This is a genomic window from Streptomyces sp. NPDC002574, from assembly GCF_042889545.1.
Taxonomy (GTDB): domain Bacteria; phylum Actinomycetota; class Actinomycetes; order Streptomycetales; family Streptomycetaceae; genus Actinacidiphila.
Window position 1 is genome coordinate 36,322 of the sequence record NZ_JBIARB010000008.1, and the last position, 57,671, is coordinate 93,992.

Consider the following 57,671-nt stretch of genomic DNA (forward strand, 5'->3'; position numbering starts at 1 on the left):
CCCCGAACACGAAAACCCACCCCCGCCCCCGCATCTCCCCGGCCCCCGGCCGGGGCGCCCCCCGGCGGGGGGCCACCGCCCCCGGCCCCGGCGACCCGTACCACCGATCCACAGCACGACCCTTGGGAGCCACCCGTGCGGAAAGCACCCCTGCCCGCCGTACTCGCCACCGCCGGCGCCGCCGCACTCGTCACGGCCGCCGCGCTCGGCGCCTTCGCCGTGGCACGTCCGCACGACTCCGCCAACGACCCCGGCCCCGGCGACCGGGCGGACACCGCGAGCGGCCTGCGCGTCGGTGCCACCTGCGCGTCCGACTTCGCCTTCGCCACCGAGGTCTCGTGCGGCCTGGCGCGTTTCGGGGATGTCCGCCGGCACTGCTCGGGTGCGAGCACCGCGAACTGCCCGCGGACCCGGTCCGTCACGCTGAAGAACACCGGGCCGACGCCGGTGCGGCTCGTGGCCATCAGCGGATCGGCGCCGGGCGAACGCCACGAGACCCTCTCCCGCACCCTCCCCGCCGGCGCCTGGGAGGTCCTGGGGCCGCGAGCGGGCGACGCCTTCCTCTTCGACATCGTCCTGCGCTCGGACGGCGGCTGGGCGACGGTGAGCGTCACCGGCGTGTCCTGACCCTTCCCGACCCGACGCGGGACGTCACAGGCCCAGCAGTGCCTGCTCCACGACCTCGGTGAGCGCGGGGTGGATGTAGAGCACGTCCTGGGCGACGTGGTCGACGCCCTGCCCCAGGGTCATGGCCTGGACGAGGGGCTGAATGAGCGTCGCGGCCTGGGGCCCGATGATGTGGGCACCCAGCAGGGTGCGGTCGGCCGGGTCCGCGAGGACCTTCACGAAGCTGGTGGTGTCCTCCAGCGCCCAGCCGTAGGCGGCGTCGCCGTAGTCACGCACGCTGACGAGGTAGTCGATGCCGCGGCGGCGGGCCTCCTGTTCCGTCAGGCCGACGCTCGCGATCTGCGGATGCGTGAACACCGCGTGCGGCACGCCCTTGGTGCCGAGGGTGCGGATGTCGTCGGGGTGGAGCAGGTTGTGGCGCACGAGACGCACCTCGGCGTTGGCCCGGTGCTTGAGCTGGAAGTGGTTGGCGACGTCGCCCAGCGCCCACACGCCCGGTACCGACGTGCGGCAGGCGGCGTCGGTGGCGATGTGGCCGTCGGAGTCCAGTTCCAGGCCGCCGGCCTCGACGTCCAGCCGGTCGGTGTTGGGCCGGCGGCCCACCGACACCAGCATCGCCTCGGCCTCGACGACCTGTTCGCCCTGCGGGCCCCGCACGGCGACCGCCACACCGTCGCCGCTGGGTGCCACGGAGACGACTTCTGTGTCGAGCAGGACCCGGTGCCGTCGTGAGGCGAGCTCGGTGAAGCGCGCCGACACCTGCTCGTCCTCGGCCATCAGCAGCCGCGGCCGGTGCTGGACGATCGTGACCTCCGCCCCGAACGCGTCGAGGACGTGGCCGAACTCGGCCGCGATGAACCCTCCGCCGATGACGACCAGGGACCGGGGCACCTCCTCGATCCGCATGATGGTGTCGGAGGTGTGGTACGGCACGGTGTCGAGCCCGGGGATGTCGGGGATCACCGGCCGGGACCCGACCGCCACGACGATCGTCTCCGCGCCGATCCGCTCGGAGCCGACCTGGAGCACCTTCGGTGCGACGAAGCGGGCCGCGTCGGTGTACACGTCGACGCCGCTCCCCCGGCGGTAGTTCACCGCGTCCTGGTGGAGCGGGTCGATCCGCCCGAACACCCGGTCGCGGACGGCGCGCCACTCCACGGGCTCCACCGTGGCGTGCACGCCGAGCCGTACGGCCTCCCGCGCGTCGACCACCGCGTCGGCGGTGACGACCAGCATCTTGCTGGGGATGCAGCCCCGGTTCAGGCACGTGCCGCCGAACCGGTCGGGATCGACGGCCGCGGACCGCAGATGGGCGAGTTCGTCGTCGAACAGCATGTTGCCGCTGCCCATTCCCAGAACCACGAGGTCGTAGTGCTGCACGTCCGTCCGCCTTCCGCCACCACCGAGTCCTTTTCGTCCCGATTCTCGCCCCTCCGGTGCCGTCCGCGCAGCGGACCACACCGCCCTGGGGCGCGTTGTCCCCGGCCGGGCGCCGGCACGGGGCCGGCGTCCGGCCGGGGACGGCCACGGGGATGACGGGTGCTCAGGCGCCGTGGCCGTGCGCCGCGGTGACGTGCAGGGTCACCGGGACCGGGGTGAGGGCGTAGGGGGTGTCGCCGGTGAGCGTGATCTGCGTGCGGTAGTCGCCCGGCGCGCCGGCGTCCGGGGAGGCGGAGTCGAGGACGAGGGCGACCGTGGTGCGCCGGCCCGGCTCCAGCGTCACCTGGGAGACGCCCGGAGTCAGCCAGCCGGTGCCGGAGGGCTGGGCCAGATGGACGGTCACCGGCGCGGTGCCGGTGTTGGCGAGGCGCAGCCGTGCGGTCGTGTGCCGTCCCTGGACGACGGTGCCGCTGATCGTGGCCGGGGTGGCGGTGACACGTCCGGCGCCGGGAGCAAGGTCGGTGCGGGTCACCCGGTCGGCACGCACCGTGGTCCGCTGCGTCGCCGTGGCGTAGCCGGACGCCGTCGCGCCGAGGGTGTGCTTGCCGGGGCCCGCGGCGAACAGGGTGTAGAAGCCGTCGCCGACGGCCGGGTCCTCGGGGGTCGCGGTGGTGGTGGCGGTGGACTGCGGGTTCCCGAGGTCGGTGACGGTGGCACCGACCAGGCCCGCGTGGGTGTTGGCGTCACGGACGGTGCCGACGGTCAGGCCGCCGGGGGTGGGCACGAGGGCGCGGGTCCCGACGTAGACGTCGTCGATCGCCCAGTGGTAGCCCCAGTTCGCGACGAAGTGGAAGCGCAACTGGACGGCCTCGTGCCCGGCGAAGGCCCCGAGGGCCACGTGGAGGGTGCGGTTCTGCACGCTGTCGCTGGACTTGGGCGAAGCCCAGGCGTTCGTCCAGGTGGCGCCGCCGTCGGTGGTGACGTCCACGCTCATCTGCTGGTTGTTCGGGTTGTACCCGTACTCGGTCCTGAAGGTGAGTTCGGCCGACTGCCCCGCGGAGAAGTCGTAGACCGGGCTGATGAGTTGGCTGTCCTGGTGCGGGCCGATCGGTCCGTTGTCGCTCTCGGCGACCGCGAAGGCGCCGCTGCCGCCGGTGAGGTTGCCGCGCTGGACCGGGTCGTCGAACGCCCAGCCGCTGTCGGTACCGGGCGCGTCGACGACGCTCCAGCCCTGCGGGGCGCCGGTGGTGGAGTCGAACGTCTCGGTGCCGCCGATGCGTTCGAGGGTATAGCCGACGGCGGTGGCCGCGTCGGGGTCGGCGGTCAGCGCCACGTCGGCGGTGACGGACGTGTGCCCGACCGTGACGCCCCGCTCCCGCGCCTCGTAGCCGGGCAGGCTGCTGGTGACGTCCAGGGTGTAGTCCGCGCCCCGGGGCAGCTCCAGCCGGTACGCGCCGGTGACCGGGTCGGTCCACACCGGGGCCTCCGGGGAACCGGCCACCGTGATCCTGGCGTAGAGCGGCCAGCCGTGGCCGGAGCCGTCGGTGATCTTGCCGCGGACGGGCTCGCGCGGGATCGGGGCCAGCGCGACGTCACGCGTCAGGGACTGGCCGTCGGCGACGGTCAGCGTGACGGGGGCGGCGGCGGTGTAGCCGAACGCCTTCACCGTCAGGTCCTTCACGGTGCCGGCGGGCAGGTCGAGGGTGTACCCGCCCTGGGTGTCGGTCGTCGTGACGTCCAGCCCGGAGCCGACGATCGCGCGGGCGACCGGCTTGCCGGTGGCGGCGTCCTTCACGGTGCCGGACAGCGTGCCGTGCGGACCGCTGCGGAAGGCGGCCAGGCCCGCGGGCGTGCCGAGACCCGTCGGGCCGTCGTAGCCGGGGCCGCCGGTGCACAAGTAGGCGGCGTCGCAGGTGCCGTTGGAGCCGGTGGTGACGTCGTTGAGGCCCGCGCCGCCGGCCGCGTAGGGGTAGGCGTTGGGGTACGTGCCCGGGCGCGGGGGTCCGGCCAGCGCGTAGAGGGAGGCGATCACCGGGGTCGCGGCGCTGGTGCCGCCGTAGCGCTGCCAGCCGGTCCCCTGATCGCCGTACGTGAGGTAGACGGCGACGTTGTCGGCCACGGCGGAGACGTCCGCGACGCTCCGCCCGGTGCAGCCGGTGTCCTTCTGGAAGCCGGGCTTGGCCTGGTTCCGCGCGCACCCGGAGCCGGGTCCGTAGATGTCCCGCGCCCAGACCGTCTCCGACCAGCCGCGGGCTGAGCCCGGGTCGGCGGTGAGGGTGGTGCCGCCGACGGCGGTCACGGTCGGCAGCGTCGAGGGGAAGGACACCCCGTACCTGTTGTCGCCGCTGGCCGCCACCACGGCCACACCCGGGTGGTCGTAGGAGGCGCCGTAGGTGGCGAGGTCATCGGCGGAGTCACCGAGCCGGCCGTAGGAGTTCGAGACGTACTTCGCGCCGAGGGCGACGGCCTCGTCCACGCCCGCGGCGAGGTTGTGCAGGTCGTCGTTGTCGGTCTCGACGAGCAGGATGTGCGCGCCCGGGGCGGCCGCGGACACCATGTCCAGGTCGAGGGCGATCTCCCCCGCCCACGTCTGGCTGGGCTGCGGGTAGGAGGTGCCTCCGCGCTGGTCGACCTTCCGGAAGCAGCCGTTGGCGGTGGTGCAGGGCGACAGACCGTACTGCTGACGGTATACGGCGAGGTCGGCCTCGGCGTTGGGGTTGTCGTAGGCGTCGACGATCGCGATCGTCTGCCCCGCGCCGCCGTCCGCGGGCAGGTTGTAGGCGCTCTGGATGTCCTGCGGGCCCAGACCGGCCGGTGTCGCCGAGGCGCCGAGCCGCAGGAGCGGCGGCTGTCCGGTGGCGCGCAGCGCGTAGCAGGCCGCGCGGCCCTTGCCGGGGGTGTCGCAGACGGGTTCGAGGTCGGGCGCGGTGTCCGGCGCGGCAGTTGTCCGGGCGGCATCGGCGGCCGCGTGCACGACGGGGGTGGTCGGCCGGGCCTGTGCGGCCGGCTGGAGGCCCAGCGCCGCCAGGGCCGCGACGCCGAGAACGGCGGCCGCGCGACCGAGTACGCGGAAGGCCGGTCCGGCACTTCTCGCGGAGGGGGATATCGACACAATCAACCAATTCGGACAGGGCCCCGAATTCAGGGCCGGCGACGGCGGATTCACCGATCCACCGACGAACCATTACCGGACCCGCATTGACCGTGTGTCAATACCTTGTTTGTTGCCGTCATATGTCGCCGCCCTTTTGATGCGCATGATTCGAGCCACGGGTAAAAACGTTCCCAAAATCCGGCTCAGCGCTCGGTCGGCGAACGCCACGCGGCGGCATACGACCTGGTGAGCATTACAGTCCTGGGCGAAAAGGCACCAGTGGCCATGAACGCGGGCAGATCACCCGGCGCCGCACGGCCGATATCGGGGAATTCTCGCCGGCCGGACTTCTCATATGCGCAGGCGCACATTCTTTCCCCGGGTTCCGGGTTGCCACGGGCGGCGGTAGCGGGCAAGAATCCGGTGCGGCGCACAATGGGATCCGTGCGCCGGCCTCCTGGATATGCGGCCATGGGGCGGAGAATTCAGCGCGTTCGCGGACGGCCCCCGGGGAATGGCGGTCGCGTCAGAGGCGGACGGGCACCCGTGCCTTCGCGTTGAACACGACGGTGGGCAGCGGTTGCAGCGCCTCGGCGGGCTCGGCGAGTTCCAGGTCGGGGAAGCGCTCGAAGAGGGCGGGCAGCGCGACCGCCGCCTCCAGCCGCGCCGGCGACTCCCCGACGCAGCGGTGAACGCCGTGGCCGAACGCCAGGTGCTCCTTGTCCGGCCGGTCGGCGTCGAAGGTCGCCGCCGTCTCCCCGTGCACCCGCGGGTCGCGCCCGCCGGCCCCGAAGCCCAGGAGGATCGCCTCGCCGCGGCGGATGACGACACCCTCACCGAGGTCGATGTCCTCCACCGCGTACCGCAACGGCATGTGCCGCACCGGCGCGTCCTGACGCAGCGTCTCCTCGATCACCGCGGACCACGGGGTCGTGCCCTCGGTGACGGCGAGCCGCTGCCGCGTGTGCCGAAGGACGTCGACGACCGCGTCGCCGATCAGGCCGGTGGTGGACGGCACGCCACCGGCGATGGTGACGACCAGGGCGAGCAGGCGTTCCTCGTCCGTCAGGTGCTCGGCTCGCTCGAGAGCCGTGGCCATGTCGTCCCCGGGGGCGTCCCGCTTGCCTGCCGCCAGGGCGGTCAGGAAGCCCATGGCCTCGCTCACGCCGGCGGCGGCCGCTTCCGGATCGGCGGAGGGTTCCAGCAGGTGCCCGACGGCCTGCCGCCCACGCTCCCGGTCCGGCTCGGGGACGCCCAGCAGGTCGTACACGGTCCCCGTGGTGACCACGCCCGCGTAGCCGCGGCACAGGTCGACCACCCTGCCGGAGCCGGGCACCCCCAGGGCGTCGAGGGCGGCCTCCACCTGACGCCGCACCCGCTCGCCCGGTGCCGCCAGGCGCGGCGGCGTGAACACCTCCTCCATCACGGTGCACAGCCTGCGGTGATCGCCGACGTAGACGTTGAGCACGGTGGGCGACAGGAGGAACGGCGCGAACGGCCAGTCCGCCGGAACGCCGGCCGGCGCGGGCCAGTGACGCCGTGCGTCGCGGGACACCCGGTCGTCCTCCGCGAGCCGTTTCAGCAGGTCGTACCCCGTCACGGACCATGCCGTGACCCCGCACGAGAGGTCGACCCGGGCCGCCGGGCCGAGGCTCCTGAGCCGGGCGTTGTCCTCCTGGAGCCGGCGCCCGGTGGGGTCGAGGCGGAAAACCTCCCGTTGAGCTTCCACGGCCGATCGCGCTCCATGCGGTGCGGTGCCCTGTGCGGTGCTGTACGGCGCCGTGGGACGGGCGCCGCACCGTCCCACCGTTCGACGCTTTGCCGCTTCGCGCACGGCGAGCGGCTGCCGCCCGTCTCGCGCGTCACCACTCCAGGTGGTTACGATGGGGGCAACGTGATCCGCGCGGCGCGCGAGGTGCCCCATGAACGACGCAACCGTCCGTCAAGGCGAAGTCCTCACCGGCGACGGCGTGCGCCTGCGCTACCTGGAGTCCGGCACCGGGGACCCGCTCGTCCTCGTCCCCGGTTTCTCGCAGACCGCCGCCGAGTTCGCCGGGCAACTCGGCGGACTCGGCGGTCCGCGCCGCCGCGTGATCGCCCTGGACCACCGCGGCCACGGAGGGTCGGACAAGCCCGACCACGGCTACCGGGTCTCCCGGCTCGCCATGGACCTGCACCACCTGCTCGACGCCCTCGACCTGCGCGACGCGGCCCTGCTCGGACACTCCCTGGGCTGCGCGGTGATCTGGTGCCACTGGGACCTCTTCGGCCGTGACGGCGCCAGGCGCCTGGTCCTGGTCGACCAGTCACCCGTCGTCTCGTCGCAATTCGCCGGCGCCGGGCAGGAGCCCCCGCCCGCCGCGGTGTTCACCCCGGAACTGGCCCTCGGCGTCGCGGCGGGACTGCGCGGCAACGCCGCCTCCGCGGCCGCCACCACGCGGGCCGTCGTCGACATGCTGCACAGCCCGTCCCTCGCCGCGAGCGACGTGCGGTGGCTGGTGGAGCAGAACCGGCTGCTTCCGCCGCGGCACGCGGCCGACCTGCACCTGGACCACTACGGCAACGACTGGCGGGACGTCCTGCCCCGCATCACCGTCCCGACCCTCGTCATCGGCGGCGAGCTCAGCTTCTTCCCGCCCGGCACGACCGAGTGGGTCGCCTCCCTCATCCCCGGGGCGCGCGCACGCGTGTTCTCCGCGGAGGAGGCGGGCAGCCACCTGATGTTCTGGGAGAACCCGGCGCTCTTCAACCGTGTGGTGGCCGATTTCCTCGACGCCGCCTGAGCCGGCGGCGAGGATTGAGAAGCCCCGCCGCTCAATCCAAGAGACCAGGACTGTTGGACTTGCGAATCGCGACGCAGCAGGCTGGACGCCGAACCTCGCCACCCCACACGTCGCGGAGAAGTCCCATGCCCCACGTCGCCGACCCCGACCGCTACGACGGCACGATGCGGTACCGCCGCACCGGCCGCTCGGGACTCGACCTGCCCCTGCTCTCCCTGGGCTACTGGCACAACTTCGGCGACGACAAGCCCTTCGAGCGGCAGCGCGAGATCGCCCTGCGCGCGTTCGACCTCGGCATCACCCACCACGACCTGGCGAACAACTACGGCCCGCCCTACGGCGCCGCCGAGCTCACCTTCGGCCGCATCATGCGGAACGACCTCGCGCCCTACCGCGACGAGATGGTGATCTCCACCAAGGCCGGCTGGGACATGTGGCCGGGCCCCTACGGCCAGGGCGGCGGTTCCCGGAAGTACCTGCTCGCCTCGCTGGACCAGTCCTTGCGGCGCATGGGCCTGGACCACGTCGACATCTTCTACTCCCACCGCCTCGACGCCACCACGCCGCTCGAGGAGACGATGGGCGCCCTCGACACCGCGGTCCGCCAGGGCAAGGCACTGTACGTCGGCATCTCCTCCTACGACGCCAAGCGGACGAGCGAGGCCGCGGCCCTCCTGCGGGACCTCGGCACGCCGCTGCTGATCCACCAGCCGTCGTACTCCCTGCTGAACCGCTGGATCGAGACCGAAGGGCTCCTGGAGACCGCGCACAACGAGGGAGTCGGCGTCATCGGCTTCACCGCGCTCGCGCAGGGGCTCCTGACGGACCGCTACCTCGACGGAGTGCCCGAGGACTCCCGCGCCGCGCGCGGCTCGACGTTCGACGCCGCATGGCTCTCCGACGACATGCTGCGACGGCTGCGCGGCCTCGCCGCCATCGCCCGCGACCGCGGCCAGTCCCTGGCCCAGATGGCGCTGGCCTGGGCGCTGCGCGACGATCGCGTCACCTCCCTCGTGATCGGCGCGTCCCGCGTCGAGCAGATCGAGCAGAACGTCGCCGCCCTGGGCAACCTCCACTTCAGCGCCGACGAACTGGCCCGCATCGACGAGTACTCCTTCGACGCGAGCGGCGTCGACCTCTGGCGCGACGCCCGCAACGGCGCCCTCGGCTGAGGCCCGCGCGCTACCGTCCTCGCGTGCGTTGATCTCCCGGGCGGCGGCCACGCGCCGCCGCGGACGGTACCGGCGGCCCGGCATGCGGGCCGCCGGCAACCCTGACCGGCCGCCTTTCCGCGGAGATCACCGTGACCCGGCAACAGCCGCCCACCTATGCGGCGTTCACCGGACTGGCCGTCGCCGACGCCGCCGTCACGGGCCTCGTCCTCAAGGGCTCACGGGCCCACGAGGGCATGCCCACCGCGCACTCGGACCACGATCTGTACGTCGTCCTCGCCGACGGCGCGGCAACGGACCTCACCCGCTTCGCGGGTCACCGCACTCACCGCACCCCCGCGCTCGACCTCGTCGTCGTCACCCTGGCCGAGCTCCGCGACGCCGGCATGCCCGGCTTCGAGCGCTACCCCCTCGCCCGCGCCCGTGTCGTGCTCGACCGGCTCGGCGGGGACATCACCCGAATCCTGGCCGCCAAGGCGCACCTCGGCGCCGACGAGGCGTTCCGGGACTCCGGCGCATGGCTGGACGCCTACGCCAACTCCCTCTACCGGTCAGTCAAGAACGCCCGTGACGGCCATGCCCTCGCCGCGCGCCTCGACGCCGCCGACAGCATCGGGTTCCTGCTGGAACTGCTCTTCGCCCTCGACCGCGGGCCCCGCCCGTACAACACGTACCTGGAGTGGGAACTCGCCCGCTACCCGCTGCCCGGCCGGGACTCCGGCGCGCTGCTGGAGGCGGTCGGCACCATCGCGCGCACCGGCGACGTCCCCACGCAGCGGCGTCTGTTCGCCCGCGTCGAAGCGGCGGCCCGGCGCGCGGGACACGGCGCGGTGCTGGACGCGTGGGGCGAGGACCTCACCTTGATGCGACCGCGGTAGCCGTCCCGTGGCGCGCGCGTTACGTGGGCCAGTGGTACCCGAGCGCGAAGTCGACCACGACGGCGAAGGTCAGGTACATGAGCCAGCAGGCGGTGAGGACGCGGAACAGCCCCATCACCCGCTCGGCGACCGGGACGCCGACGGACATGACGAGCTTGGCCGCGTAGACGCAGAAGAGGCCGATGAAGACGATGCCGACGGGCCAGTCGTTCACGGCGAAGAACACCGTCGCGCCCAGCGCCGACAGGACCATGTAGGCCACCGAGACCCCGGCGTTCACGCGAGTGTCGTTGCCCCGGTAGCGGTCCCAGCCCAGCGCGAACCAGTGGATGCCGTACGCGGAGAAGGCCAGCGCCGCCATGTAGAGGGTCGGCGCCTTGAACACCTCGAACCACGTGAGGCCGATGAAGAGGATCGCACCGGCCAGCAGCTGGCAGAAGCCCGGGAGCCAGATGCCCCAGGTGCCCAGCGCGCGGTCCACGCGCTCGTCGCGTTCGGGCCAGCCGAACAGCTCCTGCGGGCCCCAGATCAGGTAACCGGTGCCCAGGCCGAAGAAGCCGAGGGCGAGCGGCGGATACGCCGACACGGGAAAGATGACATCCATAAATCGCTCTTTCCCGGCAAATAGTAAATAATGCACCCCGGAACGGGGCCCGCGCGGTCGCCCTCACCGAACGCCCCCCGCCGAACGAATGTGCAGGACTCCCCCATGAACGTGCCGCCGCATCCGGGTCTCGACGGCGGTCCGGTGTACCTGGACCACAACGCCACCACCCCGGTCGACCCCCGGGTCGCGGAGGCGACGCGCCCCTGGCTGGAGCGCTGGTTCGGCAACCCCTCCAGCGGGCACGCCGTCGCCGCGGAACCGAGGGCGGCCATCGCCCGCGCCCGCGAGCAGGTCGCCGCGCTCCTCGGGGCCGCGGCGGACGAGATCGTGCTCACCGGCTCCGGGTCCGAGGCGGACACGCTCGCCCTGCGCGGCGCCGTGCTGGCCGCCCCGGCAGGCAGGTCCCGTGTGATCACCCAGGTCACCGAGCACCCGGCCGTTCTGGAGACCTGCCGCGCGCTGACGCGCCTGCACGGGGTCGAGGTCACCCTCCTGCCGGTGGACGGCGAGGGCCTGGTGGACCCCGCCCACCTGGCCGCCGCGCTCGACGAGCGGACCGCCCTGGTCTCCGTCATGGCCGCCAACAACGAGACCGGCACGCTCCAGCCCGTCGCCGAGCTGGCCCGGCTGAGCCGGGCGCACGGCGCGCTGTTCCACTGCGACGCGGCCCAGGCGGCCGGCAAGGTCCCGCTGGACGTGCGCGAGCTCGGGGTGGACCTGCTGACCGTCGTGGGCCACAAGATGTACGCCCCGAAGGGCGTCGCCGCCCTCTACGTGCGGCGGGGCGTCCGTCTGGAACCGCTGGTCCACGGCGGCGGCCAGGAGGGCGGAATCCGGGCGGGCACGGAGAACGTGGCCTTCGCCGTCGCCCTGGGGACCGCGGCCGGGCTGGCCGCCGCTGAGCTCGCCGACGGCGGCCACCGGCGGGCCGCCGCGCTGCGCGACCGTCTGCACCACGGCCTCGCCGAGGCGCTTCCCGGGCGGGTCCGCCTCAACGGCTCCGCCCGGCACCGGCTGCCCGGCACCCTCAACGTCAGCATCGACGGCACGGCGGGCCACGAACTGCTCGCCGCCGTGCCGCTGCTCGCGGCCTCCACCGGTTCCGCCTGCCACAGCGGCGCCCGCACCGCCTCCCCCGTCCTGCGGGCCATGGGCCTGGACGAGGCCCGCGCACTGGCCGCGGTGCGCCTGTCGGTCGGCCGCTGGACGACCCGGGCCGACGTCGACCGGGCGGCCGCCCTGCTCGCCGCCGCCGTGCGCTCCGCCGAGGCGGCCCGCGTCTGAGGCCGGCCGCCCGGACTTGCGAGCGGCCACCCGGCCGGTAGCGTCGGAAGGACGCAGGGCCACCGCACGAAGGAGCAGGCGGATGGGCTGGAAACGGTTGCTCGATGCCTGGCCGGTGTACCGGCAGATCACCGGGGCCGACTGGCTGGGCCGCGGCAAGGCGGTCCAGTCCAAGAGGTCGACCGGTCTGAGGCCCCGCACCGAGGAGGCCGACCGGGTGGTCCACTCGGTGTGCCCGTACTGCGCCGTCGGCTGCGCGCAGCGCGTCTACGTCCACGACGAGAAGGTCATCCAGATCGAGGGCAACCCGGACAGCCCCGTCTCACGCGGCCGTCTGTGCCCCAAGGGGTCCTCCAGCAAGCAGCTCGTCACCGGGCCGCAGCGTGAGCAGAAGGTGCGCTACCGCGCTCCGTACGCCACCGAGTGGCAGGACCTGGACCTGGAGACGGCCATGGACATGGTGGCCGACCGGGTGCTGGACGCACGGCGCCGGGGCTGGCAGGACGCCGACGAGCACGGCAACCCGCTCCGCCGCACCATGGGCTTCGCGAGCCTGGGCGGCGCGGCGCTGGACAACGAGGAGAACTACCTGATCAAGAAGTTGTTCACGGCCCTCGGTGCGCTGCAGATCGAGAACCAGGCGCGTATTTGACACTCCGCCACCGTTCCCGGTCTGGGAACCTCGCTCGGACGTGGCGGCGCCACGGACTACCCGGAGAACCTGACGAGGTCGGACTGCATCGTCATCATGGGCTCGAACATGGCCGAGGCCCATCCGGTCGCGTTCCAGTGGGTCACCGAGGCCAAGACGCTCGGTGCCAAGGTGATCCACATCGACCCCCGGTTCACCCGGACCAGCGCCCACGCCGACCAGCACGTGCGGATCAGGGTGGGTACCGACATCGCCTTCCTCGGCGGCGTCGTCAACCACATCCTCTCCAACGACCTGCACTTCAAGGAGTACGTGCGGGCCTACACCAACGCCACGTTCCTGGTGAGCGAGGACTTCGAGGACACCGAGGACCTGGACGGCCTGTTCAGCGGCTACAACGCGCGGACCGGCAGGTACGACAGCACCAGCTGGGCGTACGAGTGCGACGGCGGGGGCGACGGGAGGCAGGGCAGCACGCTCATCTCCGCGACCCCCGCGCAGTCGGCCGGCGGTCACGAGGCGCTGCCCGGCGCGGCGGGCCGGATCGCGACGGATCCCACCATGGAGCATCCGCGGTGCGTGCTCCAGGTACTCAAGCGGCACTTCTCCCGGTACACGCCCGAGATGGTCGAGCGGGTCTGCGGCATCACCCAGCGGCAGTTCCTCGACGTGTGCCGCGCCTGGACGGAGAACTCCAACCGGGAGCGCACCACCGCGCTCGTCTACAGCGTGGGCTGGACGCAGCACTCCGTCGGCGCCCAGTACATCCGGGCCGGTTCCATCGTCCAGCTGCTGCTCGGCAACGTGGGACGGCCCGGCGGCGGCATCTACGCCCTGCGCGGCCACGCCAGCATCCAGGGCTCGACGGACATCCCGACGCTGTACAACCTGCTGCCCGGCTACCTCCCGATGCCCAACGTCACCCACACGAGCCTGACGGCGTTCCTGGACGACGTGCGCCATGTGATGCGCAAGGGCTACTGGGGGAACGCCGACGCCTACATGGTCTCCCTCCTCAAGGAGTACTGGGGCGACGCGGCCACCGCGGAGAACGACTACTGCTACGACTACCTGCCGCGCATCAACGACGACCACGGCACCTACCGCACCGCCATGGACATGATCGCCGGCACGGTCTACGGCTTCTTCCTGGTCGGGCAGAACCCCGCGGTGGGATCCGCGCACGGACGATTGCAGCGGCTCGGCATCGCCAATCTGGAGTGGCTGGTCGTCCGCGACCTGGCGATGATCGAGAGCGCGACCGTCTGGAAGGACGCGCCGGAGATCGCGACCGGCGAGATCTCCACGAAGACCTGCAGGACCGAGGTCTTCTTCTTCCCCGCCTCCTCCCACGTGGAGAAGTCCGGCACCTTCACGCAGACGCAGCGCATGGTGCAGTGGCGTGACCAGGCCGTCGAGCCCATCGGCGACCGCCGCTCCGACCTGTGGTTCTTCTACCACCTCGGCCGGCTCGTCCGGGAGAAGCTGGAGGGCTCCGAGGACGAGCGCGACCGGCCCGTCCTCGACCTGGCCTGGGACTACGCGATGGAGAAGGGGGACGAGCCCTCCGCTGCCGACGTCCTGCGCCACATCAACGGCATCGACCTGCGCACCGGGCGCACCGTGAGCGGCTACGGCGACCTCAAGGCGGACGGGTCGACCGCGTGCGGTTGCTGGATCTACAGCGGCGTCTACGCCGACGAGACCAACCACGCACGGCGCCGCGGCTCCCGCTTCGAGCACCCGGCCTCGGAGGGGCAGTGGGGCTTCGTGTGGCCGCTGAACCGCAGGGTCCTCTACAACAGGGCGTCCGCCGACCCCGACGGACGGCCGTGGAGCGAGCGCAAGGCCCTCGTCTGGTGGGACGAGGAACGCGGCGAGTGGACCGGCGAGGACATCCCCGACTTCCAGCTGCACAAGCCGCCGCACTTCCAGCCGCCACCGGACGCCACCGGTCCGGACGCGCTGGCCGGGGACGACGCGTTCATCATGATGGGCGACGGGAAGGCGGCGCTTTTCTCGCCGACCGGCCTGGTGGACGGGCCCCTGCCGACTCACTACGAGCCGGAGGAGTCCCCGGTGCGCAACGCGCTCTACGCCCAGCAGTCCAGCCCCACGCGGATGGTCTACGCGCGGCCCGACAACCCCTACAACCCCTCGCCGCCCGAGGCGCACGTCGACGTGTTCCCCTTCGTGTTCACCGCCTCCCGGCTCACCGAGCACCACACGGCCGGCGCGATGAGCCGCCAACTGCCCTACCTCTCCGAGCTGCAGCCCGCACTGACCGTCGAGGTGTCCCCCGAGCTGGCCGCCGAGCGCGGTCTGCACCACATGGACTGGGCGCACGTGGTCACCAGCCGCACCGCGGTGGAGGCCAAGGTGGTCGTCACCGACCGGCTGGCCCCGCTGAGCATCGAGGGCCGCAGGGTGCACCAGATCTGGATGCCGTACCACTGGGGCGGCACCGGGCTCACCACCGGCGACGTGGTCAACGACCTGATCGGCGTGGTGACCGACGCCAACGTGCTGATCCAGGAGAGCAAGGTGCTCACCTGCGACATCCGCCCCGGACGGCGCCCCCGCGGGCCCGAGCTCCTGGCGTACGTGGAGGAGTACCGGCGCCGCGCCGGGATCACCACGGAAACCGGCGCCCGCAGGATCACCCCCGACGGCCGACGCGGGACGCCGGACGAGACGCACGGGCCGGAGGACCCCTCATGACCGAGCACGAGAACAGCTTCTTCGGCCCCTTGGCGGACCCTGCCGGGGACGCGGGCCACCCCGAGGACCACCCGCCCCGGGTCGGCTTCTTCACCGACACGTCCGTCTGCATCGGCTGCAAGGCGTGCGAGGTGGCCTGCAAGGAGTGGAACGGCGTGCCGGAGGACGGCATCGATCTGCTGGGCATGTCCTACGACAACACCGGCTCCCTCGGCGCCAGCACCTGGCGGCACGTCGCCTTCATCGAGCAGGAACGGCAGCTGGGCACCCAGGACGCCGGCCTGGTCGGCCTGCCGACGGGGCCGTCCGGCACCGGGACGACGACCGAGGTGGTCTCCGAGGCACTCCGCCAGGGCCACCGGGCCGGCGCCGAACTGGGCACCGAGCCGGTGGACCTGGGCTTCCCCAGCTTCGATCTGCCCGGCGCCACGACCGGCGAGGAGTCCCGCACGGACTTCCGCTGGCTGATGTCCTCCGACGTGTGCAAGCACTGCACCCACGCCGGCTGCCTCGACGTCTGTCCCACCGGTGCGCTCTTCCGCACCGAGTTCGGCACCGTGGTGGTCCAGCCCGACATCTGCAACGGCTGCGGCTACTGCGTCTCCGCCTGCCCCTACGGCGTCATCGACCGGCGCCCCGACGACGGCCGGGCCTGGAAGTGCACCCTGTGCTACGACCGGCTCAAGGGCGGTCTGGAGCCGGCCTGCGCCAAGGCCTGCCCGACCGACTCCATCCAGTTCGGCGTGCTCGACGAACTGCGCGAGCGGGCCGACCGCCGCCTGGAGCAGCTCCACGAGGCGGGCGTGACCGAGGCCCAGCTCTACGGCCGCGACCCCGGCGACGGGGTCGGCGGCGACGGCGCGTTCTTCCTGCTCCTCGACGAGCCGGAGGTCTACGGACTGCCGCCGGACCCGATCGTCACCACCCGGGACCTGCCCTCCATGTGGAAGCACGCGGCCGTGGCCGCCGGCGCCATGCTGGCCGCTTCCGCCGCGGTGTTCGTCAAGGGGGTGTCCCGGTGAAGGGCCGCAAGGACGGCAAGGGCGGCGGGGGTGGCGGCGAGGAGCCGATGGTCCCCCGCGCCGCGTTCACGTCCTACTACGGACGTCCGGTGCTCAAGCCGCCGGTCTGGGAGTGGATGGTGCCCGCCTACCTCCTCACCGGCGGACTCTCGGCGGGCGCCGCGCTGCTGGCCGCGGGCGCGGATCTGACCGACCGGCCCAGTCTGTGCCGTTCCTGCCGCATCGGCGGTTTCGGGGCGCTGCTCGCCAGTAGTTACCTGCTCATCGGGGACCTCGGCCGGCCGCTGCGCTTCCACCACATGATGCGGGTGGCCAAGCCGAGTTCCCCGATGTCGGTGGGCACCTGGATCCTGCTCACCTACGGCCCCGGCAGCTCTCTGGCCGGGATGATCGCCATGCTGCCGAAGGCCTGGCGCCCCCGGGGCGCCATCGGCACCACTGTGGACTGGGTGGCACGTCTCGGCGGCATCTCCGCGGCCGCGATCGCCCCGGCGCTCGCGTCCTACACGGCCGTCCTCCTCTCCCAGACCGCGGTGCCCGCCTGGCACGAGGCGCACAAGGAACTGCCCTTCGTCTTCACCGGCTCCGCCGCCGCCAGCGGCGCGGGCCTGGCGATGATCTGCGCGCCGGTCTCGGAGGCGGGCCCCGCCCGCCGGCTGGCCCTCGTCGGCGCCGCGATCGAGATCGCGGCGGCCCAGCGCATCGACCGCAAGCCGCAGTTCGAGACCTCGGCGTTCACGCACGGCTCCGCGCACACGATGCGCAAGGCCTCGGAGTACCTCACCCTGGCCGGCGCGGCCGCCGCGCTCACCTACGCGCGGCGCAGCCGGGTCGTCGCCGCGCTCGGCGGCCTGGCCCTCCTCGCGGGCAGCGCCTTCCAGCGCTTCGGGACCTTCGAGGCGGGCGTCGCGTCCACGAAGGACCCGGCCTACGTCGTCAAGCCGCAGCGCGAACGCCTCGACGCGAAGGCCCAGGGCCGCCCCGCCGGGACCTGACGAGCTCCCGCGCGAGCGACGTACGCAGGGCACCGCCCGGTGCGCTGGGGGAGGCGATCCCACGAGGCCGTGGTGGTGCGGCACGACCCTGCCGGGCACGGGCTCCGGTGTGGCGCGCACGCGCGATGGGCGTGGCGGTCGTAGCCTGACGGGGCTTCAGCAGGGCCAGAGCGAAGGTGCAGCAGATGGACCGCGATCACGCCTCCGCCGCGCCGGCCGACGAGCGGCGCCGACTGCCGCGTACCGACGCGCTGTTGGCGGACCCCCGGCTCGCCGCGGCGGCGGAGCGGCTGGGACGGGGCCTGGTGAAGGACGTGGTCGCATCGGTGCAGGAGCGGGCGCGGGCGGGCGAGGTGCCCGTCGCGGAGGTCGCCGATCACGCGGTGGCCGCGCTGCCGGCCACCGCGGCCGGGCTGCGACCGGTGCTCAACGCCACCGGGGTGCTGCTGCACACCAATCTGGGCCGGGCGCCGCTGTCGGCCGCCGCACGCGAGGCCGTCATGGCCGCGGCCGGGACCACGGACGTGGAGCTGGACCTGGCCACCGGCGGACGCTCCCGGCGGGGGCGGTCCGCGCTGCAGGCCCTGCTGCGGCACGTGCCGGACGCCGAGGCCGCACACGTGGTCAACAACGGCGCGGCAGCGCTCGCGCTGGCCGCGACCGCACTCGCCCAGGGCCGGGAGATCGTCGTCAGCCGCGGCGAACTCGTCGAGATCGGCGACGGCTTCCGCCTGCCCGACCTGCTCGTCTCCACCGGCGCCCGGCTGCGGGAGGTCGGCACCACCAACCGCACCACGCCGGCCGACTACGCCGCGGCCGTGGGACCGGAGACCGGCTTCATCCTGAAGGTGCACCCCTCCAACTTCCGCATCACGGGCTTCACGCGCGAGGTACCGGTCGCCGAACTGGCCCGGCTCGGTGTGCCCGTGGTGGCCGACATCGGCTCCGGTCTCCTGGACCCGGAGCCGCTGCTGCCCGAGGAGCCCGACGCTGCGAGCCGGCTGCGCGCGGGCGCGTCCCTCGTCACCGCCAGCGGCGACAAGCTGCTCGGCGGCCCGCAGTGCGGGCTCGTGCTCGGCCGTGCCGACCTGGTGGAGCGGATGGCGCGCCACCCGCTGGCCCGCGCCCTGCGCGTGGACAAGCTGACCCTGGCGGCTCTGGAGGCGACGCTCCGCGGGCCCGCCACGCCGACCCGTACGGCGCTGCACGCCGACCCCGCGCGGCTGCGGCAGCGCGCCGAACGGCTGGCGGCGCGGTTGCGCGCGCAGGGCTTCGACAGCAGGGCGGTCGACACGGAGGCGGTGGTCGGCGGCGGCGGGGCGCCGGGGGTCACGCTGCCCAGTGCCGCCGTGTCCCTGCCCGCCGGCTACGCGGCCCTGCTGCGCCGGGCCGACCCCGCGGTGATGGCCCGCGTCGAGGACGGCAGGTGCCTGCTGGACCTGCGGGCACTTCCGGAGGACGCGGACGGGGTGCTGGCGGCGGCCGTGTGCCGTGCCGGGCCCCGGCCGGACGGGGACGGGGACGGGGAGACCTGAGGATGCACGTCGTCGCCACCGCGGGCCACGTCGACCACGGCAAGTCCGCGCTGCTGCGGGCCCTGACGGGGATGGAGCCCGACCGCTGGGCGGAGGAGCGGCGGCGCGGCATGACCCTGGATCTGGGGTTCGTGTGGACGCGGCTGCCGGGCGCCGGGGACATCGCCTTCGTGGACGTCCCCGGCCACGAACGGCTGGTGGGCAACATGCTGGCGGGGGTCGGGCCCGTGCCCGCCGTCCTCTTCGTGGTGGCCGCCGACCAGGGGTGGCAGCCGCAGTCCGAGGAGCACCTCGCCGTCCTGGACGCCCTCGGGGTGCGGCACGGTGTCCTCGCCGTCTCCCGCTGCGACCTGGCCGACCCCGACGCGACGCGGAAGCAGGCCCTGGCCAGGATCGCGGAGTCCTCGCTCGGCGACGTGCCCTGCGTGGCCGTGAGTCCCGTGACCGGCACAGGCCTTGAGGAGCTGCGGACCGCCCTGACGGGGCTGACGCACGACCTGCCGGCCCCCGACCGGGCCGCCGACGTGCGGCTGTGGGTCGACCGGGCGTTCACCGTGCGGGGCCGCGGCACCGTGGTCACCGGCACCCTCGGGGCGGGCACCGTCACGGTCGGCGATCGTCTCCACCGCGCACGCGACGGAAGGCCCGTGCGGGTGCGCGGCCTGGAGTCCCTCAAGGAGCCGCGGGAGGAGGTCGGCGCGGTCGCGCGGGTCGCGGTCAATGTGACCGGTGCCGGGTCGGAGGACCTGCGCCGCGGCGACGCGCTGCTCACGCCGGACCGCTGGCTGGCGAGTGATCAGGTGGACGTACGGCTGCGCGGCGACGCCGCCGGGCACCTGCCGCGCGAGCTCACGCTGCACGCGGGCTCGGCCGCGGTCCCGGTGACGGTCCGTCCGCTGGGCGACGACACCGCCCGGCTGCGACTGGCCGCGCCGCTGCCGCTGCGCGTCGCCGACATCGCGCTGCTGCGGGACCCCGGACGGCATCGCGTCGCCGCGGGGATCACCGTCCTCGACGTCCGCCCGCCTCGCCTGACCCGGCGGGGCGCGGCAGCGGCCCGCGCGGCGGACCTGCGGGCGGCGGCCGGGCCCGCCGACGGGGCGGCGGAAGTGCGCCGCCGCGGCCTGGTGCGGCGCTCGGAACTGCTCGCCATGGGGGTGCTCCCGCCGGCCGCCCCGGTGGCCGGGGACTGGCTGGCGGACCCGGCCCACTGGGACGACCTGCGGGACCGGCTGCGCCGGGCCGTCGACGACCACGCCGAACGCCACCCCTTGGAGCCGGGCATGCCCCTGGAGGCGGCCCGCCAGGCGCTCGGCCTTCCGGACCGCTGCCTGGTCGAGGCGCTGCTGACCGCCGAGCCCGGGCTGCGCCACAGCGAGGGTCGGCTCTTCGGCAGCCGGGGCCGACCCGCGCTTCCGCCCGCCGTGGCGACCGCCGTGGACGCGGTGTGCGCCGACCTGGCGCGTACGCCGTTCCACGCTCCCGACGCGGACCGGCTGGCCGAGCTCGGGCTGACCCCGAAGCTGCTCGCGGCGGCCGAGGCGGCGGGGGCGCTGCTGCGGATCGGTGAGGGTGTCGTGCTGCTGCCGGGCGCGGACGCGCGGGCGGCGGACGTCCTGGCGCGGCTGGAGCAGCCGTTCACGGCGAGTCAGGCGCGCCGTGCCCTGGACACCACCCGGCGAGTCGCCATCCCGCTGCTGGAGTACCTCGACCGGCACGGCCGCACCGTACGGGTGGACGGGGCACTGCGCCGCTGCCGCGCGGCCGACCCGCCGGAGGGACGGGACCGCCCGGATGCGGGATGAGCGATCCGGGTGCGTCGGTACGCCGGCGGAGACGGACGGGAATCGAACCCGCCTGCCCGAGTTGCTCGGACACCTCGGTTTTGAAGACCGGGAGGGCCACCAGGCGCCTTTACGTCTCCCTGCCGGGCCGTCAGCACCGTCACCACGGCGCCGGTCCGGCCACGCGCCCATCGAACCCGCGGCCCATGGGCCTGTCAACGCGCCACACGGCGCCCCCTCCCACGAAAGGAACGACGCACCGATGACGGGAACCGACGTCCGCCAGGACAGTGTGCGGCTGACGCAGTACGCCCACGGCGGCGGCTGCGCGTGCAAGATCCCTCCCGGCGAGCTGGAGGACATCGTGGCCGGGCTGACCTCCGGGGCGGGGACGAACGGAAGCGGGTCCGGCCTGCTCGTCGGGCTCGACAGCGGCGACGACGCCGCCGTCGTCCGGCTGCCCGACGCTCCCGGCTCCCCCGCGGTGGTGGCCACCGCGGACTTCTTCACGCCGGTCGTCGACGACCCCTACGACTGGGGCCGCATCGCCGCCGCCAACGCGCTGTCCGACGTCTACGCCATGGGCGGCACGCCCCTGGTGGCCGTCAACCTCCTCTGCTGGCCGCGCGAGGTGCTGCCGTTCGAGCTGGCCAGGGAAGTGCTCCGCGGCGGCCTGGACGTCGCCACGCAGGCGGGCTGCTTCGTGGCGGGCGGCCACAGCGTCGACGACCCGGAGCCCAAGTACGGCATGGCGGTCACCGGCACCGCCGACCCGTCCCGCCTGCTGCGCAACGACGCCGGGCGGCCGGGGATGCCGCTGTCGCTCACCAAGCCGCTGGGCCTGGGCGTGCTCAACAACCGCCACAAGACGACCGGCGAGGTCTTCCCGCAGGCCGTGGAGACGATGGCGACGCTCAACCGGGCAGCGTCGGAAGCGGCGTTGGCGGCGGGCGCGGTCTGCGCGACCGACGTCACCGGATTCGGCCTCCTCGGGCACCTGTACAAACTGGCGCGCGCCTCCGGCGTGACGGCGGTGCTCGACGCCTCCGCCGTCCCCTTCCTCGACGGCGCGTGGGACGCCGCCCGCGCGGGCCACATCAGCGGCGGCACCCGCCGCAACCTCGCATGGGTCGCCCCGCACACGGACTTCGGCGGCACCGACGAGCTCACCCGGCTGCTCCTCGCCGACGCGCAGACCTCCGGCGGTCTCCTGGTCGCCGGTGAGGTGCCGGGCGCCCCGGTCGTCGGCGAACTGGTTCCGGCGGCCCCGGACCGTCTGGTCGTCCGCTGATGCGGGTGGTCCTGATCGGCGGCACCTCCCAACGTGGGCAAGTCCACCGTCGCCGAGGCCGTCGCGGACCGGCTCGGGTTCGCGTGCCTGTCGACGGACGGGCCGGTCCGGCACCCCGGGCGGCCCTGGCGCACTCCGGAGCGGGACGTGCCGGCACACGTGGCGGAGCACTACGCGTCACTGACGACCGAGGATCTGATCGCTTCCGTCCTCGGGCACTACGAGCGACTGTGGCCTCGCATCGAGGAACTGGTCGCCGTTCACACTCGTAGCGCGTCCACCGGCCCCGGCCTTGTGCTCGAGGGATCGGCCCTGTGGCCCGACCGCGTGGCGCGGTTGACGGCGCCGCACACCACCGCGGTCCGGCCCACCGCCGACACGGCCCTTCTGCGTGCCCGCGTGTACGCGGCCGGCCGCTATCCGGAAGCGACGGACGCGGAACGCGCCCTGATGGATGCCTTCTTGGCCCGCACCGACCGCTTCCAGGCGCTCCTGGCGGACGCCGTCGGCACGCTGCGACTCCACCGCATCGACGCGGGCGGCGGGCGGCCGGTTGCCGAGCCGGCGGACGCGGTGCTCGGCGTCGCCGCACCCGCCGGTTGAGCCGCACCCCGTCGCCCCGGGGTGAGGCCGACGAAGGTGTCCACCGTCACGGCGCCGGACGCCGCCCCACTATGACCGGGCGGGACGGTGTCGCCTCGTGCACGCGATGTCCGTCACACGGGCAACGCGAGCGCGAGGCACACATCACACACCACACCCGCGCACCGTCACACGGCTCTGCGGCAGTGTGTTCTCCGCGCGGCGGGCAGCGCGAACGTCAGGTGGCGGCGCGGTAGAGGCCGCGGCCGGCGCGCTGGGCCCGGGACGCCCCCACCAGCCGGTCGAGGGTGCTGCGGACGGCGTTGATGCTGCCCGCGTTGGCGTCCCGGCCGAGGGCGGCGGCGACGTCGCGGGCGCGGACCTCGGCGCCGTCGGTGGTGGCCAGGTACTCCAGGATCTGCTCGGTGAGCTTGCCGTAACCCGGCTGCGCGGCCGCGTGGGCGTCGTCACCCTCAGGGGCCGGCTCCACGGGTTCCGCGTCGGCCACGCCCGGTACCGGCTCGGCTGCGGTCACGGCCGCGAGGTCGGTGTACCGGTCGACGAACGACGACGGGTAGCCGGTCCGGGGGCGCCCGATCGTGGCGGCCTCGAGGGCGGTGGACGGCATGAGCTTCCGGAGGGCGTCCAGTGCCTTGTTCACGGAGCACAGGTGCGCCGAGACGGCCGCCAACTCGCGCTCGAGACCCTGCTTCTGGGCCTGGAGCCGCTCCGCCTCGTCCCTGAGGGCCTCTGCCGTGGCCTCAATGTCCCGGGGGGTGTGCGTCATTGACTCCAGGTGTCCTCTCGTCCTCGGCCGGCCGGCGACTTCCAATATGGCACGTTCCGGCGTTCCTGATATCCGTCGTGGCGGGTCACGCCACAACGGATGGACACCCGCACGCCGGATGACAGATTAGTACGCCGAACTGTGAGGTGATCACAACAGATCGTCCCGGATCCTTTGCCCGGGAAATCGTTACCATCCGCCCGATGTGACGCATCTCGCAAGGGCGTCCCCCGGTCCGGCGGGACGCCGACAGCGCAGGTGGGCCGCCCGCACGGGCCGGTGCTCAGTGCCGGTACCCGGCTTTCCGGCGCATGGCGATGCGACGTGCCCCACCCTCTTTGGGCGATGCCGTTCTCCGATGTCTTCAGGGGATCGCCGTCCCACGCAACGGAACGCACTGACGGAATGGACACCGGCGGTCGCGCCACTCAGTCCCGGAAGGCGCGGTCGACCAGCCAGGTGTCCTCGAAGAGCCGCATCCTGACGATCCTGTCGCCGTCCACTCGCAGGTGCATGGCCACCGGCGTGGTGAAGGTGCGGCCGGTGGCCTTGACGCGCCGGAAGAAGGTGCCCAGGACGACGGCGTCGGGGCCGTCGACGAGTACCTGCTCCACAGTGTCGACGTTGTCCTCGACGACGAGGTGCGACCACAGTTCGCGCAGGTAGGGAGCCACGTCGGCCCCCTTGGTCCGGCGCCCCGTCCAGGGCAGCTCTTCCGAGCCCGGGACGTACCGGTCGATGTCCTCGGCGAACACGCCGGCCGCCTTGCCGGCGTCGCCTTCCGCGAGGTGGGCGAAGATCCGGCCGATGACTTCCCGAGTGCTCACTGCGCGCGCCTTTCGTTCGCCCGACGGTTATGGACCGTTCCGTACATAATAGGCGTTCCGGACTAGATGGTCAAAAACTATCGCCCGGGGAGGCGGGACCTCGGGAGGACGCAGTGGGCTCGGCCCGTCACGGCCGTGCACCCGGACAACTGATGTACCGTCACCTCCGCGTGGACGAGGGGCAACCGCCGACGCTTGTCACCGAAGGTTCTCCCACGGGCCCTTGGCCCTTGACGTGCGTGTCTCCGCGCGGGGCTGGAATGGCGGTCGATCACGGTGCCGGGACGACCGGCGCCGCGGAGGACCGTACGTCAGGAGAGGCATGTCCGTGACAGCCGAGAAGGCGCGCCGCCGCACGAGCCGGGTACGGCAGGACACTTGGAGGGTCGCCGCGCTGGGCGCCGCTCTCGCCCTGGTGGCCCTGGTCCCGCCCGCGACGGCCGGGGCGTCATCCACCCCGTCCGCCCAGTCCGCCCCGTCCACCCAGTCAATCACCCCCGCTCCGCACAAGATCGCCTGGACGACGCAGAACGTCGCCCCCGGCGTCCAGGTCCGCACCGGGGTCCTCAGGGACGCCGACGCCGCGGGTGTGTGGACGGTCACCGTGCAGGCGCCCGCCGTCAACCGCCTCACCGGCGCCGCCACGTGGGCCCCGCTCGGGGACCGCGCCTGGGCGGACGCCACCGCCGCGCGCCTGCGGGACGCCGGTTTCGAGCCCCGGCTGGAGCGTGTGGCGTGGGACGACTACGCCGACACCCCGCACGGCACCATGGGCTGGCAGGTCCGGGTCGGCCGCTACGCCACGCAGGCCGAGGCGGCGCCCGCCAACACCGCGCTGGTGGCCGCCGGTTTCCGGGCCTCCGTCGAGTGGACCGGCTACGACGGCCGCCAGGCGGCCGACGGGGAGCGCATCCACGTCGCCGTGCTCGACCCGCTGCGCATGCGCGCGACGATCGCGGTCAGCGACGGCGGCAACACGGCCGACCGCGAGAAGACCTCCACGGTGGCCACCCGCCTCGGTTCGCTGGTCGGCGTCAACGGCGGCTTCTTCGTCACCTCGGACGCGGACGGCGTCCAGGGCACCATGGCGGGCCTGTCCGCCGTGAACGGACAGCTGGAGTCGATGGCCGTCGGTTCGCGCGCCGCGCTGATCCTCGACAACGGGGGACGGCGGCCGCGTATCGCCGACCTGTCCACCACCGTGACGGTACGGGCCGGCAGCGCCGCCTACGCGGTGCAGGGCATCAACCGCGTCCCGGGCAAGCTCCGCAACTGCGGGCGTCCGGACGCCGTTCCCACCGCCCAGCCCCGGCACGACACGACCTGCACGCTCGCGGACGACCTGGTGAAGTTCACCTCGGCCTTCCGGGCCGCGCTTCCCACGGGCGCCGGCACCCAGGTGGTCCTGGACGAGCGGGGCGTCGTCGTCTCCGCGGGCGCGCGCGGCGGCACGGTGCCGGAGCACGGCTCCGTCCTCCAGGGCACGGGCGCGGCGGCAGCCTGGCTGACCGGCCACGCGCACACCGGCGCGCGGCTGTCGCTGCGCGAGGTCGTCCGGGACTCCTCCGGGCGCGAGGTGCGACTCGGCGCCGACGACAGCATCGTCAGCGCGGCTCCGACCCTGCTCCAGAACGGGCGCGTCCACATCGACGCCGCCACCGAGGGCACCCTGGACCCGCTGGACCTGTCGTTCGGCTTCGCCTGGTCCAACGTCCGCCAGCCCCGCACCCTCGCGGGCATCGACCGGTACGGCCGTCTGCTGCTCGTCACCGTCGACGGACGCCAGCCCGGCGTCAGCGAGGGCTTCACGCTCGGCGAGGCCGCCCGCTTCATGCGGTCGCTCGGCGCGGTCCAGGCCCTCAACCTCGACGGCGGCGGCTCCACGGCCATGACCGTCAAGGGCGCCCTCGTCAACGTCACCTCCGACGCGACGGGTGAGCGCGCGGTCGGCGACACGATCCAGGTGGTCCCGGAGACGGGCCGGCACTGACCCCGACCGGGTCCCGGGGCGGCGTCCTGACGGGCGCCGCCCCTTTCCGTACTAGCGGGACGTCGCGGCGAGAGGCTCCGGCCCGGCCGCGCCGCGACGGCGCACGCGGAGTTCGGAGACGGCGAACCCCGCGGCGCACAGCATGCCGGCGGTGGCGCCGACCATCACGAGGATCGCCGTGGGCGGCAGGTCGTCGCCCGCCGGGTAGCGCTGACCGCAGAGCCGCACCGTGCCGGGGTGCCGGCCGGCGGCTTCCAGGCACAAGGAGTCGCCGGCGCCGAGTTGTTCGGGCATCTTCGCCTCGGGCAGCCCGCTGTCGGAGAAATGACGTCCGGCGAGTTCGTAGCCGACCAGAACCTCACGGCCGCCCTTGCCGGTTTCCCGGACGCGTTCCACGACACCCCGCACCCGCACCGGGGACGCGTCGATCCGATCGGCCGCGCGCAGTTGGGCGATCAGGAACCAGGTGGCACCCAGGCCTCCGAGCAGGAACGCGAGCGCGATGACAGTGGGAATCCTCGGCAGCGATCTGAACGTGTCCCCCCGCATGGCCCGCATTGTGCCACGCGTCGTCCCGCGGGGCGCCGCTCGGGCGGCGCCCACGGCGGTCTAGCGCGGCTGCAGCGGGAAGAGCATGCAGCTGCTCGTCGCATGGGCGAGCAACCGGTCCTGGGCGTCGAACAGTTCGGCCTGGGCGAGGGCGGTGCGGCGGCCCTGGTTGAGGACGCTGCCGACGGCACGCACCTTGCCGGTGTCCACGTTCATCGGACGCAGGAACTTCAGGCTCAGGTCGAGCGAGGTGTAGCCCATGCCCGCGGGCAGGACGGACTGCACGGCGCAGCCGGCGGCCGAGTCGAGGAGTGTGGCGTACACACCGCCGTGGACGCTGCCGATGGGGTTGTAGTGCTCCTCCCCCGGCTCCATGGTGAAAACGGCACCGCCGAACTCGACCTGCTCCAGCGTGAATCCGAGCGTCGCGGCGATGGGCGCCGCGGGCAGGCGTCCGGCCACGATGTCCTGGAGGAAGTCCAGTCCGCTGCGCTGCCCGACGGCGGCCGCGGAGACGCTCGGGTCCTTCCACTCGAACGTACGTGACCGGGTCATTGCCGCCCTCTCTCCAGCTGACTTCGCCATCCGAAGTTAGAGGGTCGCACATCTGGCTGTCAATGCCGAAGCCAGCCTACGATGGCGGGCATGACCTGGCTGGAGACCAGCACCGAGAACTGCACGGTGCAACGCACCCTCGACCTGATCGGCGAGAAATGGTCGCTGCTGGTGCTGCGCGAGGCGATGAACGGCGTACGCCGCTTCGACGACCTGCGCCGGCACATGGGACTGTCCGAGGCGGTGCTCGCCGACCGGCTGCGCAAGCTCGTCGCCGCCGGGCTCCTCGACACGGTCCCGTACCGCGAGCCGGGCAGCCGCACCCGGCACGAGTACCGGCTGACCCGCAAGGGCTGGGACCTGTGGCCCGCGATGATCGCCCTCAAGCAGTGGGGCGACCGCTACACCGCGGATCCCGACGGGCCGCCGCTGGAGGTCCTCCACCGCGAGTGCGGCGCACCGGTGGAGACGGTCGTGGTGTGCACGGACGGCGACGGACCACTGACGCCCCGTCAGGCCGTCACGCGGCCCGGGGCGTCGGCCCGCGCCGCCGGCTGAGACGGGGGCAGCCCGTGCCCGGACCTGAGGTCCGGGCACGGGCCGAGTGCTGCTCAGCGGTCACCGGAAGCCGTAGCCACCGAATCCGCCGAAGCCGCCGTAACCTCCGTAGCCGCCGAAGCCACCGAAGCCGCCATAGCCTCCGTAGCCGCCGAAGCCGCGGTAGCCGCCGTAGCCGCCACCCCAGCCGCGGCCCCAGCCGCCGCCCCAGCCGCCGCCCCAGCCGCCGCCACCGAAGTGGGCGGACGTCACGGAGGCGTGGGTGACCTGCGGGGTGGCGGCGTTGGCGGCGCCGGCGCCGGCGAGTGCGAGAAGCGGTGCCGCCAGGGCGGCCGCGGCGACTCGACGAGCAGTGATGTTCGCGCGCATGGGATTCCCCTTCGAGACGGGAACGTCGGATCGCGGTCCGCGTGGGGCGACCGCTGTCGCACCGGCCGTACGTGGTGACCGGTACGACGTGGGCGTCTCGTCCGAAGACGTGGTCCCGCCGTTACAGACGTGACCAATGTGGCCAAAGCCACTAAAAACGCCCAGATATGACCGTGCCACGAGGGGGTCGCGGAGTCAAAAGATAGACAGGAGGGGGCAAAGTGCGGCCTGGGCACTGGGGCTGCCGCCCTATTTCCCACGCTCCGTAGTCAGTTGATCACCATGAGTGTGTATGCGGCACCCACGTACGTGCCCTCACTCCGCACCCCCGGACACCCGCACTGATCGGCACACCAAGTACGCCCACCCGATGCGGAGTTGACCGCCGATCCCGCCGCCCGACCTGCCGGGCGGCGTCGCGCATGCCGGCACCGGGAGCACCGGATCCGTAGCGGAACAGCACAGGGGCGTCACTCTGCGTGGCCCGGTAATGGCCGTGATTTCGCAGAACTGCGAGCCACGTCCTCCCCCGAACCCCCGCCGGCCCCGGAGCGGGAACCCCTCTCGGCGGCGCCGAGGGGGCCGGCGAACGGAGCCGAGGACACAGCCATCGCTGAGGGAGATAACTGACATCGGCATTCATCTCCGTGTCATGGGAAGCGTCCGCGCCTCCCCGACGCTGGACCACCTGGAAGGGCGGGCACCGTCGAACGGTCCCGCCCGGACGAGAGCACCGTCCGAACCGCACGACGCGGTTCCGCACCCCAGGAGAAGCAGCGTCCGTGTTCGCAACAACCGTTCAGCAGGCCCCGCGCCAGTCCGCGCCCGGCAAGGAGGCACACGGCGTTCCGGGCTGGCTGGTCGCGCTCCTCGCCGTCGCCACCGGGATGACGGTCGCCAACCTCTACTACGCCCAGCCGCTGCTCTCCTCGCTGAGCCGGGTCTTCCACCTCAGTACCACCGCCGCCGGAGGGCTGATCACCCTCACACAGGTCGGTTACGTGATCGGCATGCTCTTCCTGGTGCCGCTGGGCGACCGGCTGGAGAAGCGCCGGCTCATCACCGTGCTGCTGGCCGTCACCACGGTGGCCTTGGCCGTGGCCGGTGTGGCCACCACTTTCCCCGTCCTGCTGATCGCGTCCCTGGTGAGCGGCGCCACCTCCGTGGTCGCGCAGATCCTCGTCCCGTTCGCCGCCAGCCTGGCCCCCGACCACGCGCGGGGCCGGGTCGTCGGCCGCGTCATGAGCGGACTGCTCACCGGCATCCTGCTGTCGCGCACCATCAGCAGCCTGGTCTCCGACGTCGCCGGCTGGCGCTACGTCTACCTGGGCTCGGCCGTCCTGATGGCCCTGCTCGCCATCGCCCTCCGCGTGGCCCTGCCGCAGCACGCCCCGACGATCTCCATGCCGTACGGCCAGGTCCTGCGGTCGACGGCGCGGCTGGTCCGCACGCACCCCGCGCTGCGGCGGCGGGGCCTGTACCAGGCGGCGATGTTCGGTGGCTTCAGCGCCTTCTGGACCACGATCTCCTTCGTGCTGACCGGGCCCCGCTTCCACTACTCCCCCGTCGGCGTCGCCCTCTTCGCGCTCGTCGGGGCTGCCGGTGCCGCCGTGGCCCCGCTGGCCGGGCACTGGGCCGACCGCAGGCTGGCGCGCCCCATGACGGCGGCCGCCTTCGGTACGGCCGCGGTGGGCTTCGCCGTCGCGGGCCTCGGCGGCCACCACATCGTCCTGCTCGCCCTGGCCGCGATCCTGATCGACATGGCCGTGCAGACCACGATGATCCTGGGCCAGCACACCGTGTACCAGCTCGACGCCGACGCGCGGGCCCGGCTCAACAGCGCCTTCATCGCCATCTTCTTCACCGGCGGCGCGCTGGGGTCCCAGCTCGGCTCCCTCGCCTACCACGCCGCCGGCTGGACCGCGGTGAGCGCCCTGGGCGCCCTCCTGCCGCTCCTCGCCCTGGCCTACTGGTTCACCGAGCGCCGGCAGCCGCGGCCACGCGCCGCGCACTGAGGAACCGGACGCGGCGCGCCCCCACCCGACACCGGCGGGGGCGCGCCCGCGTCATGCCGGCTCCGCGGTCTCCGTCACCGCGAGGGGCGTGATGTGCCGCAGCAGGGCCTCGACGGCCGGGGTCGGCTCGCCCTGCGGCCGGACCACCATCACCTTCCAGGCCGGTACGTGATGCGTGAACCGCCGCAGCGCCAAGCCGGGGAAGCGGGCCGCGATCGACGCGGGCATGATGCTGACGCCCAGGTCGTGGCGGACCAGCTCCGAGGCGGCGACGATGTCGTTCACCTCGTAGGCGGTGCCGCGTTCCACGCCCGCGGCGCGGAACGAGCGGTCGACGGCGTAGCGGACCGCCCACCCCGGCGAGAAGTCGACGAAGGGCAGCCGGGCGACCTCGGCGTGCGACACCACGTCGGTCTCGGCGAAGGCACGCTCGGGCGAGGCCACGAGCAGCATCTCCTCGCGCGACAGCAGGCGGGTCACCAGGCCCCGCTGCTGCTGGCGGGCGAGCGCGACGACGGCCAGGTCGACGGTCCCTTCCCGCAGTGCCTGCCGGATGTCGGCCACGGCCGCCTGCCGCAGACGGACGCTGACGCCGGGGTGGTCCCTGCGGAGACTGGCCAGGGCGTGGTGGAGTTCGGCCCAGACCCCCTGCATCGTGCCGACGGTGACCTGGCCGCGCAGCTCGCCCCGTACCGCGTCGACCGCGGCCCGCGCGTCGGCCGCCGCGCGCAGCGCCGTCCGTGCCGCGGGCACGAAGGCCTCACCGGCCGGTGTGAGCGACACGCGGTGCGTCGTACGGTCGAAGAGCGGGCTGCCGAGCTCCTTCTCCAGGGCGCGCACCGTGCTGGACACGGCCGACTGCACCACGTGCAGACGCCGTGCCGCCGCGGTGAACCCGCCCTCCTCGGCCACGGCGACGGCGACCTCCATCTGCCGCAGATCCATGCGCGCCCACCACCGTCCTCGCGTGTCCCGGGCCCCGGCGGGCCGGCCCTTCGGGGGACCCGTACCCGTGATCATCGCATCCGCCGCCCGCGCCGGGGAGGTGGGCGCCGGGGTTCACGCGGAGGGTTCGCGGGCCGGCACGCCGTTGCACTGGATCGCGATGGCCGCGATGTCGTCGCCGAGCCGGCCCCCGCCGTAGCGGAGCAGCTCCTGGTGGAGCCGGTCCAGCAGCTCGCGGGGCTCTCTGCGGCCCTGGCCGCGGATCCAGTCCGCGAGCGGGAAGAAGGCGCCGGTGCGGTCCCGGGTCTCGGTCACGCCGTCGGTGTAGAGCAGCAGCTGGTCGCCCGGGTCGAAGGCGAAGGTGTCGACCCAGTAGCGGTCCCCGATGAGCCGCGCGAGGTTGAGCGGCGGGGAGGGCATCGTGGGTTCCAGTACGCGGATCTCCCCGCGGTGGATCAGCAGCGGCGGGGGGTGCCCGCAGTTCAGGATCCGGACGTGGCCGCTGCCGTGCGGGATCTCGGCGAGCACGGCGGTGGCGAAGCGCTCCGGCAGGTCGGGCCCCGGGAACGTGGCGCTGTGCCGGGCGATGCTGGTCTCCAGGCGCGGGGGGATGCCCCTCAGGTCCGGCTCGTCGTGGGCGCTCTCCCGGAAGCAGGCGGTCACGGCGGCCGCCGCGCCCACCGCGGACAGGCCCTTGCCGCGTACGTCGCCGATGAGCAGCCGCACGCCGTGCGGGGTGTCGGCCGCCTCGTAGAAGTCGCCACCGATCCGCGCCTGCTCCTGCGAGGCGAGGTACAGCGACTCGATCTCGACGCACTGCATGCGGTGCGGCAGGGGACGCAGCAGCACCTGCTGGGCCGCGTCGGCGACGAGCCGCACCTGGAAGAGCGCCTCCTCCCGCTGGAGCCGGACGTGGCTGGCGTAGGCGGCTGCCAGGGTGACCGCGACGATCGCGGCACCCGTGTACGGGGTCCCCAGGTCCGTGTAGACCATGCCGAGGCCGACCATGACCAGGAGGCAGCACACGCCCAGCAGGATCGTGGGGATCACGGGCCACATCGCGGCCGCGAGGGCGGGCGCGGTGGGCAGGAGCCGGCTGAAGGCGATCTCCCGTGGTGTGGCGAACGCCAGGACCGCGATCAGGACAGTCAGCAGCACCGGCGGCAGCAGGGCGGCCCGCCACCGGCCGACGTGGCGGGAGCGACTGCCCCATAACTGTCTGCGCGCGATCACGAAACGCATCATATCTGCACAAATAAGGCAACAGCAGCCCCTCGGTCCGGGCGGGCGCCGGCCGAGGACGAGGACGACTGCCCGGACAGCGGGACGGCTCACCCCACGGACGCCCGCCGTGAGCAGCCACGGGAACCGCGGCAGCGGAGCTGACCGGCATTCGTGGTTCCGGCGTGGGCGCGCCTCGGAACGATCGGCTTCCCCCCTGCGTCCCGGCGCCACTGGGGGTGGCCGGAATCGTGCGCGCGGCCCATGTCCCGCTCACGTTCCCCGCCTGACGTGGACCTACGCGGCGGCCTGCGGCCAACCCGCCGGCCGACGCGCGCCCCGGCCCGCGCCCGGCCGGCCCGTGCGAGGGGGAGAAACGCGGCCGCATAGGCTTCGCTGGTGTCCGACGAAACATCGCTCTCCGTCTTCGCCCTGCCGGCCGGGGCCCGCCGTACGACGCTGCCGACCCGGCGCGGTGCGTTCGCCGCCCTGGAAGCCGCTCCCGGTACCGCTGCCCGGGGCACCGTCCTGCTGCTGCCCGGCTACACCGGCAGCAAGGACGAGTTCATACCCCTGCTGAGTGCCCTGGTGGACGCCGGCTACCGCGCGGTCGCCGTCGACGGCCGCGGCCAGGACGGGACGACGGGCCCGGACGACGAGGCCGCCTACGCGCAGGAGGCCCTGGTGGCCGACGTGCTGGCGCAGGCGGAGGCCCTGGGCACGCCCGTGCACCTGCTCGGCCACTCGATGGGCGGACAGGTCGCCCGTGCCGCCGTCCTCACCGACCGCCGTCCCTTCCTCTCCCTCACGCTGATGTCGTCCGGGCCCGCGGAGGTCGGCGAGGAGCGCGGGCTGCTGCTGAAGCTGCTCCTGGACGCCCTGGTCACCATGACGATGCAGCAGATCTGGGACGTCATGCAGGAGCTCAAGCCGGCCGCCGCGACACCGGCCGACACCGAGATCCTGCGGCAGCGCTGGCTGCGCAACAGCCCGGTGCAACTGCGTGTCGCCGGCGCCCGGCTGCTGGAGGGGCCCGACCGGACGGAGGAGCTGGCCGCCGTCACGGCGCTGCCGCTGCACGTCCTGTACGGCGACCGGGACGACGCCTGGGCGCCGGACCTCCTCGCGGACATGGCCCGCCGGCTCGGCGCCCACCGGACCGTCGTGGCGGACGCGGAGCACTCGCCCAACATCCAGCAGCCGGCCGCCACGGCGGCCGCCCTCACGCGGTTCTGGGACGGGCTGCCCGCCGCGGGCCCCGACGGCCCGCCAGACGGCAGCACGCGTAGATCGTGAACGAGATCGTCGTCACGTAGGGGCTGATGGGGATGGTGCTGCCCAGCGCGAGGAGGATGCCGCCCTCGATCGAGAGGATCGCGAACCCCGCGCTCAGCACCGCCAGCAGCACCGGTGAGGCGGTCACACGGGCCGCGGCGGCCGCGGGGGTCACGACGAGGGTGAGGACCAGCAGCGCCCCGATGATCTGCACCGACAGCGCGACCGCCGCCCCGAGCGCGAGCATGAAGGCGAAGGACAGTCCCTTCAGCGGCACGCCGCGTGCCGCCGCGACCTCGGGGTCCGCGCTGGCGAACGTCAGCGGCCGCCACATGATCGCCAGGGCGACGAGGACGAGCGCGGACGTGCCGATCAGCCAGGTCGTCCGAGGGGTGTCGACCGCCACGATCTGCCCGGTGAGCAGGCCGAACTTGTTGGCCGCGCGGCCTTTGTAGAGCGCGAGGAAGAGCACGCCGAGGCCGAGCCCGAACGGCATGATGATGCCGATCGCCGAGTTGCGCTCACGGGCCCGCGCGCCGAGCACCCCGATCGCCCCGGCAGCGACCAGGGATCCGGCGATGGAGCCCGCCACCACGTTCACCCCCAGCAGCAGGGCGCCCGAGGCCCCGGCGAAGGACAGCTCGCTGATCCCGTGCACGGCGAACGGCAGGTCCCGCATGATGACGAAGACCCCCACCAGGCCGCCGACCAGGCCGATCACGGCCCCGGCGATCAGCGAGTTGCGGACCAGGGGCAGGAGTTCGCCGTAGTGGTCGAAGACGAAGACCTGCTGCCACAGGCCGTCGGCGAGCGTCGTGCCCGTCATGTCCGCCCTGCCTTTCCTGTCTGCCGGACCCCCGTGACTTCCGGCGGTTCGGCGTGGTGGGGAGGGCCGGCCGCCTCGTCGGGCGCGCCGACGACCGTGACGCGGCCGCCGACGCGGACGACGTCGACCCGGGTCCCGTACAACCGGGACAGCGAGTCCGAGGTCAGCACCTCGTCCGGGGGCCCGGTGCGGTGGCCGCCGCGGGCGAGGTAGAGGACGCGGTCGGCCGCGCCCAGCACCGGGTTGATCTCGTGGGTCACGAACACCACGGCGGTGCCGTGCGAACGGCGCCGGGCGTCGACGAGCCCGGTCACCGCCCGCTGGTGGTGCAGGTCCAGGGAGAGCAGGGGCTCGTCGCAGAGCAGGATCCGCGGATCGCCCGCCAGCGCCTGCGCGACCCGTACCCGCTGCCGCTCGCCGCCCGAGAGCAGGCCGACCGGTTCGTCCGCGTACGCGTCCGCCCCGACCGACCGCAGTACTTCGTCGACGCGGCGGCGGACCGCGCGGCCGGACCGGCGCGGCCCGAAGACGTGGCCGTCGATGCCGAGCCGCACCAGGTCCCGGGACCGCAACATGGTCTGCGCGGACAGCGCGGCCTGCTGCGGGATGTAGCCGATGTGCCGGCTGCCGTCGCGCGGGGGCGCGCCAAGGACGGTCAACGTCCCTGCGGAGAGCGGCCGGTGGCCCAGCAGGGCCCGCACCAGACTGGTCTTGCCTGCCCCGTTGGGACCGAGGACGGCCAGGAACTCACCGGGGCGCACGTCGAGGTCCAGCCCCTCCCACACCACGCGCGAGCCGTAGGCGAGTGCGCCGCCGCGCAGGCTGATCACCGGTGCCGTGCCGCTGCCGGGCCAACCGCCTTGGCGGGCCCGGGGGATGCGGGCCGCGGCGGGGTCGCTCATGCGCCCAGCGCGCCCGCGAGGGCGTCGACGTTGGCGGTCATCCAGCCGAGGTAGTCCTTGCCCTGCGGCAGGGTCTCGGTGACGGGGACGACGGGGATGCCGGCCGCCTCGGCCGCCTTCTGAACCTCCTGGGTCTGCGGGCCGGAGGTCTGCTCGTTGTAGACCAGCGCCTTCACCTTCTTCCCGGTGAACAGGGCCAGCGTCTCCTGGAGCGTCCGCGGGGAGACGTCGTCGCCCTCCTCGACGGCCTCGCTGAACTCCGGGGGTGTCGCGTTGCGCAGGCCGCTCGCGTCGATCAGGTACAGCGGCACGGGCTCGGTGATGGCCACCGCCTCGCCGCCGTGCGCGGCCTTGATACCGGCCTCCTTGGCCATCAACGGCTCCAACTCGGCTTTGAAGGCGGTGGCGTTGGCCGTGTAGGCGCTCGCGCCGGCCGGGTCGGCGGCGGCGAGCGCGCCGGCTATCTCGTCGGCGATCCCGGCGACCGAGGGGAGGTCATACCAAACGTGCTCGTTGAGCTCGCCGCCGGGCGGCGCGGTCTTCCCCGACACCTTCACCGCGTTGATCACGCGGGCGGAGTCGTTGCCGGCGCTGCTCAGCATGCGGTCGACGAAGTCGTCGTATCCGCCGCCGTTCTCGATCACGACCTTGGCCTTCGACAGGGCCAACTGGTTCTGCGTGCCCGCCTCGTAGGAGTGCGGGTCCTGGTCGGGGCTGTCGATGATCGAGGTGACGTCGACCCGCCCGGCGCCTATGCGGCGGGCGATGTCCCCGTAGACGTTCGTGGAGGCGACCACGGGCACGTGAGCGGACGCGGCCGGGGACGACGCCGAGGACGGGACCGTCTGCGACGAGGCGCCCGACGTGGTGCCGCATCCGGCGGCGAGGGCCGCGAGGCAGAGCCCGGCACCCAGGGCCAGGGGCCGGGACGGGGACTTGGGCATGGGCATGGATTCCTCCGAGGAGTGCGTGATGGGCTCTGACCAGGACTATACACAAACGGTTATCGTTTTCAATAAGCCCTTCGAGCCGTCCCGCGGCCCTGTCGGCACCGGGGCACGACGCGAGAGCGGGACACTCCCCGGTGCCGCTGCTCGCGGCAGAGCGCTCGGCGAGCAACCGTGGAAGGGAGGAGAACACGAATCGGCAGGAGGGTCGCCGCATGCCTGGTCTCTTCGGCGGGAGAGGCGCGGACCAGCCATGGCTGCCGCGATGGGCGCGCAGGCTCAAGATCACCGGCTATGCCCTGGTCTTGATGTGCGTGGTCGCGGATTTCGCGGTGGGGACGCGAGTCACGTTCGCTCCGGTTCTCGCCGCTCTCCCCGTGCTCGCGAGTGCGGGCACCCGCCGGGCCGCGGTCCCGGCGGCAGCGGGGGCCGTTGCCTGCGCCGTCCTCGTCGCTCTGGCCTCCTACGACGTGGACGTCCCCGCCGTCGTTCTGGCGACCGCGGCGGGCACGATCGTGGCGACCACCTTCTTCAGCTGCGCCGGCGTCATGGTGCTGGCCGCCCAGGAGCGGGAGCTGACCAAGGTGCACACCGTTGCCGAAGCGGCACAGCGCGCACTGCTGCGGCTGGTGCCACGACGGCTGGGGCCGCTGGTGATGGCGGTGCGGTACGTGGCGGCAGAGGCCGAAGCGCGTATCGGCGGGGATCTGTACGAGGCGGTGCCCACCTCCTACGGAGTGCGTCTGATCATCGGCGACGTCCGCGGGAAGGGCCTGGCCGCGGTGGAGACCGCTGCCGACGTACTCGGAGTGTTCCGTGAGGCCGCACGGGCCGAACCGGAACTGGCCGAGGTCGCCAAACGGCTGGACGCGGCACTCGCCCGCCGCTCGGCGAGGGAGGATTTCGTCACGGCGGTACTGGTCGGCGTTCCGGACGCACCGGGACTGGCGGCCGTGGTCAACTGCGGCCACCCGCCACCGCTGATCTGCCACGCCGGCAAGTGCCGTGAGGTGATCCCGGCCGTCGCCGCGCCGCCGTTGGGCCTGCGAGGGCTGGTGGACAGGGACTATCGCGCCTGCCCTGTCACCTTCGTCAGCGGTGACCTGATGCTGCTCTACACCGACGGCGTGGCCGAGGCACGGGACGCCGCGAACCGCTTCTATCCGCTCACCGCACGCGTGAGCGCCCTGCGCACCGAAGATCCGGAAGCCCTGCTGGAAGACCTGCTCGCGGACGTCCGCACCTACGTCGGCTCCGATCTTGAGGACGACGCGGCGCTGCTTGCCATTCGCCGGGAATGAACGGCGCCCCGGTCCCGCATCAACAAGGCGGCATCAAACTTCCGGCCGCGGGCAGCTCTCCGGAACCGTGCGGGACGTAGCGTCGAACGCATGAGTAGAACGTCACCTTTCGTCATGGTTCCCGGAGCGTGGCACGGCGGATGGGCCTGGCAACCCGTGGCCCGGCTTCTGAGATCCGCGGGAGAACAAGCGGTGACGCTGACGCTTCCGGGCCTCGCAGGCAGTGACGACACCGTGGCCCCTCGCCCGAGAGATGCCATAGACCATGTCATTCGCCAGGTGGAGCGTCTCAAGGCGGAGGAAGTCGTTCTGGTCGCCCACAGCTGGGCCGGGTACCCGGTGACGAACGCGGCGTACGAACTCGGGGACCGGGTCACCGCGGTCGTCTATTGCAACGCCTTCGTGCCGGCTCCGGGGAGGAGCAGTTTCGACGAACTCCTCCCGGAGATGAAACTCCAGGTCCGGGAACTGCTGGATGCACCCGCCCATACGTGGCCGATCGATTTCGACTTCGTGCGGAAATACCTCCTGCAGGGTCGCTCCGAAGACCTGCAACGCCTCGTCGCGGCACTGGTCACTCCCATGCCGGGCGCCTATGAGACCGAGGCCTTCGACGCCCCTGATCTGACATCGCTCGACGTCCCCTTGCTCTACCTCCTCAGTACGGACGACCGAGCGCTGCCCCGGCCGGGCGCGGAATTCGCCGCCCGGCTCGGTATGCGGCCGGTCATGATCCCCGGCCCTCACAACGCCATCATCACGCACCCCGAAGAAGTGGCCCGGCGCATCATCGACTTCGTCCAGTGACCTGCGACGCCGCCGAGGCGGACGCCTGCTGCGGCCCCCCTGGAGGGGTAGCCGCAGACGGGTCATGGCAGTGGGCCCCCGTCGCGACGTGTCGCGACGGGGGCCCACTTGCTGCGGGGAGGGTCAGGAGCAGGTGCCGGCGGGGCGGTTGCGGGTCACGAGGTCCGTGTCGGTGGTCGTGGTGTCCAGCCACAGGACGCGCCGGCCGGTGTCGGCCGCAGCGTTGGCCTGCTGGCCGTGGCTGCAGGAGACCCGTCCGAGCGGGGTGCCCTGCGGGGTGAACTGGTAGAGCTTGGCCAGGGAGTCGTTGTAGTCGTCGAAGACCTGGGTCCAGGACGCGTACACCGTGAGGGTGACCGCGGTGTCCGAGGCGGTCAGGCCGTACGCGCGGACCGGGTGCGCGCTCTTCTCCGGTATCACGTCGGTGACATGGGAGCCGTCGAGGTCCGCACGGCGCAGCGTGGTCAGGTCGTCGTCGGTGTAGTCGGTGTCGATCAGCCAGTACACCCCGGAGTCGGTGAGGACCGGGGCGCTGATCCACTCCGGCTGCGAGGGTGCGCCCAGCATCGTGGTGGCGCCGGTCGCGATGTCGTACACCTCGACGGCGACACCGTAGACGCCGTCGAACAGACCGTCCTGGATGTACGCGATGCGCCCGTCGCGCACCGCCGGCTCGGAGGCCTGGTTCTCCTGACGGCCGAGCGGGACCTGCCGCGGGACCGTGGCACCGCCCTTGAGGTAGAAGACCCGCAGGCGCCCGGACGTCTCCTCGCGGTACGACCACGCCACCGTGTCACCGTCGACGCTGAGGCCGCCGATCTCGGAGGTGGTGCTGAAGAGCGTCTTCGCCTTGCCGCCGGTGACCGGCGCGGCCAGGATGTCGTAGGTGCGGGTGTAGGGGTCGTCAGGGGAGACGAGGCCGCCGACGGCCACCCAGACCACGCGCTTGCCGTCGGTGACGGGACTGAGGTGGGAGCGCCCGTCGTTCGGGGAGACCTGGCGGGGCTTGCCGGAGCCGTCGGTGCGACCCACCCGGACGGCGTACGGGGCCAGGCTGTCGGCGCTGGACTTCGGTGCCGCCCACCAGCCGTTGCCCGCGCTGGGGTTGTTGCCGCTGCCGGTGTACGACATCAGGGTGCCGACCCGGCCCATGAGGACGTCACTGTCGAGACCGAGGGACTTCTCCCAGCCGGGAACGATGCCGTGGGCGGCGAAAGCGCCCTTGACCGTGGCCAGTTGATTGCCCTTGACGCCGAGCGACCGGGCCGCCGCGACGACCGCGTCGCGGCCCTCGTCGAACCCGTCGAGCGGGGCGATGTAGGAGGTCAGGGCCCGGTAGACGATGCGGTCGGCGAGCGTGCCGCCCAGGCCTTCGCGGATGTCCCACAGGGCGCCGCTGAAGATGGTGGAGTTCATGTGCACGCCACCGTTGTCGTACGAGGACCCGAGCGGCAGTCCGAGGAACTTCGCGGTGGAGGCGCCGTCGTTGAGGTCGCGGAACGCGCACTGCCTCGGCGTGCGGGTGCGGCACAGGTCGCCGCCGATGAGGCCCGCGTCGGGGTCGGTCATCGGGGTGTGGTTGACGGTGACGTCGATGGTGTTGCCGAAGTAGTCGGCGATCGCCTCGTTCATGGCGCCGGACTGGCCCGCGTACACGAGGTCGGCGGTGTGCTCGACCACGCCGTGGGTCATCTCGTGGCCGACGACGTCGAGGTCGGAGGCGAGCGAGCGGTACTCGTCGTCGCCGGTGCCGTAGACCATCTTGGTGTGGTCCCAGAAGGCGTTCACGAACGGGGAGCCGAAGTCCGTGACACCGACGAGGGAGTTGATGGTCATGCCCTTGCCGTCGAGGCTGTCGCGCTTGAAGGTGTCGCGGTAGAAGTCGTACACCTGGCCCGCGGCCCAGTGCGCGTCCACCGCGCCGGTCCCGGTGAGCTCGGGGCCCACCTTCGGCGCGGGCGAGGCGAAGGGGACGACACCCTCGGGCCAGGCGCCGGAGACGTCCTGGTACCAGAGGCTGGAGGCGTCCCAGGTCTGGATGACGCCGCGCTGCCTGCTGTCCGCCATGTGCGCGGTGTCGCGCAGCAGGTACTGACCGGTGGCGGCGTCCTTGGTCAGGTACAGCGGCACGGTCCTGCCGCCCAGGAGGGTGCCGCTGCCGGTGACGCTGCCCGAACCGGCGCCGGGCGCGGCCGGCTTGCCGGGCCTGGGGGATTCGCCGGTCCTCATCGACGTGCCCTCGGCGTGGACGCCGGAAGCGGCCTGGGCCGGTGCCGCGAAGGTGGGGAGGCCGCCGGACTGGAAGAGCGTGACACCGGTGGCGGCGTCGACGTACACCTCCTGCACGAGCGGTGCGCGGGTGGCGGGGTCGGTGCCGCGCACGGTGACGTGGCGGGTGAGCACGCCCTTGCCGACGGGCAGCACGGTCAGGCCCCGGTCGGTGCCCGACAGGTCGTCCGCGGCGGTCCTGGCGTGGGCCGGGCGGTAGCCGCCGCGGGCGAGCCCGGACCGGATCTCCTGGACGGCGTTCCGGACCGCGGTGGCCGCCGGGAGGGCGGGCCGGGCGGTGTCGACGTCCAGGGCGGTGAAGTAGGCACCGGAGGTGCCGGTGACGGTCCGCTTGCCGTCCCGGTGCGCCATGCGCACCACGTACTGCGCGCCCAGCACCGGCACGCCCCGGTACCGCTGGCCGAGCCGTACGGTCTCCGAGCCGTCGGCCTCCGACGTCACCGAGTCCGTGACCAGGTCCCGGTCCGGTGCGGGGATCCGGTAGCGCTCCTGGTGACCGGCCAGATGCGAGCGGGCGGCCTCCGCGGCCGGGGCCGACGCGTCCACCGCGTCGTCAAGCCCCTCCACCAGGGCGGGAGTCGCCGTGCCGGGAGTGGGCTCCGCGCCGGTGGGCGCGGCCGGCTCCGCTTCCGCGGCGTGTGCGGGGGACGTCAGCCCGGCGACTCCCAGCGCCGTGGTGGCGGCGAGCAGAGCGGCCAGGCCGGCCCGGCCGGGTCTGTGAACGGGCCTGCGCCGTGTACGAGATGACATGGACAACGCGCCTCCGACGGCCCGGCACGACCCCGGGCCCGGTAGTGGGTCTTCGGATGCTCGGCGCACCATCGCGCCCGCGGCTCGTCCCGACCCTGGTCGTCCCACGCGCGCATGACAAGAGAAGATCCCCTGGGAGTACGCGCAATTGCGCAGGTGCGAAGCGCGGGTGGCCGTACCGGAGCGCGGGACGCGCGGGGCCGCTCCGGACCCGTGGTATGCCGGAGGTCGTGGGCCGCGTCAGTCCGTGGGGGTGCGCAGGGCCAGGATGGCCAGGTCGTCGTGGCCGTCGCTGGGGTGCTGGTCGGCGATGACCGAGCAGAACCGGTCGACCGGCAAGTGGGCGTTCGCGGCGGCGAGTTGGGCGAGGGCCCGCAGACCGATGTCGACGGGCACGTCGCGGTGCTCGACCAGCCCGTCGGTGTACAGCACGACCGTGGAGCCGGGTTCGAGGCGGTGCGCGTGGTCGTGCCGGCGCTCCGAGATGTCCACGCCGAGGGGCAGGTCCGGCTCGGGGGACAAGAAGCGGGCGTGGCCGTCCGGGGTGACGAGAAGCGGCGGCGGGTGGCCGGCCGTGCTCCAGTGCAGGGTCCACGCGTCCGGACCCCTGGTCTCGATGCGGACCAGGCAGGCGGTGGTCACGCTCTGCTCGTCGAAGGCGTCCTGCGTGCTGTCGAGCCGGGACAGGACGGCGCTGGGCGGCGTGCGCAGCTCGTAGAGCAGCGCACGGAGCATGCTGCGGGTCTGGGCCATGGCGGCGGCGGCGCGCAGGTCGTGTCCCGCGACGTCACCGACGACGGCGGCGCAGGAGCCGTCGGGCAGCAGGACGGCGTCGTACCAGTCGCCGCCGATGTGTTCCGGCTGCACCGGGGGCCGGTAGACGGCGGCCGCCTCGACGGGACGCAGATCGGGCAGCCCGGGCAGGAAGAGGCGCTGGAACTCCTCGTTGCGGTCGCGGACCCGCTCGAAGAGACGGGCGTTCTCGATGGCGACGCCGGCCGTCCCGGCCAGGGCCACCAGCATCGCCTCGTCGGACTCGTCGAACGGGCCTCCGTCGAGGCGCTCGGACAGGTAGAGGTTGCCGTAGACCTGCTGGTGCACGCTGATGGCCACCCCGAGCAGCGTCCGCAGCTTCGGGTGGCCGGGCGGGAAGCCGACCGACTCGGGGTGCCGGGCGATGTCGGCCACGCGCAGCGGCTCGGGGTGGTGGATCAGATAGCCGAGCAGGCCGCGGCCGCGCGGGAGTTCCGTACCGGCCAGGCGTTCGCGCTCCGCGTCGTCCAGGCCGACGGTGAGGAACTCGGCCAGGCCCTCGCCCTTGGCGTCGAGCACGCCGAGCGCCCCGTAGCGCGCCCCGACCACGTCCACCGCGGCCGACACGATGCGGGACAGCACGACTTCCAGATCGAGTTCGCGGCTGATCGCCAGCATCGCCGCCATCAGCAGATGCAGTCGCTGCTGGGCCCGCGCCAGGTCGTTCAGCTCCGACGAGATCCGCTCCAGGCCCGGATCCAGCGGGAACCACGCGTGGCCCAGTCCGCCGGAGTCCCGCCCGGCGCCACTCACCTCACCCATAGCAGCGACACTCGCCCACGACGATCCGACAACGGCAGGAACCGCACACGACACCACCAGACACCACGATGCAGAACAAAAGCTTCGATGGTGCCCCCGCGGTCCGCCACCGCGCACCGCGCCGCCATCGGGGTGGCGGCGCGCGCCGGGGCGCCCGGACGGCGGCCGTCGGCGCCGGGGCCGCGGGCACCGTGGGGGCGACGGCACGGACCATGCACACGGAGGCGCCGCGGGCCAGTCGGGGCGGCCCGGTACATCACCGTCATGGCCCACGGGTCCCGGGGGCGAGCCCGCCCCCGGGCGGCCTCACGCCACGCGGCGGGGGTGCAGTTCCGGGCCGGTCGAGCCGTCGGTCATCACCGCGTAGACGCTGCCGTCCTGGCCGGCCGCGCCACCGTGCCGGCCGTCGGGCGTGAGGGCCAGCGCCCGCAGTTCGGAGCGGTACTCGTCGGGCAGGCTCGCGGTCTCCCGCAGCGCGATACGGCAGGCGTCGGCGGGCTCCTTGCCCAGGGCGAGCAGGTCGACGACGGTCCGCGCGGTGCCGCCGCGCATGCTCAGTTCGCCGCGCCCCGTGCAGGCGGCCCCGCCGCCCCGCAGATCGCACCAGTTGCCCGCGCCGGGGACGGCGGAGTCGCCCACCCGCCCCGGGTACTTGAACGGGTAGCCGGAGGTGGAGACCCCGACACACAGTTCGCCGCTGCTGTCCAGCGCGATGATGTTGATCGTCCCCCACGGGCCCTCGTGCGGCGCCATCCGGCGCACCAGGTCCAGCGCCGCGCGCCGGTAGCGGTGGTCGCCGTCGGTCGCGACGGTGTTCTCCCCCTCCACCGCGTCGGCGGCCGTCAGCAGTTGTTCCCGCCACAGGGCGCGGGCCTCGTCGGTCAGCAGGTCGGCGGGGGCGAATCCGTTCTCCCGGGCGAAGAGCGCCGCGCCCTCGCCGACCAGCAGGCAGTGCTGCGGCAGCCGCTCCAGTACCGCCCGGGCCACCGATATCGCGTTCGGGTACCCCCGCAGCGCTCCGACCGCGCCGAAGCGGCGGTCGGAGCCCAGCATCACCGACGCGTCGAGTTCCACGACGCCCTGCGCGTTGGGCAGTCCACCGGTGCCGACGTAGTGGTCGGCGGGGTTGTCCTCACAGCGGCGCATCGCCGCTTCGACGGCGTCCAGCGCGGAGCCGCCGCGCCGCAGGACGTCCATCCCGGCCGGCAGGCCGGTCTCGCTGCGCTCGCTTCCGATGATGACCGTGCTCACCATGGGTCAACCCTTCGCCTGCGGTGGTCGCGTGGTGCCCCATGATCACCGCCTCCCGGTGCGCGGGACAACCGTCAGCCCGCGTGGGTACGCGCGTAGTGGCGCGCGACGCGAGCGCGGTTGCCGCAGATGTTGCTCGTGCACCACTTGCGTCGCGGGTTCTCGGCGAGGAACAGCATCGAGCACTCGGGGTTCGCGCAGCGCCGCAGCAGCCGCAGCCGGTCGGGGCTGCCCAGGAGGGCGACGGCCTCGCCCGCGATCGCGGCGAGTGCCGCGTTCCCGCCGTGCTCGGTGTGCCAGCGGGTGACGGCGCGCGGCCCGTCGCCGGTGACGACCAGGCGCGGGCTGGCGGGCACGGACGAGGCCGCGGCGTTGACGTCGTCCACGGCGGCGGCGTCCGCGGGCCGGTCCTCCAGGTGGGCGTCCAGCACCTCCCGGATCGCGGCACGGAGCCTGCGCGTCGCCACGGGGGTGGGGGCGGGGCCCGGGGGAAGCCGGCGCGACTGGACGTCCCACCAGGCGGTCGCGGCGGAAGGCGCTTCGATGAGGTCGACGGGCGGTTCGGCGACCATCATCAAAGTGTCGGCGAGGTCCAGCGCGACCAGGGGCTCGCCCCCCATGGGGAAGCCCGCCGCCTGAACCTCCTCGACACTTACTTGAATGCTCACACAGCGATGCTACCCATTAGTCACTGCGGCGTCCAGGTGGCATACACCATCGAATCCTCGGCAGGTGTTGCCTTCGCCACCTAACGGAACTACGGTCGAGTTACGCATTAGTCATCGAGCACGGAAGAGGGACCGCCATGGGACTGTCATGGCAGCAAGGACCGCTCTCCACCACCAGGAACGGACGCTTCCTGGTCCCGGACCCCCTGCCCGAGCGGATGCTGTTCGCCGAACGGCTGCGCCGCCGCATGAGGGTCCGGTACGCGGACGAGTGGATCGCCGACAGCGAGGACGTGGTCCTGCTCCACGAGCCCGGCCGCTATCCGGTGGCCTACTTCCCGCGGGTCGACGTCCGGGACGACGTGGTGCTCCCCGCCGAGCGCACCACCCGGCACCAGGACCTCGGCGAGACCTCCTGGTTCACGGTGCGGGCCGGCGACCGGCACACCGAGCGCGCCGCCTGGGAACTGACCGCGCTCCCGGAGCACGCGAGCGAGCTGAGGGGACACGTCGCCTTCGCCTGGCGGGCGATGGACGGCTTCTACGAGGAGGACGAGCGCATCCTCGGGCACGCCGCCGACGCCTACCACCGCATCGACATCCGCGACACCTCCCGCACCCTGGAGGTGCGCTCCGAGGGCCGCGTCGTGGCCCGCTCGGAGCATCCGGTGGTGCTGTACGAATCCGGGTTCGCGCCCCGCTGGTACGTGCCGCGCGCCGACATCGACGAGACGGCGCTCGCCCCCGTCGAGGGACAGACGTTCTGCCCCTACAAGGGCCTCGCCGACTACTACGACATCGACGGCTCGCGGAAGGCCGCGTGGTCGTACCGCGACGCCTATGCGCAGGTCGGACGGGTCAGCGGGCTCGTCTCGTTCGAACCGGACCAGGTCGAGGTGCTGCTCGACGGCAAGCGGCTCGCCCTCGAACCCGGCCAGCAGGTCATCCCCCACGGGGTCGACCGCGGCCTGGACGCCGCCGAGGTCCGCGGCGCCTGACCCCCGCGACTCGTCCCCGTCCGTCCCGTCCGTTCCGTCCGCCTGCGCCGCTCGCGGGCGGTACCGCCGAAGGAGATCCCCATGCCCACATCCCTCAAGGACCGGACGGTCCTCGTGGTCGGCCGCGGCAGCGGGATCGCCCGGGCGATCGCCGACGCGGCGCTCGCCGAGGGCGCACGAGTCGTGGCCGCCGGCCGTACCGTGACCGGCCTCGAAGAGGCCTACCGCGACACCGGCGTGACGGTACGGCACGTCGACCTCACCGACGAGGCGTCGATCGCGGCCCTGGCCGAGAACCTCGGCGCCGTCGACCACATCGTGTCCGCGGCCTCGGCACGCGCCCGCGGCCTGGTCGGCGAGTTGAGCCCCGAGGCGATCGTGCTGTCCTTCCACACCAAGGTCGTCGGGCCGATCATGCTGGCCAAGCACTTCGCGCCCCGGATGCCCGGGGACGGCTCGTTCGTCCTGCTCTCCGGTGTCGCGGCCCTCGAACCCGATCCCGGCTTCATCGGCGTCGCCGCGACGAACGGAGCGGTCAACACCATCACCCGCTCCCTGGCGGTCGAACTCGCCCCGATCCGCGTCAACGCCATCTCCCCCGGCACCGTCGACACGGGCGCGTGGGACGCGCTGGGCGACCGGAGGAAGAGCGACTTCTTCGCCCGGCTGTCCGCCGCCAATCCCGCCGGGCGCATCGGCACCACCGAGGACGTCGCCCAGGCGGCGGTCTTCGCGATGACCAACACCTTCATGACGGGCGTCTCCCTGCCCGTCGACGGCGGCCAGCCGCTCGTCTGACCCTCCGCCCCCCGCCCCGGGCCGGACCCGCTCCTCGCGGACCGGCCCGGGGCGTCGCCGTGCCGCGAACCGCCCATCCCTGGCCGTGTTGAGACCCGCCGGCCCGGTGGACGGGCCGCTCATGGCACCCCTGTCGTCCATGGGACATGGCGCCGATGCGACGCCGCCACGTGTTGGCGGCGCGGTGTCCGGTGCGGATCATTCATCGAGGCTCCCGATTTCCCAAGCCATTTGTGCTCCGTTAGGAGATCCTTTGCCTCCCTCTTTCCGGCGTGACCGGCGGATCACCGCCGTCGGCATCGCCCTGGCCCTGCTCCCCGCGCTCGGCGCCGTGCCCGCCGCCGCGTCCGCGCCCCACACCACCACCGGCACGGCCGCCGACCTCGCCGCGCGGGCTGCGGCGCACGGCAGTGGCGCCCCCCGTACCGTCACGTTGATCAACGGCGACGAGGTGACCGTTACCGGCAGCGGTGCGCTCACGGTCACGTCCCTGCAGGACGCCGAGGGCCGGCCCGTGGCCGCGTCGACCACGAAGGTCGACGGCGAGACCTACGTGTATCCGCAGGAGGTCATGCCGTACGTGTCGGCCGGCGTCCTCGACAAGAACCTCTTCAATGTCACGCGCCTGCTGGCCTACGGCTACGACAACACCCGCGCCGACGGCACGCCCCTGATCGTCCGCTACTCCGACACCACCCACGCCCGCGCCAAGGCGATACCCGAAGCCGCCACCGGTGTGCGCTCCCTGACGAGCATTCAGGGAGTCGCGGTGACGGAGAAGCACGATGGCGCGGCAAGGTTCTGGGACTCCCTCACCGAAGGCGTGAACCCGGATGCCCTGACCCGCAGCAGCACACTGCGCGCCACACTCGACGGCGCACGGGGCGCCGCGAAGAAGGTCCCCGCGCAGAAGCGGGCCGTCGCCCCGCTCCTGGCGGGCGGCATCGAACGGGTGTGGCTGGACGGCAAGATGAAGGCCGATCTCGCCGACACCGTTGCCCAGATCGGGGCGCCCGAGGTGTGGAAGGGCGGCAACACCGGTCAGGGTGTGGACGTCGCCGTGCTGGATACCGGTGTCGACGACGGCCACCCCGACCTGGCCGGACGGATCGCCGCCGAGCAGAGCTTCGTCCCCGGCGACACGGTCGTCGACCGGCACGGGCACGGGACGCACGTCGCGTCCACCATCGTCGGCACCGGAGCCGCGTCCGACGGCAAGGAGAAGGGCGTCGCCCCCGGCGCCCGGCTGCACGTCGGCAAGGTCCTGGACAACACCGGGTCGGGCCAGACCTCATGGATCCTGGCAGGCATGGAGTGGGCGGCGCGCACCGAGCACGCCAAGGTGATCAGCATGAGCCTGGGCGGCTCCGACCCCAGTGACGGCTCCGACCCGATGAGCATGGCCGTGGACAGCCTGAGCGACGAGACGGGCACGCTGTTCACGATCGCCGCGGGCAACACCGGCCGGAGCGGGACCATCAGTGCCCCGGGGGCCGCGAACGAGGCCCTGACCGTAGGTGCCGTCGACTCCTCCGACGCGCTCGCGGACTTCTCCTCGCGCGGGCCGCGCGCCGGTGACGCGGCGATCAAGCCGGAGATCACCGCGCCGGGCGTGGCGGTGTCGGCAGCACGGTCGCAGTACTCGCCGGGCCAGGGCTCGTACACGACGATGAGCGGCACCTCCATGGCGACCCCGCACGTGGCCGGCGCGGCCGCGCTCGTCGCGGCGGCGCACCCCGGCTGGACGGGCCGGCAGATCAAGGACGCGCTGGTCAGTACCGCCAAGGCCACCCCTTCGTACACCGCCTACCAGGCGGGCAACGGACGGGTGGACGCGGCGGCCGCCGCCTCCGCGACGCTGTTCGCCACGGGCACCGTCTCCGAGGGCGTGCAGTCCTGGCCGCCCGCCCCGGGCGCGGCCGTCGAGCGTGAGGTGACCTACACCAACACGGGCGGCACCCCTGTCGCCCTCGACCTCGCGGTGAAGGCCCCCCGGTCCCCCGCGGGCCTGTTCACCCTGTCGGCGCCGAAGGTGACCGTGCCCGCTCACGGCACCGCCGCCGTGACGGTGACCACGCACCTGGACACCGCGGCCCGCGGCACGTCGTACGACGCCCGTGTCGAGGCGTCGGTCAACGGCACGGTGACCGCGGCCACTTCGGTGGGTGTCTCGACGCAGAACGAGCAGTTCGAGCTCAACCTGGTGCCCAGGGACCGCTCCGGAGAGATCGCCACCGGCGAGACCCTGGTCTTCGTGCAGCAGGGGCAGGACCCCGGGCTGGCCGGATGGCTCACCATCGAGGGACCGGTCACCTTCCTCATGGACGGCGGCCCCTGGACCGTCGCCGCCACCGTCCCGGTGGAGGGCGTTCACGGACCGCACTCGCGCGGACTCGCCCTGCTCGCCGCGCCGGAGTTCACCCTCGACCACGACACCACCCTCACCCTCGACGCCTCCAAGGCGCGCCGGCTGACCGCGGTCACCCCCAAGGAGACCGTCACCACCGAGATGCGTGTCGACTACGTGCGGACCCGTGAGGCCTCCGGCACCTGGGAGTGGAGCTTCACCTCCTGGCCCGACTACGACGGCTTCTTCGCGCTGCCGACCGGCAAGAAGGTCGAGGACGGCACCTTCGACCTGCGGGCACGCTGGCGCAATGAGCAGCCCGTGCTGAAACTCTCCTCGGACGGCGAGGACGTCGACGACATCCTCGTACGCCAGGCCGCGCAACCGCTGCCCAAGGGCAACCTCCGGCTGGACACCGTCTGGGCCGGGCAGGGCACCGCGGCCGACTACACCGGTCTCCAGGTCCACGGCAAGGCGGCCGTCGTGCGCCGCGACGAGTCCGTCTCCCCGGCCGAGCAGACCGCCGCGGCGGCGGAGGCCGGGGCCCGGATGCTGATCGTCGTCGACGGCGGGGACGGCCGGCGGCTGGACCCGCGGACGGACGGGAGCCCGCCGATCACCGTCGTCGCGGTCGGCGAGGACCAGGGAGAGGCCCTGATCCGCCGCGCCATGGAGGGCGGTGCCTCGCTGCGGCTGCACTCCGACCCGGAGACCGACTACCTGTACGACCTCACCCGCGTCTGGTCGGGCGCGGTGCCGGACGATCCGACGTACCGGCCGCAGGCCGGCGAACTGGCCGAGGTGAAGACGGAGTTCGACAACTACCGGGACGGCGACGCGCGGGACTACCGCTACGACATCTGGCCCGGCTTCTCCCTGGTGGGCCTCGGCACCGAACTCCCGCGTCCGGCAAGGGGAAGTCGCACCGACTGGGTCTCCACCGCTTCCGGCGTCCAGTGGGCGCAGGCGGCCACCGTCATCGGCGAGGTCAGGATCCTGGCCCCGCAGCGCACGTACGCTCCCGGCAGCGTGACCCACGACCAGTGGTTCGCGCCCATCGCCCGGCCGCGGGCCAACTACGCCTTCCCCGGCTCCAGCAGCTGGCGGCAGGACGACGCGCTGTTCATCACGGTGCCGGGCTGGGGTGACGCGGGCACCCGCCGTGAGGGCTACGCCGTCACCCCCGACGCGCAGGCCACCGCGTCGCTGTACCAGGGCGGCACCCTGCTGGCCAGCCTCCCCGGCACCTTCGTCTACACCAGCGGCCTGAAGCCGGAGCCGCTGCCGTACCGGTACGTCCTGGAGACCGCCCGCGGCGACTGGGCAAGCCCGTACTCCACCAGCACCCGTACGGCGTGGGACTTCACCTCCGCCCCCGGCAGGCTGTACGAGGGCGTCGCCCTGCCGCTGATCCAGCTCGACTACGCCGTCGACACCGACGACCGGGGCAAGGCCGATCGTGACGCGCGCTTCACGGTCACGCCGTCGCACCTGACGTCACCCGAGGCGGAGCAGCAACTGCCGCCCACCTCGGCCATCGACGAGGTCGGCCTGGAGATCTCCTACGACGACGGCGCCACCTGGCACAAGGCCCCGCTCAAGCACATCGGCGACGGCTGGCGCGCCCGCCTGGACGCCCCCCGGCAGGCGTCGTACGTCACCCTCCGCGCCACCGCCTCCGACAACCGGGGCAACGCGGTGGACCAGACCGTCACCCGGGCCTTCGGCCTGAAGTGACCCACCCCCGGCGCGGGCCGGAGCGGCACACCGCCCCGGCCCGCGCCGGACAATCTGGACTCCGTGCGGGACCTGCAGATGTACGCCGGAGCGATAGCCACCGACTTCGATCGGGACCGGCGCGAGGTCCGATCGAGGACCGGCCGCGGCGACCGGTCGGGCGACGGGGCAGTTGGGCGCACGGCACCCTGTACCACCGAGGCACCTCGCCGCTCGAGGGCCGGCTCGAACCGGTCACCTGGCGGTCCGTGGCCCTCCAGTTGTCGGCCGCCCGGATCTACGAGTAGCCACGGTGGGCCGCATCCGACCGGCGTGGACTCAGGCCGACTTCTCGCGGATGATCTCGATCCAGGTCGCGTGCGGTTCCTCCGCCGCGACCGCCGCGACGACTCCGGGGCATCACTCAGGGGCCGACGTGGGCGTCCGGAGCGGCGGTTGTGCGGCGTATGCGGGCGTCACCGGACGGCGCACCTGGCTCCACACCGTGACCGCGGACGCCAGGGCAGGAGTCACGGCGAGCACGAAGCACAGTGCCAGGGGAAGTCTGCCGATCACGAGGCCGACCGCGGCCGTCCCGCTCGCGGATCCGGCGTTGATCGCCGTGTTCACCCAGGCGCCGGCCTGGTTGCGCGTTCCGGCGGCGGCGGTCTCGTCGGCGATCAGGTAGGCGGTACTCAGGGCGGGTGCGACGAACAGTCCCGCGACTGTCACCACGGCCGCGAGGACCCACGGATCGGGGGAGATCCCGGCCGCGGCGAGAGGGAGCGCCATGCCCACGGTGAGGATCGGCAACCGCTTCCGGGCAGGGGCACGCCAGGACCGGGCGCCGTAGGCCAGCCCGCCGACCGCGCTGCCCGCGGAGAGCGCGGCCAGGATCCAGGAGACCGCTCCGGGCTGCTGCTGCCGTTCGGTGACGGCCACGACCAGCAGGTCCAGGGCTCCCAGGCACACGCCGGCACCTGCCGCGAGCGCCACCGCCCGCCCCAGGTCGGGACCGGGCTTCCACCACCGCTCCGCTTTCGCCGCGGGGCCGTCCCCCGGCCCCTCGACCGGTCCGCCCGCGGCCAGGACCGCGGGGGACGAGACGAACGCGAGCGTGCCGGTGAGCACCAGGGCGGCGCTGACCGCGACGGCGACCGCGGGCGTGGCCAGTGCCACCAGCAGGCCCACCAGCAGGGGCCCGGTGACGAACAGCAGCTCCTCCGCCACGGCGTCCAGGCTGAAGGCCCGTTGCCGCAGCTGGTGATCGGGCATCAGCGCGCCCCACACGGAGCGCATCACGGGACCCAGCGGCGGCGTGCAACTGCCGGCGAGTACGGCCAGGAACGCCAGGAGCAGCCCGGGAGCGCCCGGCCTCCAGGTGGCACCGGCCAGCGCGCCCAGGAACAGCGCGTATGCGCAGGCCATCGGGGTGAGTGCCCGGCGCGGCCCGTGCCGGTCGACGAGAGCGGCCCGGACGGGGGAGAGAAAGACGCTGGTCAGTCCGAACAGGGCCATGACGGCGCCGGCGGTCCCGTACGAACCGGTGGATCCCTTGACCGCGAGCATCAGCGCCAGGGAGACCATCCCGTACGAGAGGCGGCCCAGCAGAGCCGCGCCGAACGTCCGGGAGGCATGGGTGGTCCGCAGCACGGCGGAGTACGACGGTGTGCGAGAGGACGAATGCACAGAAGGTTCCTCGAATGGGCAGCGCGCGAGCGCGCGCCGCGGGCGTACGGGGACATCACATGACCGGCACCCACGGGGCCCGGTCGGCGCGACGTCCTACGCACGGGAGAGGAACATGCCGCTCACCGTATCAGAACGGGCCATGCCGGAACCGGGGTGCGCAGAAGCGGCGTCGATCTCCAGAACGACGCCACGACGCCCCGACGACCTGCCGGGACAACCGGACGGAGACCGCAGCATGCCCCCAGCCGAGCACCATCCGCAGCCCGGACCCTCGTCCCGGGTGAACGACTACGACAGCTTCGCCGCGTCGTACGCGGCCCAGAGCGAGACCAGTCTCGTGAACGCCGGGATCGAGCGGCCCGCGATGCTGTCCCTCGCGGGTGACGTGGCCGGCCGCCGGATCCTGGACGCCGGCTGCGGCGCAGGGCCCCTTTCCGCCGCCCTGCGCGATCGGGGTGCCCGCGTCACCGGCCTCGACTCCAGTGCCGGGATGCTGGAGCTGGCGCGGCGCCGGCTGGGCGCCGACGCGGAGTTGCACGTGGCCGATCTGGGCGACCCGCTGCCGTTCGCCGACGGCGCGTTCGACGATGTCGTCGCGTCTCTGGTGCTGCACTACCTGGAGGACTGGGGGCCGACGCTGACCGAGATGCGGCGGGTGCTCCGGCCCGGCGGCCGGCTGATCGCGTCGGTCCAGCACCCTTTCGTCGACTACATGGTGCAGGACCCCCGGCCCGACTACTTCGCGACCACCGACTACACCGACGCATGGGACCAACTGCTGGGACAGCCCGCACCGATGCGCTTCTGGCGCAGGTCGCTGCAGGCGATGACCGGCGCCTTCACCGCGGCCGGCTTCCGCTTGGCCGTCCTGAGCGAGCCGACGGTCGATCCGGCCGCCCGCGAGGTGTTCCCCGACGAGTTCCAGCACCCGAAGCTGAGCTTCCTGCTCTTCGTGCTGGAGGTGCCCCTGGAGCCCGCCGCCGGGTCGGCCGGGTGACGGCCGGCGGACCGGTGGTTCGCCTTCGGGAAGGGACGCGGAGGGCGTCCCTTCCCGAAGGTTCCGCGAAGGTCAGGTTCCGGGCCCGCGGACGCCGGTGAGGCGTCCGAACACGTTCTCCAGGGCCGGCGCACCGGGCTGCAGCACCTCCGCCGCGATGCCGAAGAGGCCCGCGAGCACGGCCTCGGTGACGGCGACCGCGGCCACGCTCTCGCGGTTGGAGACACCGCGTTCGGCGACCCGGTAGGTACCGTCCGGGGTCACCTCCATGGCCTGGCCCCACAGTGCGCCGGAGGTCGCGCGGTGCGCCCGGCGCAGGATGCCCGCGGCGAGGTCCGGGCGGCCGAGGCGGCACAGGCCGTACGCGGTCGCGCCCGGCCAGGCGGCGAAGGCGCCCGCGGCACCGTGGTCGGGGCGGTCGGAGAACGGCGCGACCGGGTCGCGCGGGTCCAGGGCGCGCATCCAGTCGCCGTCGAGCAGCCGCCCGGTGACGAAGGCGACCATCTCATCGCGGTGCGCTTCCGTCAGGTCCTCGCTCATGTCGGCGGCGACCAAGACGAAGTCCAGGCAGTGCCCGATGACGTCCGTCCCGTGAGGATGGCTGATGCGCCAGCGCCCGTCTCCCGCGTACTGGCCGAGCACCGCGCGGGCCAGCCGCTCGCCCTCCGCCTCGGCCCGCGAGGCCTCGGCGTCGTCGCCCAGGGACCGCAGCAGCGTGCCCAGTGAGCGCAGCATCCCGGCGTACCCGGCGTTGAAGGAGACGACGGTGTCCCGGTAGTTCGGCACGCACTCCAGCAACTCCCATGCGTCGGAGCCGAGGTCGGCGAGGACGCCGTCCGCGTACCGGGCGCGCCGCTCGCGCGGCCGGAAGGCCATGGTGCGCAGGTGGTCCAGGACGGCGCGGTCGCCGGCCCGTTCGGCCAGGACGCCGGTGTCCCCGGTGACGGTGACGTACGTGGTGGCGGTGCGGAAGAGGGCGTGGTCGTTGGCCGCGTAGTGGTTGCCCACCGGGAGCAGGTTGTACGTGTCGAAGGAGTGGCAGTGGTCGTAGGGCTGCGCGAGGGCGGCCAGCAGCCAGGCGCGCATGCCGCGGGGCTCCAGCAGCGCGGCGGTGCGGGCGAACTCGGACTGGTCCCAGAAGTAGGTCGTGGTGGGGCCCAGGCGCGGTCCGCCGGTGAGGAAGACGGGGCCGGTGCGGGACACACGGGTGTTGCGCATGTACACCGCGAGCAGCGCGCCCAGGTAGTAGGTGCGCGCGAGGTCCGCGTCGCCGGTGTGCAGGACGGGCAGGTGGCCGGAGAACTCGGGGTTGCCCGGGGTGAAGGCGTGCCGCCAGGTGGCCCGCCAGCGCTCGGCGACCCCCGCGAACACGGCCCCGAAGGTGCGCGCGGCCGCGGTGGCCACGCTGTGGGTGCTCTCCTGCGACGACCCGATGTCGAGGACGAATTCCAGTGCGCGCGCCTGCCCGGGCGCGAGGCGGACGTCCCAGTGCGCCAGCCCGCGGGCGCCGCGCGCGGTCAGGGTGTCCGGCGGCTCGGCGAAGGCGTAGGCGGATCGCGCCGGGCTGCGGGAGTCGGCGACGCACAGGGCGCCGTCCACCACGCGGGCGGTCCAGCGCTGGTCCTCCCACCAGGGCCGGGTGCGGGCCCGCTCTGTGCCGTCGAGGTCCAGACGGGCGCCGTCGTCGCCGAGCCGGAGCTCGACACGGTGCCACTGCCCGACGGTCAACGGCACCTCGGTGCCGACCTGTTCACCGCCGATACGCAGGAAGAGCCGCCCGTCGTCGAGCCCGATCGTCGCGGAGTCGGGGTGGTTGCCGTGCGTGATCACGACGCCGTGGGCGGCGGACTGGTCGACGCGCACCCGGAGGGCGAGGACGTCCCCGGCGCCGAGGGCGGCGGTGCCGACGCGCAGGTCGGTGCCGGGCCGTACGGTCCAGGCGGCGCCGTCCGCGCCGATCCCGGTGACCGTGCCGTCGGGACGGCGCACCTCCAGCCGGTCCACCAGGCACGGGGCGCCGGGCTCGCGCACCCGGCCGGCGTCCGGGGTGGAGTGGTCGGGCAGTTCGGACTCCAGGAGCATCGGCGCCGCGTCCTCGTCCCGCTGGATGCCGGGGATGCGCGGCGATCCGAGCCGCAGCCACCGCTCGCCGTGCGGCAGCGTCTGCACCTGCCGGGGACGGTCGGCCAGGACCTCGGCCCGCAGGCGTTCGGTGGCGTAGAAGTCGTGGTGGTGGCCGTGGTTCCACGGGGTGCCGTACAGCCAGCCCCAGTCGGTCTCCCGGTGCGCGAACATCGCCAGGAGTTCCTGCTCGACGCGGGTGTGCAGGGGCTCGTCGGAGGTGTTGCGCAGGGTCACCCGCCACAGCAGCCGGCTGCGCTCGTAGACCATCCGCACCTCGGTGTGCACGGTCAACGCACCCCTGTCGGCGGCGCGTTCGACGCCCCACGGGGACCAGCGCAGCCGTTCGGCGGCGAGGGGTGTGCCGTCGACACGCAGCACGCCCGTGTGGTAGCCGCCGCTGTACGGCGGGAAGGCCAGCCAGGACAACGATGTCAGGTCCTCGTTCACATGCCCCTGCCCCCACTGGTTGCGGAGGCTGGGCAGGTGCGCGAGCCGGGCGGCGGGCATCCAGGCGCCGGCGAGTTCGTCCAGGGCGGGTATGCCATCGGCGGCCGGCCCGGGGGCGGGGGCCGGAGCGGGCGCCGCGGTCCGCGGCGTCGCGCTCACTTGGCCGATCCCGCGGTGAGCCCGGCGACGAACTGCTTCTGCATGAGCAGGTATCCCGCCACCGGGATGATCCCGGCGAGGAACATGATGCCGAACAGCTGTCCGTAATCCATCTGGTACTGCCCCACGGAGAGATAGAGACCGGTGGTGATGGTCTGGCCCTGCAACGGACCGAGGATGAACTGCGGGTTGAGGAAGTCGTTCCAGATCCACAGCGACAGGAAGATCGCCACGGTGGCGGTGGCGGGGCGCACCAGCGGCATGATGATCGTCCACCAGATCCGCAGTCCTCCGGCGCCGTCCAGTCGTGCGGCCTCCACGACCTCGTCCGGCACCGCCCGCATGAAGCCGACGTAGACGAAGACCGCGAAGGAGAAGTAGCCGCCACCGAGGTTGGACAGGATGAGCCCGGGATACGAGTGGTCCAGGCCGAGGAAGGCCAGGATCCGGATGGTCGGCAGCAGCACGACCTGCGGCGGGATCATCAGCCCGGCCGCGAGGACCGCCAGGATCACCGCCCGCGGCCGGGTGCGCCGGCGCGAGATCCAGAAGCTGAACGCCGAGCCGAGCGGGATCAGCAGCAGCACCGAACAGACCACGACGATCAGGGAGTTGCGCAGTCCGAGCTGGATGAGCTGGTCCGGCCGGCCGAGCGCGGTGGACAGGTTGCCGAGCGTGGGGTGGACCGGGGGCGCCGCCGGGTTGGCGACGATGGCGTCCTCGGTCTTGAACGCGTTGACGATGGTCAGGTAGATGGGGCTGACGAAGAGCAGCACCAGGACGATCGCGGCGGTCATCCGGAGCGGGGAACGCAGGGAGCGGAGCCGCCCGGATCGCCCGGGGGCGGCCGCCGGCCGCTGCGGCCTCGGCGGGCGTCGGGTGGCCGGGCGGGCGGGGACGTGCTGGACGGTCACAGGTCGACCTCCCTGCGGCGCAGGATGCTCGTGACGGACAGGGCGATGACCGCGGACAGTGCCAGCAGGAACATGGCGACGGCCGAGGCGTAGCCGAACCGGTCACTGGTGAAAGCCATCTTCACGATGTACTGCGCGGTGGACTGGGTGGCGTTGGCGGGTCCGCCGGAGGTGAGGACCTGGATGATGTCGTAGAGCTTGAGCACGGTGATCAGTGAGATGGTCACGCTGATGGTCGTGGCGGGGGCCACCATCCGCAGCGTGATCGTCCGGAACTGCTGGGGGGCGGTGGCGCCGTCGATGGAGCTCGCGTCGTACAGCTCCCGCGGGATGTTCTGCAGCGCCGCGAGGTGGACCACGGTGGTGAAACCGGAGAGCACCCAGGCGACGACGACGCCCACCGACAGCTGGGCCAGGTGGGGCCGGCCGAGCCAGTCCACCGGCTGGTCCATCACATGGAGCTTCAGCAGGGTGTCGTTGAGCAGACCGTCCTGGGTGAAGATCGCCTTCCACACGAAGCCGACGATCACCCCGGAGACCACCTGCGGCAGGAACGCGACGGTGCGCAGCACCCGGTAGGTGAGCCGGGTGCGGTTGAGCAGCATGGCGAGCAGCAGGCCGGCGACGTTCGCCACGGCCGTCACCCCGACGGCCAGCGCCAGGGT

43 protein-coding genes, 1 tRNA gene and 1 pseudogene (1 of these 45 running past the window's edge) are annotated in these 57,671 nt (G+C 73.1%); 22 read left to right on the top strand and 23 right to left on the bottom strand.

The window, feature by feature from the left end; translation table 11 throughout:
* The first annotated feature begins 135 nt into the window (after positions 1 to 135).
* Complete coding sequence (locus ACFYXS_RS20220) at positions 136 to 627, top strand: hypothetical protein (RefSeq protein ID WP_389249964.1); 492 nt, start codon at positions 136 to 138, stop codon at positions 625 to 627.
* A gap of 24 nt (positions 628 to 651) precedes the next feature.
* Here the strand turns inward: ACFYXS_RS20220 and ACFYXS_RS20225 are convergent, their stop codons facing one another.
* The 3 genes from ACFYXS_RS20225 to ACFYXS_RS20235 form a co-directional block, all read right to left on the bottom strand.
* Positions 652 to 2,007: a mycothione reductase gene (locus ACFYXS_RS20225; RefSeq protein WP_389249966.1), complete on the bottom strand. Its 1,356-nt coding sequence runs from the start codon at positions 2,005 to 2,007 to the stop codon at positions 652 to 654.
* Positions 2,008 to 2,170: 163 nt separating this feature from the next.
* Entirely contained in the window at positions 2,171 to 5,119 is a 2,949-nt protein-coding gene (locus ACFYXS_RS20230; protein ID WP_389249968.1) for a carboxypeptidase regulatory-like domain-containing protein, read from the bottom strand.
* Between the two features lie 508 nt (positions 5,120 to 5,627).
* The gene (locus tag ACFYXS_RS20235; protein WP_389249970.1) at positions 5,628 to 6,830 is read right to left on the bottom strand and encodes a cytochrome P450; all 1,203 of its coding nucleotides are present in this window, start codon (positions 6,828 to 6,830) and stop codon (positions 5,628 to 5,630) included.
* Positions 6,831 to 7,023: 193 nt separating this feature from the next.
* On the opposite strand from ACFYXS_RS20235, the gene ACFYXS_RS20240 reads away from it, so the two are divergent.
* The 3 genes from ACFYXS_RS20240 (at position 7,024) to ACFYXS_RS20250 (ending at position 9,934) form a co-directional block, all read left to right on the top strand.
* Positions 7,024 to 7,884 carry an alpha/beta fold hydrolase gene (locus ACFYXS_RS20240; RefSeq protein WP_389249972.1) on the top strand — a complete coding sequence of 287 codons (861 nt, stop codon included), beginning with the start codon at positions 7,024 to 7,026 and terminating at the stop codon, positions 7,882 to 7,884.
* A gap of 125 nt (positions 7,885 to 8,009) precedes the next feature.
* Positions 8,010 to 9,056, top strand: a complete 1,047-nt coding sequence (gene mgrA / locus ACFYXS_RS20245; RefSeq protein ID WP_389249974.1) for an L-glyceraldehyde 3-phosphate reductase — start codon at positions 8,010 to 8,012, stop codon at positions 9,054 to 9,056.
* Positions 9,057 to 9,187: 131 nt separating this feature from the next.
* Complete coding sequence (locus ACFYXS_RS20250; RefSeq protein WP_389249977.1) at positions 9,188 to 9,934, top strand: hypothetical protein; 747 nt, start codon at positions 9,188 to 9,190, stop codon at positions 9,932 to 9,934.
* A 19-nt stretch (positions 9,935 to 9,953) separates the two neighbouring features.
* Here the strand turns inward: ACFYXS_RS20250 and ACFYXS_RS20255 are convergent, their stop codons facing one another.
* Complete coding sequence (locus ACFYXS_RS20255; protein WP_389249979.1) at positions 9,954 to 10,538, bottom strand: hypothetical protein; 585 nt, start codon at positions 10,536 to 10,538, stop codon at positions 9,954 to 9,956.
* 105 nt (positions 10,539 to 10,643) lie between these two features.
* On the opposite strand from ACFYXS_RS20255, the gene ACFYXS_RS20260 reads away from it, so the two are divergent.
* The 6 genes from ACFYXS_RS20260 (at position 10,644) to ACFYXS_RS20285 (ending at position 20,555) form a co-directional block, all read left to right on the top strand.
* Positions 10,644 to 11,825, top strand: a complete 1,182-nt coding sequence (locus ACFYXS_RS20260; protein ID WP_389249981.1) for a cysteine desulfurase family protein — start codon at positions 10,644 to 10,646, stop codon at positions 11,823 to 11,825.
* Between the two features lie 82 nt (positions 11,826 to 11,907).
* On the top strand, positions 11,908 to 15,198 hold the full coding sequence (gene fdh, locus ACFYXS_RS20265; protein WP_389249983.1) for a formate dehydrogenase: 3,291 nt from the start codon (positions 11,908 to 11,910) through the stop codon (positions 15,196 to 15,198).
* A complete protein-coding gene (locus ACFYXS_RS20270; protein WP_389249985.1) occupies positions 15,195 to 16,220 on the top strand; it encodes a 4Fe-4S dicluster domain-containing protein in 1,026 nt (341 codons plus the stop codon). Before fdh ends, ACFYXS_RS20270 begins: the two co-directional genes overlap by 4 nt.
* Positions 16,217 to 17,215 (top strand): NrfD/PsrC family molybdoenzyme membrane anchor subunit, encoded by a 999-nt coding sequence (gene nrfD / locus ACFYXS_RS20275; protein ID WP_389249987.1) that lies wholly within the window; start codon positions 16,217 to 16,219, stop codon positions 17,213 to 17,215. The genes ACFYXS_RS20270 and nrfD overlap by 4 nt, the downstream gene beginning before the upstream one ends.
* A 185-nt stretch (positions 17,216 to 17,400) precedes the next feature.
* Entirely contained in the window at positions 17,401 to 18,750 is a 1,350-nt protein-coding gene (gene selA / locus ACFYXS_RS20280; protein WP_389249989.1) for an L-seryl-tRNA(Sec) selenium transferase, read from the top strand.
* Positions 18,751 to 18,752: 2 nt separating this feature from the next.
* Positions 18,753 to 20,555 carry a SelB C-terminal domain-containing protein gene (locus ACFYXS_RS20285; RefSeq protein ID WP_389249991.1) on the top strand — a complete coding sequence of 601 codons (1,803 nt, stop codon included), beginning with the start codon at positions 18,753 to 18,755 and terminating at the stop codon, positions 20,553 to 20,555.
* A 26-nt stretch (positions 20,556 to 20,581) separates the two neighbouring features.
* Here ACFYXS_RS20285 and ACFYXS_RS20290 read toward each other — a convergent pair.
* Positions 20,582 to 20,674 (bottom strand) — tRNA-Sec (locus tag ACFYXS_RS20290).
* A gap of 122 nt (positions 20,675 to 20,796) precedes the next feature.
* Here ACFYXS_RS20290 and selD point away from each other — a divergent pair.
* Both selD and ACFYXS_RS20300 read left to right on the top strand, forming a co-directional pair.
* Entirely contained in the window at positions 20,797 to 21,825 is a 1,029-nt protein-coding gene (gene selD, locus ACFYXS_RS20295) for a selenide, water dikinase SelD (RefSeq protein WP_389249993.1), read from the top strand.
* Positions 21,825 to 22,428 (top strand): annotated as a pseudogene (locus tag ACFYXS_RS20300) (hypothetical protein). The gene selD and the pseudogene ACFYXS_RS20300 overlap by 1 nt, the downstream one beginning before the upstream one ends.
* A 217-nt stretch (positions 22,429 to 22,645) precedes the next feature.
* On the opposite strand, the gene ACFYXS_RS20305 reads toward ACFYXS_RS20300, so the two are convergent.
* The gene (locus ACFYXS_RS20305) at positions 22,646 to 23,194 is read right to left on the bottom strand and encodes a hypothetical protein (protein ID WP_389249995.1); all 549 of its coding nucleotides are present in this window, start codon (positions 23,192 to 23,194) and stop codon (positions 22,646 to 22,648) included.
* Positions 23,195 to 23,622: 428 nt separating this feature from the next.
* A complete protein-coding gene (locus ACFYXS_RS20310; protein ID WP_389249997.1) occupies positions 23,623 to 24,021 on the bottom strand; it encodes a nuclear transport factor 2 family protein in 399 nt (132 codons plus the stop codon).
* Between the two features lie 322 nt (positions 24,022 to 24,343).
* Here ACFYXS_RS20310 and ACFYXS_RS20315 point away from each other — a divergent pair, with 322 nt between their 5' ends.
* Positions 24,344 to 26,011: a phosphodiester glycosidase family protein gene (locus ACFYXS_RS20315; RefSeq protein WP_389249999.1), complete on the top strand. Its 1,668-nt coding sequence runs from the start codon at positions 24,344 to 24,346 to the stop codon at positions 26,009 to 26,011.
* 51 nt (positions 26,012 to 26,062) lie between these two features.
* Here ACFYXS_RS20315 and ACFYXS_RS20320 read toward each other — a convergent pair whose 3' ends face one another.
* Together ACFYXS_RS20320 and ACFYXS_RS20325 are read right to left on the bottom strand one after the other, a co-directional pair.
* On the bottom strand, positions 26,063 to 26,560 hold the full coding sequence (locus tag ACFYXS_RS20320) for a hypothetical protein (protein ID WP_389250001.1): 498 nt from the start codon (positions 26,558 to 26,560) through the stop codon (positions 26,063 to 26,065).
* A 60-nt stretch (positions 26,561 to 26,620) separates the two neighbouring features.
* A complete protein-coding gene (locus ACFYXS_RS20325) occupies positions 26,621 to 27,115 on the bottom strand; it encodes a PaaI family thioesterase (protein WP_389250003.1) in 495 nt (164 codons plus the stop codon).
* 90 nt (positions 27,116 to 27,205) lie between these two features.
* Here ACFYXS_RS20325 and ACFYXS_RS20330 point away from each other — a divergent pair, with 90 nt between their 5' ends.
* Positions 27,206 to 27,673, top strand: a complete 468-nt coding sequence (locus ACFYXS_RS20330; RefSeq protein ID WP_389250005.1) for a winged helix-turn-helix transcriptional regulator — start codon at positions 27,206 to 27,208, stop codon at positions 27,671 to 27,673.
* A gap of 60 nt (positions 27,674 to 27,733) precedes the next feature.
* Here ACFYXS_RS20330 and ACFYXS_RS20335 read toward each other — a convergent pair whose 3' ends face one another.
* Positions 27,734 to 28,042 (bottom strand): hypothetical protein, encoded by a 309-nt coding sequence (locus ACFYXS_RS20335; protein WP_389250007.1) that lies wholly within the window; start codon positions 28,040 to 28,042, stop codon positions 27,734 to 27,736.
* A 782-nt stretch (positions 28,043 to 28,824) separates the two neighbouring features.
* On the opposite strand from ACFYXS_RS20335, the gene ACFYXS_RS20340 reads away from it, so the two are divergent.
* Entirely contained in the window at positions 28,825 to 30,057 is a 1,233-nt protein-coding gene (locus ACFYXS_RS20340) for an MFS transporter (protein WP_389250009.1), read from the top strand.
* A gap of 51 nt (positions 30,058 to 30,108) precedes the next feature.
* Here ACFYXS_RS20340 and ACFYXS_RS20345 read toward each other — a convergent pair whose 3' ends face one another.
* Complete coding sequence (locus ACFYXS_RS20345; protein WP_389250011.1) at positions 30,109 to 31,002, bottom strand: LysR family transcriptional regulator; 894 nt, start codon at positions 31,000 to 31,002, stop codon at positions 30,109 to 30,111.
* A gap of 114 nt (positions 31,003 to 31,116) precedes the next feature.
* Positions 31,117 to 32,244: a PP2C family protein-serine/threonine phosphatase gene (locus ACFYXS_RS20350; protein ID WP_389250820.1), complete on the bottom strand. Its 1,128-nt coding sequence runs from the start codon at positions 32,242 to 32,244 to the stop codon at positions 31,117 to 31,119.
* A gap of 378 nt (positions 32,245 to 32,622) precedes the next feature.
* On the opposite strand from ACFYXS_RS20350, the gene ACFYXS_RS20355 reads away from it, so the two are divergent.
* Positions 32,623 to 33,519 carry an alpha/beta fold hydrolase gene (locus ACFYXS_RS20355; RefSeq protein ID WP_389250013.1) on the top strand — a complete coding sequence of 299 codons (897 nt, stop codon included), beginning with the start codon at positions 32,623 to 32,625 and terminating at the stop codon, positions 33,517 to 33,519.
* Here ACFYXS_RS20355 and ACFYXS_RS20360 read toward each other — a convergent pair.
* From ACFYXS_RS20360 to ACFYXS_RS20370, 3 genes are read right to left on the bottom strand one after another with little or no spacing between them, the layout of a single operon-like run.
* Entirely contained in the window at positions 33,446 to 34,324 is an 879-nt protein-coding gene (locus ACFYXS_RS20360) for a metal ABC transporter permease (protein WP_389250015.1), read from the bottom strand. The genes ACFYXS_RS20355 and ACFYXS_RS20360 overlap by 74 nt on opposite strands.
* Complete coding sequence (locus ACFYXS_RS20365; RefSeq protein WP_389250017.1) at positions 34,321 to 35,226, bottom strand: metal ABC transporter ATP-binding protein; 906 nt, start codon at positions 35,224 to 35,226, stop codon at positions 34,321 to 34,323. Before ACFYXS_RS20365 ends, ACFYXS_RS20360 begins: the two co-directional genes overlap by 4 nt.
* On the bottom strand, positions 35,223 to 36,170 hold the full coding sequence (locus tag ACFYXS_RS20370; protein WP_389250019.1) for a metal ABC transporter solute-binding protein, Zn/Mn family: 948 nt from the start codon (positions 36,168 to 36,170) through the stop codon (positions 35,223 to 35,225). Before ACFYXS_RS20370 ends, ACFYXS_RS20365 begins: the two co-directional genes overlap by 4 nt.
* Positions 36,171 to 36,388: 218 nt before the next feature.
* Between ACFYXS_RS20370 and ACFYXS_RS20375 the strand changes: the two genes are divergently transcribed.
* Both ACFYXS_RS20375 and ACFYXS_RS20380 read left to right on the top strand, forming a co-directional pair.
* A complete protein-coding gene (locus tag ACFYXS_RS20375; RefSeq protein WP_389250021.1) occupies positions 36,389 to 37,474 on the top strand; it encodes a PP2C family protein-serine/threonine phosphatase in 1,086 nt (361 codons plus the stop codon).
* A gap of 114 nt (positions 37,475 to 37,588) precedes the next feature.
* Entirely contained in the window at positions 37,589 to 38,281 is a 693-nt protein-coding gene (locus tag ACFYXS_RS20380) for an alpha/beta fold hydrolase (protein WP_389250822.1), read from the top strand.
* Positions 38,282 to 38,404: 123 nt separating this feature from the next.
* Here the strand turns inward: ACFYXS_RS20380 and ACFYXS_RS20385 are convergent, their stop codons facing one another.
* The 4 genes from ACFYXS_RS20385 to ACFYXS_RS20400 all read right to left on the bottom strand — a co-directional run bounded on the left by ACFYXS_RS20385 (position 38,405) and on the right by ACFYXS_RS20400 (position 44,814).
* Positions 38,405 to 41,320 (bottom strand): M4 family metallopeptidase, encoded by a 2,916-nt coding sequence (locus tag ACFYXS_RS20385; protein WP_389250023.1) that lies wholly within the window; start codon positions 41,318 to 41,320, stop codon positions 38,405 to 38,407.
* A gap of 240 nt (positions 41,321 to 41,560) precedes the next feature.
* Entirely contained in the window at positions 41,561 to 42,895 is a 1,335-nt protein-coding gene (locus tag ACFYXS_RS20390; protein WP_389250025.1) for a PP2C family protein-serine/threonine phosphatase, read from the bottom strand.
* Positions 42,896 to 43,201: 306 nt separating this feature from the next.
* On the bottom strand, positions 43,202 to 44,149 hold the full coding sequence (locus tag ACFYXS_RS20395; RefSeq protein ID WP_389250027.1) for a N(4)-(beta-N-acetylglucosaminyl)-L-asparaginase: 948 nt from the start codon (positions 44,147 to 44,149) through the stop codon (positions 43,202 to 43,204).
* A 71-nt stretch (positions 44,150 to 44,220) separates the two neighbouring features.
* Positions 44,221 to 44,814, bottom strand: a complete 594-nt coding sequence (locus ACFYXS_RS20400) for a CGNR zinc finger domain-containing protein (protein ID WP_389250029.1) — start codon at positions 44,812 to 44,814, stop codon at positions 44,221 to 44,223.
* Positions 44,815 to 44,951: 137 nt separating this feature from the next.
* Here ACFYXS_RS20400 and ACFYXS_RS20405 point away from each other — a divergent pair, with 137 nt between their 5' ends.
* From ACFYXS_RS20405 to ACFYXS_RS20415, 3 genes are all read left to right on the top strand, one after another.
* Positions 44,952 to 45,812 carry a DUF427 domain-containing protein gene (locus tag ACFYXS_RS20405; protein WP_389250032.1) on the top strand — a complete coding sequence of 287 codons (861 nt, stop codon included), beginning with the start codon at positions 44,952 to 44,954 and terminating at the stop codon, positions 45,810 to 45,812.
* Between the two features lie 81 nt (positions 45,813 to 45,893).
* On the top strand, positions 45,894 to 46,610 hold the full coding sequence (locus ACFYXS_RS20410; RefSeq protein WP_389250034.1) for an SDR family oxidoreductase: 717 nt from the start codon (positions 45,894 to 45,896) through the stop codon (positions 46,608 to 46,610).
* Between the two features lie 253 nt (positions 46,611 to 46,863).
* Positions 46,864 to 50,694: a S8 family serine peptidase gene (locus ACFYXS_RS20415; RefSeq protein WP_389250036.1), complete on the top strand. Its 3,831-nt coding sequence runs from the start codon at positions 46,864 to 46,866 to the stop codon at positions 50,692 to 50,694.
* A gap of 399 nt (positions 50,695 to 51,093) precedes the next feature.
* Here ACFYXS_RS20415 and ACFYXS_RS20420 read toward each other — a convergent pair whose 3' ends face one another.
* Positions 51,094 to 52,362 carry an MFS transporter gene (locus ACFYXS_RS20420; protein ID WP_389250038.1) on the bottom strand — a complete coding sequence of 423 codons (1,269 nt, stop codon included), beginning with the start codon at positions 52,360 to 52,362 and terminating at the stop codon, positions 51,094 to 51,096.
* Between the two features lie 238 nt (positions 52,363 to 52,600).
* On the opposite strand from ACFYXS_RS20420, the gene ACFYXS_RS20425 reads away from it, so the two are divergent.
* Positions 52,601 to 53,362, top strand: a complete 762-nt coding sequence (locus tag ACFYXS_RS20425; RefSeq protein ID WP_389250040.1) for a class I SAM-dependent methyltransferase — start codon at positions 52,601 to 52,603, stop codon at positions 53,360 to 53,362.
* 72 nt (positions 53,363 to 53,434) lie between these two features.
* On the opposite strand, the gene ACFYXS_RS20430 is transcribed toward ACFYXS_RS20425, so the two are convergent.
* The 3 genes from ACFYXS_RS20430 to ACFYXS_RS20440 form a co-directional block, all read right to left on the bottom strand.
* Positions 53,435 to 56,092, bottom strand: coding sequence for a hypothetical protein (locus ACFYXS_RS20430; protein WP_389250042.1), 2,658 nt, complete (start codon positions 56,090 to 56,092; stop codon positions 53,435 to 53,437).
* On the bottom strand, positions 56,089 to 56,889 hold the full coding sequence (locus tag ACFYXS_RS20435) for a carbohydrate ABC transporter permease (RefSeq protein WP_389250044.1): 801 nt from the start codon (positions 56,887 to 56,889) through the stop codon (positions 56,089 to 56,091). Before ACFYXS_RS20435 ends, ACFYXS_RS20430 begins: the two co-directional genes overlap by 4 nt.
* A gap of 113 nt (positions 56,890 to 57,002) precedes the next feature.
* Positions 57,003 to 57,671: the 3' portion of a carbohydrate ABC transporter permease gene (locus tag ACFYXS_RS20440; RefSeq protein ID WP_389250046.1), read on the bottom strand. The gene runs 312 nt beyond the window's last position; the window shows 669 of its 981 coding nt (coding positions 313-981); its start codon lies beyond the right edge, outside the window — the gene reads right to left on this strand; the stop codon is at positions 57,003 to 57,005.

Coding starts and splice junctions, on each gene's coding strand:
- ACFYXS_RS20240 (WP_389249972.1), top strand. CDS start 7,024: ATGAACGACGCAACCGTCCGTCAAGGCGAAGTCCTCACCGGCGACGGC.
- mgrA (WP_389249974.1), top strand. CDS start 8,010: ATGCCCCACGTCGCCGACCCCGACCGCTACGACGGCACGATGCGGTAC.
- ACFYXS_RS20255 (WP_389249979.1), bottom strand. CDS start 10,538: ATGGATGTCATCTTTCCCGTGTCGGCGTATCCGCCGCTCGCCCTCGGC.
- ACFYXS_RS20260 (WP_389249981.1), top strand. CDS start 10,644: ATGAACGTGCCGCCGCATCCGGGTCTCGACGGCGGTCCGGTGTACCTG.
- ACFYXS_RS20270 (WP_389249985.1), top strand. CDS start 15,195: ATGACCGAGCACGAGAACAGCTTCTTCGGCCCCTTGGCGGACCCTGCC.
- selA (WP_389249989.1), top strand. CDS start 17,401: ATGGACCGCGATCACGCCTCCGCCGCGCCGGCCGACGAGCGGCGCCGA.
- ACFYXS_RS20285 (WP_389249991.1), top strand. CDS start 18,753: ATGCACGTCGTCGCCACCGCGGGCCACGTCGACCACGGCAAGTCCGCG.
- selD (WP_389249993.1), top strand. CDS start 20,797: ATGACGGGAACCGACGTCCGCCAGGACAGTGTGCGGCTGACGCAGTAC.
- ACFYXS_RS20305 (WP_389249995.1), bottom strand. CDS start 23,194: ATGACGCACACCCCCCGGGACATTGAGGCCACGGCAGAGGCCCTCAGG.
- ACFYXS_RS20315 (WP_389249999.1), top strand. CDS start 24,344: ATGTCCGTGACAGCCGAGAAGGCGCGCCGCCGCACGAGCCGGGTACGG.
- ACFYXS_RS20320 (WP_389250001.1), bottom strand. CDS start 26,560: ATGCGGGGGGACACGTTCAGATCGCTGCCGAGGATTCCCACTGTCATC.
- ACFYXS_RS20325 (WP_389250003.1), bottom strand. CDS start 27,115: ATGACCCGGTCACGTACGTTCGAGTGGAAGGACCCGAGCGTCTCCGCG.
- ACFYXS_RS20330 (WP_389250005.1), top strand. CDS start 27,206: ATGACCTGGCTGGAGACCAGCACCGAGAACTGCACGGTGCAACGCACC.
- ACFYXS_RS20335 (WP_389250007.1), bottom strand. CDS start 28,042: ATGCGCGCGAACATCACTGCTCGTCGAGTCGCCGCGGCCGCCCTGGCG.
- ACFYXS_RS20345 (WP_389250011.1), bottom strand. CDS start 31,002: ATGGATCTGCGGCAGATGGAGGTCGCCGTCGCCGTGGCCGAGGAGGGC.
- ACFYXS_RS20350 (WP_389250820.1), bottom strand. CDS start 32,244: ATGCGTTTCGTGATCGCGCGCAGACAGTTATGGGGCAGTCGCTCCCGC.
- ACFYXS_RS20360 (WP_389250015.1), bottom strand. CDS start 34,324: ATGACGGGCACGACGCTCGCCGACGGCCTGTGGCAGCAGGTCTTCGTC.
- ACFYXS_RS20365 (WP_389250017.1), bottom strand. CDS start 35,226: ATGAGCGACCCCGCCGCGGCCCGCATCCCCCGGGCCCGCCAAGGCGGT.
- ACFYXS_RS20370 (WP_389250019.1), bottom strand. CDS start 36,170: ATGCCCAAGTCCCCGTCCCGGCCCCTGGCCCTGGGTGCCGGGCTCTGC.
- ACFYXS_RS20375 (WP_389250021.1), top strand. CDS start 36,389: ATGCCTGGTCTCTTCGGCGGGAGAGGCGCGGACCAGCCATGGCTGCCG.
- ACFYXS_RS20380 (WP_389250822.1), top strand. CDS start 37,589: ATGGTTCCCGGAGCGTGGCACGGCGGATGGGCCTGGCAACCCGTGGCC.
- ACFYXS_RS20385 (WP_389250023.1), bottom strand. CDS start 41,320: ATGTCATCTCGTACACGGCGCAGGCCCGTTCACAGACCCGGCCGGGCC.
- ACFYXS_RS20390 (WP_389250025.1), bottom strand. CDS start 42,895: ATGGGTGAGGTGAGTGGCGCCGGGCGGGACTCCGGCGGACTGGGCCAC.
- ACFYXS_RS20395 (WP_389250027.1), bottom strand. CDS start 44,149: ATGGTGAGCACGGTCATCATCGGAAGCGAGCGCAGCGAGACCGGCCTG.
- ACFYXS_RS20405 (WP_389250032.1), top strand. CDS start 44,952: ATGGGACTGTCATGGCAGCAAGGACCGCTCTCCACCACCAGGAACGGA.
- ACFYXS_RS20410 (WP_389250034.1), top strand. CDS start 45,894: ATGCCCACATCCCTCAAGGACCGGACGGTCCTCGTGGTCGGCCGCGGC.
- ACFYXS_RS20425 (WP_389250040.1), top strand. CDS start 52,601: ATGCCCCCAGCCGAGCACCATCCGCAGCCCGGACCCTCGTCCCGGGTG.
- ACFYXS_RS20435 (WP_389250044.1), bottom strand. CDS start 56,889: ATGACCGCCGCGATCGTCCTGGTGCTGCTCTTCGTCAGCCCCATCTAC.